Source organism: Acinetobacter towneri (assembly GCF_017498585.1).
Classification (GTDB): Bacteria; Pseudomonadota; Gammaproteobacteria; order Pseudomonadales; family Moraxellaceae; genus Acinetobacter; species Acinetobacter towneri.
In genome coordinates this window covers 1,152,361-1,210,031 of sequence record NZ_CP071766.1, presented here as the reverse complement: position 1 = coordinate 1,210,031, position 57,671 = coordinate 1,152,361, and the positions used below count along the sequence as shown (strand labels likewise).

Here is a 57,671-nt window from a genome sequence, read left to right as displayed (position 1 = left end):
GTGGAACCGCGCATCCACAATTCGCTCAAAAAGTCGTAAGCCACTTGCACATTCCTTTAGGTGCTGCATCAGTTTCTACCTTCTCTGATGGTGAGATTGCTGTAGAGATTACCGAGAATGTCCGTGGTAAAGACGTATTTATCGTACAACCTACTTGTGCGCCAACCAATGACAACCTCATGGAAATCTTGGTGATGGCTGACGCGTTGCGTCGTGCAAGTGCAGGTCGTATTACTGCCGTTATTCCTTACTTCGGTTATGCCCGCCAAGACCGTCGTCCTCGTTCTACACGTGTTCCAATTACCGCTAAAGTGGTTGCAGATATGCTCACCACTGTAGGGATTGACCGTGTAGTGATGATTGACTTGCACGCAGACCAAATTCAAGGTTTCTTCGACATCCCTGTAGACAACATTTATGGTACGCCTGCGCTATTGGCTGACCTGCGTCAACAGTCACACGACAATCTCATGGTAGTTTCACCAGACGTTGGTGGTGTGGTTCGTGCGCGCGCTGTTGCAAAACAAATGGGTGATATCGATCTTGCAATTATCGATAAACGTCGTCAAAAAGCGAATGAATCACAAGTGATGCATTTGATTGGTGATGTAAAAGATCGTGACTGTGTCATTGTAGATGACATGGTGGATACTGCAGGTACATTATGCAAAGCTGCCGATGCACTTAAAACTTTTGGTGCTCGCCGCGTTGTTGCTTATGCTACCCACCCTGTACTTTCAGGCAAAGCGATTGAAAACCTGAAAAATTCTGTGATTGATGAACTGGTTGTTACAGACACCATTCCTCTTTCAGAAGAAGCTCAAGCACTTGGTAAAATTCGCCAAGTATCTGTAGCAAGTATGGTTGCAGAAACAATTCGCCGTATTAACAACGAAGAATCTATTAGCGCAATGTTCGATTCTTATCTATAATAGAGCGCTAAATTTTCAAAGCCCTGCCACTTGGCAGGGTTTTCTATCACTAGATTGGTCGCAGATCTAGTTTATTTAAACTCAAAATAAGGATGTCTATCATGGCAAACTTCGTATTAAACGCTCAAGCGCGTGAAGCAGCTAACCAAGGGAAAGGTGCGAGCCGCCGCCTTCGTCACGCTGCATTAGTTCCAGCTATCATTTATGGTGGCGACGCTGAGCCTGTAACAATCACTTTAGAACTTCGTGAGCTTGTAAAAGCTTTAGAAAGCAATGCTTTCTTTGAAGAAGTTGTAGAAATCAAAGTAGGCGACAAAGTTGAAAACGTGAAAATCCAAGCGTTACAACGTCACCCTGCTAAAAACACACCTATGCACGCTGACTTCAAACGCGCATAAGTGTTCATGGTATAATTAGTGGCTAATATTTCACTGATTGTTGGTTTGGGCAACCCTGGTAAAGAGTATGCCCAAACCCGCCATAATGCAGGCTTCTGGTTTGTAGAACGCCTTGCAGATCAATATGGCATTACATTAAAAGCCGATCCTAAATTTCACGGGATCAGCGGACGTGGTAATATCGAAGGTCAAGACGTTCGTCTGTTATTACCCACAACCTTTATGAATCGTTCTGGTCAAAGTGTTGTTCCCTTCGCCAAATTCTATCAAATTGCACCTGAAGCAATGCTGATTGCTCATGATGAACTGGATATGAACCCAGGGATCATTCGCCTAAAAACGGGTGGTGGTCATGGTGGACATAATGGTTTACGTGACATCGTGCCGCACACAGGTCCAAACTTCCATCGTTTACGCATTGGTATTGGGCATCCGGGTTCAAAAGAACGCGTGTCTGGTCATGTACTGAGCAAAGCACCAAGTAGCGAGCAAACTTTAATGGATGATGCACTTGCACATGCATTAGGTCGTATCAAGTTACTGGTCAATGGCGAAGTACAACAAGCCATGAATCAAATCAATGCCTATAAACCGAACTGATGAATCCACAATTGTTGAACAATCACACTTGCCATGTCGCAATTTTCAGAGCAAAATGCGCTTTCTGCTCGGAACTGACATCCAGCAAGCAGTGTTTGAATTCAACCATAAGATAAAATCTTAGGTCCACTAAGGAGACGCTCACCATGCTATCTCGTTTATTAAAATGCAAAATCCACCGTGCTTTTGTAACTCATGCAGAACTTCACTACGAAGGTTCATGTGCAATTGACGGAACACTCATGGATTTGGCTGGCATTCGTGAATATGAAGAAATCCACGTATGGAACGTGACCAATGGTAAGCGCTTCACAACTTATGCAATTCGTGGTGAAGACAACTCAGGCATCATTTCAGTCAATGGTGGTGCTGCACACCAAGCCGATGTAGGCGATATTATTATTATCGCAACCTTTGGTGACTTCACTGAAGCAGAAGCCAATGCACACGAACCACGTTTGGTCTATGCAAACCCAGACAATACCGTGAGCCACACTGCAAACTGTATTCCTGTACAAGTGGCTTAAGCCACTCCTGTACAAAATAAAAAACTCGCAGATTTTGTGAGTTTTTTTTATGGCTCAATAAAGTCATCTACTCTTTACAGACCCCATAGCAAGACTTACAAATTAGTCATCGTGCAAGCTATGCAATAAGCTATGGCTGATACCATCAGCTCTTAAAAATGCAAAATCATAACTTGCAGTTGCAAGTGCCAACACGCGACGCTCAAATTCCTGCCACAGAGGTCGCACTTCTTTGTAGTGAATGCCCAAGCCGCTTTCATCGGTAAAATGTCGATTTTTTTCACAAATTTTCAGTGCGTGATACAGCTTACGCCCTTTTGAAGCATCATCGCGTAAACGCACACGCTTAGAGCGGATAAACCCTTCGACATGACGCAAGTCAGCAAAAGGCAACATAGGCACTAAAATCTGATCGAGCTGTGCATCTAAACGACGCCAAACGGCAGTGTGTTGTTCAGGCGTATAGCTGTTCCATCGAATCACTTCATGGTTAAAGCGACGGCAACCTCGACAGACAGCATCACCAAACACCGTAGAACAACGACCTGCACACGGGGTTAAAGTGGCAATTTGACGATCCTTACTCAACACAACACTCCAATATTTAACAACACCTGTTGGCGCATCAACATGAACACAACATTCTTCTTTGAAACGAGTGGCATCATACCCCGTTCTGCTACATTTTTAAAATGTTGTGTCGTGCTTTAAAAACCATGTACCGCACTCGGTTTTCTCGCATATTCACACAAAGCAGGTTAGAATATGCGCCTTAAATTTTTGTCTTTCATCTATTGGAGTACTCCATGAACGCTACTGTAGAACAGCTTGCACCTGTAGAACAGCCAGCGACCACGACTTGGGTTGTTGCCGCACTTTATCAATTCAAAGAAGTTGCAGATCCTGCCGATCTTCAACAACGCTTATTAGATTTGGTAAATTCAATCAACCTTTGCGGTACTCTTATTGTGGCAGGTGAAGGCATTAATGGAACTGTAGCGGGTGATCGTGCCGCGATTGATCAAGTTCACCAATTTCTGTTGGATGAAGGCTTTACCGCAATGGAATACAAAGAGTCACATAGCTCTGAAAAGCCATTCCGTAAAATGAAAATCAAGCTGAAAAAAGAAATTGTGACTTTGGGTGTAGAAGTAAAACCACGTGATTTAGTCGGTCACTACCTAGACCCGAAAGAATGGAATGAACTGATTGCTCGTGACGATGTCATTCTGATTGATACCCGTAATGACTATGAATACAAAGCAGGAACGTTTAAGGGCGCAATTGACCCGAAAACCGAAACTTTCCGTGAATTTCCAGAATATGTGAAACAAAACCTAGAACAGCATAAAGATAAAAAAATTGCGATGTTCTGCACAGGCGGGATTCGTTGTGAAAAATCGACGTCATTATTGTTGCAAGAAGGTTTTACCGAGGTTTATCACTTAAAAGGTGGCGTACTTAAATACTTAGAAGAAACACCAGCCGATGAAAGCTTATGGGAAGGTGAATGTTTCGTATTTGATGGCCGTACTGCGGTGACACATGGTATGCAAGAAGGTCAAAACACCAAATGTCATGCTTGCGGTTGGCCATTACTGCCTGAAGAAGTTGAATTACCAAGCTATGAACACGGTGTATCTTGTGTGTACTGTATTGATAAAACCAGTGAGAAACAAAAAGAAGGTTTCCGTATGCGCCAATCACAAATTGCCGCAGCTAAACGTAAACGTCTGTAATCCGTACAGGCTCATACACATCAACAAGGTCTAACAAAAGCCATGTTGATGTTGTATCGACCACTCTAATCATATTGAAAAAGTCCTCATCCAGTATGGGGATTTTTTATGTCTACATATATGCTTCACGCAAGATTACATAGAACATAAAAATACAACGCTTGTTTACCAAGCATTGCGCAATATCCCCAGATTGGGTGATAGCATTCAATCAAAATAAGCCACAAAATCTGTGGCTATATTGGTGCAGATGTTTAGCACAAACTCAACATCTCCCATAACCCAAAATTCAAGGATCGTTATGTATTCCTAAATTTATATGCCGCAATCAGGAGTGACGCTATGCCTAAAACAACAATTTCAAATTCAATGCACACACTACGTTTTACGCCTGTAAAATCTGTGACTGCTGCGCATAGCACAACAATGCAAGATTGTTTGGAACATGAGTCACATACTTTTATTGTGGCTTTAGGTGCAATTTTAGGCGGTATTATTGCAGCATTTGTGGGCTACCATCTGCAAGCGCATTTCTTGAATTACGCCCTGCTCTGTGCCATTCCTATACTTGTGGCATATAGCTTAAGACGTGTATATATCTATACCCTGACCCATGCAGAGCTTGATTAAGTCTAGATTGCGCAAGACTTTACTGTTCGTCCAGTACTGCTTAGGATAGAAGCACTTTTCTAAAGCACAACTGGCATGAACTTAACTGAATGGATTATTTCCATTATGGAACAACTGGGCTACCTTGGTATTGCCCTGTTAATGTTTCTGGATAATATTTTTCCACCCGTTCCTTCTGAAATTATTATGCCCTCTGCAGGCTATTCTGCATCGCAAGGGCAATTACTGCTATTGGGTGTCATCATTGCAGGCTGTATCGGCTCGTTGTTCGCAGCGGCAGTGTTATATTGGGTAGGTTATCGCTGCAAACATGAAAGTATTTACCACTGGGTCAATCGCTACGGTAAATATCTATGGATTAAAGAACAAGACGTCCGAAACTCCCTGCATTGGTTTGAACAATATGGACATCGGATTGTATTTTTTGGGCGCATGATTCCCGCTATTCGTTCTCTCATCAGTATTCCTGCAGGCATGAGCCACATGCCATTTTGGAAATTTATGTTTTATAGTGGTTTAGGCACAATTATTTGGACCACTTTTTTAGCTTGCGTGGGTTATTATTTTGGTGAAAACCAACAATTGATGCAGCAAATTTTCAGTCAGGTCAGCCATGTCATTATAGGCTTGGTGCTCTTAGTCATCGCAATTATTTTATACCGTAGGCATCGCCGTAAAATGCGTGACTAATGCTTGTGTTGCTGCGCAATTGAATCAATTTTTTGGGGAAAATCAGACATGAAACCATATTTATTATTTTTTGCTGCGGTTTACAGTATTACGCTGGTCTTACTCATTACCGTATTGATTTTTGGTCTGAACTTAGGTGGCTTGACCTTGCTCCCTGCATTAATTGCCGCAGCATTCATTAGCGCAGGACATTTTGTCAAAAAAGAACAACGCTTACCGAGCAGTGATGAAAAAATTCAACTGGTTTGGGGCTCAAGTGCGGTGGCAATTATTATTGGTAGCTTCTTTGTGTTTTTCTTGGTGCTGATGAATCCGAATGCAGAAGCCATTTTAAAAGCTGCAGATAAAGCAGGACTAGCACTGGCTGCGGTGGTGATGCTGTGTTTGATTGCGATTCATGGTGCAGTTTTTCATGTTGCCTATGGTTGGTATGCGAACCGTTATTATCAAAAAAAGTACTTATAAGCTTACCTAAAGTACGTATTTCACACTGAACCGCAACATCAAACACTTAAAATCAACATCAGGCTGATATATCACACATAAATTTACGTCTGACATGCGCTGTAACTGAAATGCATTCTGAATAGGCTATAAGCCTACATTGTAGCAGCGTAGATTAAGCCTATTCATAGCGATTTATGAATATAGGAACGCTATAACGCATACAAAGATAAAAAGGTGATTCGAATGTCAGATTTTGAACGCAATGAAAAAATTGACCGTGATGTGGTTAAGAACTTACCAAAAGAAGAACGTGATCGCTTAAATGCCGATCCAATTACAGGAGAACCTGGTGCACACCCTGTCGGTACTGGTTTAGGTGCTGTTGGCGGTGCGGCTACTGGTGCAACAGTAGGTGCGCTGGGTGGTCCAGTAGGTGCTGTGGTCGGTGGTGCTGTAGGCGCTGTAGTGGGTGGTTTGGCAGGTAAAGGTGCAGCAGAAGTTGTGAACCCTACCGAAGAAGAAGCTTACTGGCGTACCAATAGCTTAAATACAACCTACTTTACAGAAACACGCAACCATTATCATGATTTAGATTATGATCGTGACTATCAAAATGCCTATCGCATTGGTTATGAAAACCGCCCACATTATGATACGCACACACGTTTCGAAGATGTTGAGCCCGATCTAAGAAGCAAATGGGAGCAAATTAAAGGCAGTTCACGCTTAACGTGGGAACAAGCTAAATTTGCTGTCAAAGATGCTTGGGATCGTGCGACACGCTAATTGGTAACATGATCATTGAAGCGCCATAATAAAAAACGCACTGCGATTTGCGCAGTGCGTTTTTTTTATGAGGATTACATATTACACAATATGTAAACCAAGCCATTAATCAGGCGTGTGGTACATCAAATATAATTCATTCAGGTTTTCAGGAATTTCTTCTGCAATTTCGTCCATTAACTGACCATTGCGACGGAAAGATTCCATTTGTGGATCTTCTTCATCAATGCCGCTAAACACCATCATTGGCAAAGTTAAATCAACCAATTGCTCTTCAAATTCAGGCGTAAACCATGCTTCTTCGTTTAAGAACATCGCATCGACAAAGCCAACGCTCCAATCACCCAAACTTGAATCAACTTCTGCTTCTTCAATTTCAAATGGAAACTCAATGCCTTCTTCATTGGCTAAACTTTGGCGAATGCTTTCTAACCAAGCCTGAATTTGCGCAATAATTTCAGCAGGCACTTTCTTTTGGTTGCCTTCAAACAATTCATTTAACCATGGGTCAAATTGAGGTCCAACTGCAATGGCACACAAGAAACCATGCGTTGCAGCGAAGTCTAGACCATACTCGTTTTGGTCACCATCTAGATATTCACTTAACAGGTCTAAATCTAAAGCAGTCATTTCAAATCCATCGGTGTCAATTTAGGGGTGTAGCATAGCATTTTCAATGCCAGATACAGTACCTGATTTTAGTCATCTTCATCGTCAAAATCGTCGTCATCGTCAAAATCATAATCAAAATCTTTGAGCTCACGTTCCAAACGACGTTGTGCGAGTAAATCATCAATCAAACGGCGCTTTTCTAAAGATTCTTTCGCGCTTATTTTGTTTGATGCCTCATCGAAATTAACATCATCATCACCGTAGTTATCATCTAGTTCAAAATCTGTAGAAGACACTAAAACTACCTCAGAATGAAAAAATGTGAAGGGTCTAGCCGCTATTTATCTGCCTTTATAAATATTGTCAAGTTTTATTTATTTTTTTCAAAAAACTGCAACATAGACAGCTTGCAACATTGCGGCAAATTTGTGTATTTATGAACAAGTTAGTATCATTATTTGAGATTCGCCCCAATCATAAAAATATTTTGCGGGCAAAAAGGAAATTGACTTGAAAAACAGTAATGAAGCCCCATATTCCTATCACATTCTTCATTCAAACATCATTTTAAAATCATGCTTGATTGATCAATTCACCCCCTATTTAAAGCGAATTGTGCTATCATGCACGGTTTTTCACTGCCACAGATTCAACGAAGAGTAAGCAAAGATGAGCGATATGAATTCCCCTACTTCGCAAGTAGCGGCTCTGATTAGCCGAGGCAAAGAGCAAGGTTACCTAACTTACGCTGAGGTTAACGATCATCTCCCGGACTCAATCACAGAAAGCGAGCAGATTGAAGACATTATTCAAATGCTTCAAGACGTCGGTATTCCTGTGCATGAACGTGCGCCTGAATCTGATGATGCAATGTTCGAGGATAATGCGGAAGCTGCCGACGAAGTTGCTGAAGAAGAAGCTGCAGCGGTACTTGCCTCTGTAGAAAATGAGCCTGGTCGCACCACAGACCCTGTGCGTATGTATATGCGTGAAATGGGTACGGTTGAGCTGTTAACGCGTGAAGGTGAAATTAGCATTGCGAAACGTATTGAAGAAGGGATTCGCGATGTACTTCACTCGATTGCCTACTGGCCAAACGCAGTGCAAGTGGTACTGCAAGAATATAAAGATTATGAAGCAGGCGAACGTCGCCTTGCCGATATTTTATCAGGTTATTTAGACCCTGAAACCGATGAAGAAATTCCAGAAGTTTTAGAAGACGAAGCCGATTTAGACAAAGAAGAAGACACCAGCAACAAACCAACCAAAGACGTCAAACTTGATGATGACGATGAGGAAGAAGAAGCTGAAGCCGAAGAAGAATCTGAAGCAGATTCAGGTCCAGACCCAGAAATTGCAAGAATGCGTTTTGGTGAATTGGAACAGGCTTATCTTGCAAAAATTGCTGCCATTGAAAAACATGGTCGTGAAAGTGCCGAAGCTCAAGAGGCTTTAGAAGCTTTAGCGACTGTATTCATGATGTTTAAATTTACGCCACGTTTATTCGATATTATTTCGGAAATGATTCGTGGTACACATGAACAAATTCGTACTGCTGAACGTGAAGTGATGCGTTATGCGGTGCGTCGTGGTCGTATGGATCGTACTCAATTCCGTACCTCATTCCCAGGTCAGGAATCTAACTTTGCTTGGTTAGACGAGCACATTGCCAAAGCACCTGCCGACCAAAAAGGCTATTTGGAAAAAGTACGTCCAGATATTTTGGCGTTCCAACAAAAAATTGCCGACATTGAAAAAGAGTTAGGCTTAGATGTTAAAGGCATCAAAGAAATTTCTAAGCGTATGGCAGTAGGCGAAGCCAAAGCCCGTCGTGCGAAAAAAGAAATGGTTGAAGCCAACTTGCGTCTGGTTATTTCGATTGCAAAAAAATACACCAACCGTGGTTTACAATTCCTAGACTTGATTCAGGAAGGTAACATCGGCTTGATGAAAGCGGTAGACAAGTTCGAATACCGTCGTGGTTATAAGTTCTCGACTTATGCAACATGGTGGATTCGTCAGGCGATTACCCGTTCTATTGCCGACCAAGCGCGTACCATTCGTATTCCAGTACACATGATCGAAACCATTAACAAGATCAACCGTGTATCGCGTCAATTGCTTCAGGAAATGGGTCGTGAACCGACTCCAGAAGAATTAGGCGAACGCTTGGAAATGGATGAAGTTAAAGTTCGTAAAGTTCTGAAAATTGCCAAAGAGCCGATTTCTATGGAAACGCCAATTGGTGATGATGAAGATTCACATTTGGGTGACTTCATTGAGGACAGCAACATCACCTCACCTGTTGATGCGGCAACCTCTGAAGGCTTAAAAGAAGCGACCCGTGAAGTGCTTGAAAACTTGACTGAACGTGAAGCCAAAGTTCTGAAAATGCGTTTTGGTATTGATATGCCAACCGATCATACTTTGGAAGAAGTTGGGAAGCAGTTTGATGTGACCCGTGAACGTATCCGTCAGATTGAAGCCAAAGCCTTACGTAAACTTCGTCACCCTTCTCGTTCTGAACACTTACGCTCGTTCTTGGAAAATGACTAAGATTGCTGCATAAATGAGCTATTGAAATTTTTAAATTCAGCCTCATTTATTCAACAAGACAAAAAACGCCTGCCCTATGCAGGCGTTTGATATAGAGATAGAGACACACGCTTATGACGTTATTCAACCGTACCCCATCTCGTGAACTACAAGAGCATCTTTGGGTGTTTCCAATGGATTACCCAATTAAACTCATTGGTGACGCGGGTGATGAACTGCGTATTGCTGTGGTTGAAATTTTAGTGAAGCACTTCCCTGAGTTTGATGCACAAAGCATCAGCATTACCCCATCACGCACAGGCAAGTATCATTCAATTACAGCACAATTGCGTTTTGAAGAATTGGAACAAGTGCATGCCATTTATGCAGATTTGGCAGCTTGCCCACTGATTAAAACTGCATTGTAATTTTGTAGATTGATTTTCAAATAACACGCTTTCGGGCGTGTTTTTTGTTTCTGCGCTGCCAAAATCTTATTCAATCCACAAATCCCCTACAGCCGCCACATTTTCGTATAATAAAATCAATTTCTTGCTTTTATGGATAGGACTGCATCACTGTGGATACTGCACAACGGCCAAACCTGATTATTCGTCAATATCATGACCTGACTGACTATCAAGCTCGCTTTCAGGAAATGAAAGACTGGACTGAACAACGTGATGCAGACAGCCCTGACCAACTCTGGATTTTGCAACATCCGAATGTACTGACCCAAGGGCAAGCAGGCAAAGCCGAACATATTTTAATGGCGACAGATATTCCTGTGGTACAGACTGATCGTGGTGGTCAAGTCACATGGCATGGCCCAGGCCAATTGGTCGCTTACTTCATGTTTGACCTGAACCGTTTAGGCTGGAATGTCCGTACTTTGGTATCTTATGCTGAAAACTTGATGATTGAGCTGCTTAAAAAATACGGCATTGAAGCCTATGCCAAAGCCGATGCACCGGGAGTATATGTCAATGAACGGAAAATTGGCTCACTTGGTTTTAAAATTCGTAAAGGCCGTAGTTATCATGGTTTAGCCCTTAATATTGATTGTGACTTGACTGGTTTTCAAAGTATCAACCCTTGCGGCTATGCAGGTTTGGAAATGGTACGTGTGATGGATTTAGTCAATGACTATCCACATTTTGAAAACTTCTGCGCAGATATCATTGAAACTTTACAAAACAGCGGTTACTTTAATGACGTTCAAGTCATTCATGTATAAATGGCTTTCTTTTCAATAAGAAATAAAATAGAGTATTTACTCTAAATAATGATTTATAACACAGGGATTCAGCGCGTGATTTCAACTAAATCTGTGAAACCCGCTTTGCAACTGGCCTATGTCAAACTCATGATGGATGTGATTGGCAGAGGTTTAGTCATGGCAAGTCAGGTCGATGAAGAAATTAAACAAGAAGTTGCCAAATTTCCCAGCAACTTTGTGTTGTCTATGAAAGTTTTTCCGAATGGTCCAGCCTTTGTTGCCAAAGTCACTGCAGATCATCAATTAGAACTGTTACAGAATACGGCACAAAAACCCGATTTAACCATTACCTTTAAACACTTAAATCATGCATTTTTAGTGTTTTCATTTCAGGAAAGTACCGCACAGGCCTTTGCGCATGACCGCATGATTGCCGATGGTGATGTGTCTTATGCAATTCGCTTGGTACGTTGCCTGAACAAAATGGAAGCACTGATCTTGCCTAAATTACTGGCAGAACTGGCGGTAAAACAATATCCGACTGAACTCAGCTTAAAAGAAAAACTATCAGGTGCAGCCAATATCTATCTAAAAGTTGCCCAATCTTATTTCAAACGGAGTGCATAACATGGCGAAGCCTTATTACGAATTTTTTTGCCCAGTCAAAGTCATTGCAGGTCATGCAGCGCTTGAACATATTCCGTTTGAATTGGCGACACTCGGTTCGCAGCGTCCAATGATCATTACCGACAAAGGTGTGCGTTCCAACAATTTGCTTGCACCGATTGAAGCGGCTTTTGAATCTACCGATGCCGTGATTGGCTATGTTTTTGATGATGTCCCGCAAGATTCAAGTGTGGCAACAGTGCGTCGTGCGGCACAGTTGTACCGTGAAAATAACTGTGATGCCATTATCGCGGTGGGTGGCGGTTCAGTCATTGACACTTCTAAAGCCACCAATATTTTAGTCAGCGAGGGCGGTGATGACTTATTGCAATATTCAGGTGCGCATAACTTACCACGCCCACTGAAACCTTTTTTTGTGATTCCAACCACATCTGGAACAGGTTCAGAAGTGACTATGGTTGCGGTGGTATCCGACACAGAAAAGAACGTCAAAATGCCATTTGCATCGTATTACTTAATGCCACATGCAGCCATTTTAGACCCGCGTATGACGCAAACTTTGCCACCACATTTAACAGCAATGACGGCTATGGATGCCATGACGCACGCCATTGAGGCTTATAGTTGCATGGCAGCCAACCCAATTTCTGATGCTTATGCCACTGCAGCAATTAAAAAAATCAGCAATAACCTGTTCAATGTATTAGACAACCCAAGCGATGAACAAGGCCGTTTGGAATTGGCACAAGCATCTACTATGGCGGGCATTGCATTTTCAAATTCCATGGTTGGTTTAGTGCATTCCCTAGGTCATGCGTTGGGTGCTGTGGCACATTTGCCACATGGACTGTGCATGAATTTATTCTTGCCATACGTGTTGGAATACAACAAAGACGTCAATGCCGATAAAATTGCCGAGCTGCTATTACCGTTGGCAGGCGCAGACGTCTATGCGCAAACCCCTGCACATTTACGTGCCGATAAAACCATTGCGACACTCTTAGCTATTCGTGACCGCTTATATGCACTGACCAAATTGCCACGCACTTTACAAGAAACTGGTAAAGTCAGCGAAGCACAATTAGATGAAGTCGCTGAAAAAGCCCTGAACGATGGTTCGATTATTTACAACCCGAAAGAAGCCAATTTAGAAGAACTCAAAGCTATCTTAAAAAAGGCTTGGTAATTCCTACAAAATAGGCGAACATAGCCGAAAATCTAGCCTGATGTTTTTCTAAACATCGGGCTTTTCATTGGTAGACTGCTGCGTCTGATGTTTTTTCATCAATATGGCGTTTTTTCTGCTAAAAAAGAAAGCAAAGATACTGACAAGGCGCGTCATTATGGAGTAGATTGGCGCGTTTTTACTTTTTATGTAGGGGGGATTGTTCGTCTCAAACAATCCTGAACAAACATGACTGATCCTTGATCAACGATTAAGAGGATAACGCCGTTGACAAATATCTCTGGGACTCAATCGGCAGCTAAACTGCAAAAAACGCTAGGACTCTGGCACATTATTATTATTGGTTTAGCCTACATTCAACCGATGACGTTATTCGACACTTTCGGCTTAGTATCGGAAGAAAGTCATTTTCACGTACCCACATCTTATATTTTTGCACTGGTTGCCATTCTTTTAACTTCTTTAAGTTATGGTCACATGATTCGTCGTTATCCTTCTTCTGGGTCGGCGTATACCTATGCACAAAAATCGATTCATCCCAACGTTGGTTTTATGGTGGGTTGGTCATCTTGGCTAGATTATTTACTCTCGCCAATGGTCAACATCATCTTGGCGGTGATTTATCTGGAAGCCTTATTCCCTGATGTGAATCACTGGATTTGGGTGGTGGTACTCACGGCATTTATGACGGGTGTCAACTTGCGTGGCGCGCGTTTTGTCGCCAACTTTAACAGTATGATCGTTTTGGTACAGTTGGTGGTCATTGGCGTATTTACATGGATGATGTACACCAAACTTCAGGCAGGTTTCAATGCCGATGGTCCAATCACTGCCGAGCAACGTTATCAGTTATGGAGCTTAGAACCTTTCTGGAATGAACTGACTTCGGTAGGCGCATTGATTACAGGTGCAACCCTACTCTGCTTCTCATTTACAGGTTTTGACTCACTCAGCTCACTTGCAGAAGAAACCAAAGACACTGAAAAAACCTTACCGAAGGCAATGTTCTTAACTGCGCTAATTGCGGGTGTAATTTTTATTGTCAGCACCTATTTCATGCAGATTTTCTTCCCAAATGAACCGGGCAGCTACTTTAAAAATATTGCAGAAACGCAGCCAGAAATTCTGCTCTTGGTCGGCGGCTCGCTGTTCCAGTCTTATGTGCTTGCCTTTGCTATTGTAACGGTAATGGCATCTGGTATTTCGGCTCATGCAGGCGTTTCGCGTTTAATGTACGTGATGGGTCGTGATGGCGTGATTAACAAAAAAATCTTTGGTCATATCAGCCCACGTAGCTATACACCTTCATACAATATTTTAATTGTAGGTGCTGTGGCGTTAACTGCTGGTTTTATGAACTTGGATTTTGTCATTTCATTAATCAGTTTTGGTGCCCTCACCGCATTTAGCTTTGTGAATTTATCGGTGATTTCACGTTATGCGCTACGTGATGGTCGCACCAAAGGCTTTAAAGACCTTCTCAATTTTGTGATCGTACCGTTGTGCGGCTTTATTGCAGTCTTTGCTTTATGGCTCGAAGTCGATGAAACTTCATTGAAGTATGGCTTATGGTGGGCGATGTTTGGGGTTTTATACCTCGGTTATAAAACCAAAGGCTTTAAACACCCTGCTCCGCAGCACAATGAGTTTGATGATCGCTAAGACAAATAGCATCACAACTTTAAGATCAGGCGCTTTATGCGCCTTTTCTTATGCCTCAAATGGATTGCAGCGTTAAATCAGCAAAATAGCGAAAACAAAAAAGCTGAGTACAGTTTTGTCTCAGCTTTTTATCTATCAATTGTACGCATTGATGCTAAAGATCGCATTAAATTTGAAATGAATTGATGCTCAAATTAGAGCAATGCTTTAAAACCTTGCTGACGCCATGCCTCATACACAATCACAGCCGTTGCATTAGACAAGTTTAAACTGCGTGAGTTTTCTGCCATGGGTAAACGAATCCAGTGCTGCTGCGGAAACAACATGCGTACTGCTTCTGGCAAACCACGTGTTTCAGGCCCCATCAACAAGGCAACAGGTCGGTTTAAATCCGAAGTATGTGGTGTTTCTGTGCCTTTGGTGGTTAATGGATAAATCGCATCCAACCCCACGCCTTTGCTGTCTAAATTAGCCAAGCATTGCTCAAGATTGTCCCAAATTTGCATACGTGCCCATTCGTGATAATCCAAACCTGCACGTTTCAGCTTTTTATCATCCAGCTCAAAACCCAATGGCTTAATCAAATGCAATTGCGCACCTGTATTGGCACACAAACGAATGATATTGCCTGTATTGGCTGGAATTTCAGGCTCATATAAAACAACGTGGATCACAAATTTTCTCTACTTTTCACAATCCCTCCTCAGCTCCCTTTAGAAAATGTGGGAACTCCCCTCTTTTTAAAAGAGGGGTTGGGGGAGATTCATTACCATTTCAACTGTTCACGTAAATTGACCACTTCACCAATAATGGTCAAGGTAGGTGCCTGAATGTGATGCTGTGCGACTTTACTGGCAATATCCGCCAACGTCCCCACCACCACTTTTTGTTCAGGTGTCGTGCCTTTAGAAATTAAGGCGACAGGCATATCCGCCCGTTGTCCATGTGCAATCAGTTTTTCACAAATGCTTTCTAAGCCAACCAAGCCCATATACAGCACCAAAGTTTGCTGTTCATACACCAATTCTGACCACGGCAATTCAGGCGAACCTTCTTTTAAATGTCCAGTAAGAAAACGCACACTTTGCGCATAATCTCGATGAGTCAGTGGAATACCTGCATAAGCCGAACAGCCCGAGGCTGCGGTGATGCCCGGTACGACCTGAAATGACACACCTGCTTCATACAATTCTTGAATTTCTTCACCGCCACGCCCAAAAATAAACGGATCGCCACCTTTTAAACGGCAAACTCGCTTACCTGCTTGTGCATATTTCACCAATAATGCATTGATGCCTTCTTGCGGTACAGCATGGTTAGAACGTGCTTTTCCGACATAGACTTTTTCGGCATCACGGCGACACAATTCTAAAATAGGTGCAGACACCAAACGATCATAAATCACCACATCGGCTTGCTGCATTAAACGCAAGGCTTTTAAGGTCAGTAACTCAGGATCACCTGGCCCTGCACCAACCAAATACACCTCGCCTTTCGGTGTTTGCCATTCCGCTAAAGCCTGTTGGATACTTTGGTTTGCAGCGTCAAGATTGTCGTTGAACACCTGTTCTTTAAGAGGACTGGCATATAGCTCCTCCCAAAAAATACGGCGCTCATCTGGATTTACAATTTTCTGTTTTACTGCGGCACGCCACTGACCTGAAAACTCTGCCAGTTTGCCCATACCATGCGGAATGGTACTTTCCAGTTGTGTACGAATTTGACGTGACAATACAGGCGATGTGCCATTACTCGCGACTGAAATCACCAAAGGCGAACGGTCAATGATGGCAGGCACCATAAAACGGCAATGTGGTGGATCATCAACACTATTGACCAGCACATTTTCGGCTTCGCAAGCTGCAAAAACTTGCTGATTGACCAAATTGTTATCCGTTGCAGCAATCACCAAACGATAGTGACGTAACGCAGTAGATGGACTAAAAACATCCTGTACATACTGCCCCTGACTTTGTTGCACCAGTTGCAATAAATTGACATCAATTTCAGGGGCAAGCACATCAACTTTTGCGCCCGCTTTAGCCAGTAACACCGCTTTGCGATAAGCAATATGCCCACCGCCCACAATCAGACAAGGTTGCTGCTGCAACTTTAACGAGATTGGAAAAATATCCACACTAAACCTCAATATTTAAATCTGATTGTAAGCAATTTCATCCTAAGTCGACCTGCACTCAACTTAGTCAATAAACTCTAAACCGCCCATGTACGGACGTAATACTGCAGGAATTTCAATCGAACCATCAGCACGTTGATAATTTTCCATCACAGCTAATAAAGTACGTCCAACCGCTAGACCTGAACCATTTAGGGTATGTACCAGCTCAGTTTTCTTCTGATCGACACGATAACGGGCTTTCATACGGCGTGCCTGAAAATCACCCATATTCGAGCATGATGAAATTTCACGGTAAGTGTTTTGACTTGGCACCCAAACTTCTAAGTCATAGGTTTTGGTTGCGCCAAAGCCCATATCGCCACCACATAGAATAATTTTACGGTACGGTAAACCAAGTGCCTGCAAAATACCTTCTGCATGTCCAGTCAATTCTTCTAAAGCCTGCATTGAGGTTTCTGGTTTTACAATCTGCACCATTTCGACTTTATCAAATTGGTGTTGGCGGATTAAACCACGAGTATCGCGACCATAAGAACCTGCTTCGCTGCGGAAACAAGGGGTATGAGCGGCATATTTTAATGGCAAGCGTTCAGGATCAATGATTTCATCACGCACAAAGTTGGTTACTGGAACTTCGGCAGTTGGAATTAGATAGTATTCTTTTTCACCTTGTAATTTGAACAAATCTTCTTCAAATTTAGGCAGCTGACCTGTACCACGCAATGAATCTGCATTGACCAAATACGGCACATACGCTTCGGTATAACCATTTTGAACAGTATGTGTATCTAACATGAACTGTGTAATTGCACGTTGTAAACGTGCCAATGGCCCTTTTAAAACACTAAAACGAGAACCTGTTAATTTGGTTGCAGTTTCAAATTCCAAACCACCCATTATTTCGCCAAGGTCGGTATGATCTTTAATTTCAAAATCAAACTGGCGTGGTGTGCCCCATTTCAATACTTCTACATTATCAGCTTCGTCTTTACCTTCAGGCACAGACTCATCTGGCAAGTTTGGAATAGACAATGATTTAGCTTCTAACTCATCTTGCAACTCTGCCAAAGCCACTTCAGCGGCTTTGATTTCATCGCCAATAGCAGCCATGCGAGCCATAATTTCAGAAGCATCACCACCTGCTTTTTTAATCTGACCGACTTGTTTTGCGCCCGAATTACGCTCTGCCTGTAATGCTTCGGTTTTAGATTGCAATTCTTTACGACGTGCTTCAAGTGCTGCCCACTCTGCCACATCTAATTGCACACCACGTTTTGCCAAGGCTAAATTTACAGCCTCAATATTATTTCTGAGTAATTTCGGGTCAATCATAGCCAATCTTGGAATAAGAAAAAAACTGGCTATAGTGTAAGCGCTTCGGGTTAAAAAATACAGTAACCCGATTCACGGCTGCACCTTATTACAGCAATCTCTGCGTATTTTTGTGCAATTTTATTGGCTAGGATACTGCGGCAAACTTGGCAAATATTCAGACTTTATTAATTTTTCTGTCGCGTAGTAAGGCAGAATCAACTCAGGCATACCTTCTGCATAAGATGCCAATTCATACAACGGGTAGACAAAGACCAAACCATTGGCGCCATAATAAAAATTATCGCTCAGTTTAAACTTTTCACGGGAAATATCATGTTCATCTAGCCAGTTATAATTATGGTTAAATAATTCTTCTGTCATTTTGGCTTCCGTATTGGGCAGCATAATATCTTGCAACGCCAAACGCTTTTTCTGTTTTAAATCAAAAGTCACAAATTCTTGGTGATGAATACCATGTGCTGCACCCGCAGGGTAACTATAGCTTTGCAAACTAAACGTCGCTAAATTGGCATGTTGCCCGATATAACGCACATAGCTCGAACTCTGACTCAGTCGCATAGGATCGGTTTCTTCTACCTTTGGCGTTGCAGTTGATGCCGCAGCTTCAGAAAATGCAATTGGGTCTGCCTTTTGCAAACGCTGCATAAAATATTCATCAATCCACGCCACATTGGTTTTTACTGTCTGAATATCGTAAGCAGTACAGCCTTCTTCATCACAAATTTGCTGTTGTGGCAATTTAAGCGCCACCACTTTAGCTTGAATCACAGGAATCTCGGCTGTGACAGATGCAGGCGCAGCTTGCTCAGTTTCGGTTTTAGAAGTTGCCTCACTCTTTGGCTGACATGCAGTCAACAACAGAACCGAACTTAAAGCGACAGCACCCAAAAACACCTGTGATTTTAAATATTGCATTAAATTCCCCTTCTACCACGATTCATAAAGTCCAATGATTAGAAATGCAAACCTGCACAAATCTTGCGATAAAATTGCTTCAATTGAATTAGTCAAGACTATAGATAACTCTCGCTGTTCAATCCTAGAGCAGTTGTGTAACGGAATAATCGGGGGATAAAGTTGCTTAAAATTAATGCTCATATTTTTGTATGATTATTTTTATTTTTTGATTATAAATCAAAATATTGATAACACATCATTAGTGCAAAATGATGATCTGTGATGACTCAGTCTATATCCTGCATACTGCAAAATGTGAATTATCCCAAGATTTATCCACAGAAATTGTGGATTTCTCGGGAAGAATATTCAAATAAATTTCCGCTATGCTGAAGCTGAAAACCTTCTCCCTGTGGGAGAAGGCTAGGATAAGGAATAACAAATTATGCTTTTAAAAGAATGTATGAAAACATTCAATTATTGATCAATAATGTCCGTGCCTTTTGGTGGAGTAAAATTAAAAGTTGAGGCTGGTATCGCCGCATTGACTTTTACATTATTAAAGCGCACATGCGTGGTTTGTCCCAATGAGTCCTGTAAAATCATTAAGGTTGGCGCGTTACGCGCACCAAAACTAATGGTTAAACTCTGAAATACGCCATCATCACTTTTTGGGTATAAGGTGTAATAAGTCTTTGACTTATTCGGCTGGGTCACACGATACGACTGCATGATTTGATTGGTATTGCCCGAAAGCAACAACGCAGGCGTATTTGCCACTTGATCATCTAGGCTTTGGCGTACAGCTTGTTGTAAGTCTGGGTCATAAATCCATACGGTTTTACCCGTAGTCACAATTGTTTGTTTGGCTGGACTGGTGGTTTCCCAAAAGAATTTACCCGGACGCTCAACTTTCATAACCCCTTTAAAATTCTGGTTCATGTGCTGTGCCGATAAACCACGGTTTGGCAAAGCCTTGCCATTGTTGCTAACTTTTGTGGTTTGCTCAAAATTGGCGGTAAAACTTTTAATACCATTCAATTGTTTAACAAGGTTTGCTGTCGCTTGTTGCTCCGATGCTGCCACTGGCGCAGCAAACACTGTAGTACTCATGATTGGCGCCAAAGTGGTTGCACCCAATGCCACAGCACACATCGTTTTACGAAGCATATTCATAGATTCACCTTTTTATATTTGCTCAATCGCAATGTTTTGGATGTCCCATCTTAAACCAATTTCTGGCGCTAATATGATAGAAAATAAGAAGTTTTGTATGCTTATTAATATAAAATGTAGAAATTTATCCATCATGATGAAGAACTAAAAGTTATCCTTTGACCCTAATTTTCCATCATACAAGCATAAAAAAACCCACAATCACTTGTGGGTTTTTTCACTATTTCAGCTTACGCTTCAACAGATACGTAGCGACGGCCAAATTGACCTTTCACTTCGAATTTTACTACGCCGTCAGCAGTAGCAAATAAAGTATGGTCACGGCCCATACCTACGTTTGCACCAGCGTGGAATTCTGTACCACGTTGACGAACGATGATGTTACCAGCAGTTACAGTTTGACCACCGTAAACTTTAACACCTAACATCTTAGGATTCGAATCACGACCGTTCTTAGTCGATCCACCGGCTTTTTTAGTTGCCATGTCTATTTACTCCTAGTGATTAGCCTGCAATACCAGTAATTTTCAACTCGGTAAACCATTGACGGTGACCTTGTTGCTTACGGTAGTGTTTACGACGACGCATTTTAACAATACGGATTTTGTCGTGACGACCATGACCAACCACTTCTGCAGTTACTTTAGCGCCAGCAACAACTGGAGCACCGATTTGAACGTTGTCACCGTTTACAACCATTAATACGTCATCAAACGTAATAGTTGCGCCAGTTTCAGCTTTCAATAATTCAACTTTAAGGGTTTCACCCTCAACAACACGGTGCTGTTTACCACCGCTTTGGATTACTGCGTACATAATGTACTCCAAACATGCCCGTGTCGTCGTGCCGATAAAGGGATATATCGATCTTAAAACGAACGCCACTGGGGGTTATTCAAGGGCAAAGATTTTAAGCGATATTCGCACAAACAACAAGCCATTTACGGCAATTATTGCACAACAAGGTTGATTATTTAATACCCAGCCGCGTAAATGACTTTCTGCAGCCTCATCCATATTCAATGGATCAATCAATATAGACAGATTGTGTTGGCGTAAACTGCTGTGCTTGTTAAAATCATGCCCAACTTGAGCAAATAACTGAATTTACCCACAAAGTTATTGACTTCGTTTTCTAGTAGAATTAACAATTACAGCATTTGGCAGGTGCCTAACTATTGCATTCATTGCGTTATTTTCGCAGACTTAAGCAGTTTTCTTGGCTGTAACATAAGTTACAACTGATTCAACTAAGTTGTCATTCAATATTATTGAGGTTTCTCTTCACATGACCATCGACTTTAAGCAAGACATTCTCGCCCCTGTTGCTTCTGATTTTGCCGCGATGGATACATTTATTAATGAAGGGATTACCTCTAAAGTCGCGTTAGTGATGGCGGTTAGTAAGCATGTGGTCGAAGCTGGCGGTAAGCGCATGCGTCCAATTATGTGCTTACTTGCTGCCAAAGCTTGTGGTGCAGAAGATTTAGAGCGTCAACGTAAACTGGCTGCAATTATTGAAATGCTGCATACCGCAACTTTAGTGCATGATGATGTGGTGGATGAGTCTGGCTTACGTCGTGGTCGACCTACTGCTAACGCCACTTGGAATAACCAAACAGCGGTTTTAGTCGGTGACTTTTTAATTTCACGCGCCTTTGACTTATTGGTCGATTTAAACGATTTGGTATTGCTAAAAGACTTTTCTACAGGGACTTGTGAAATTGCCGAAGGTGAAGTTTTACAATTACAGGCACAGCATCAACCTGACACTACAGAACAAATTTATTTAGACATTATTCACGGCAAAACTTCACGTTTATTTGAACTTGCCACTGAAGGTGCAGCAATTTTAACAGGCACGCCACAGTACCGTGAGCCGTTGCGTTTATTTGCAGGACACTTTGGCAATGCCTTCCAAATTATTGATGATATTTTAGATTACACATCAGACGCTGAAACATTAGGTAAAAATATTGGCGATGATTTAATGGAAGGCAAACCAACTTTGCCTTTAATCTCTGCATTAAGAAATACCACTGGCGAACAACATCAAATTATTCGTCGCAGTATTGCGACAGGTGGTACTTCTGACCTCGATCAGGTTATTGCCATTGTGCAGTCCTCTGGCGCTCTCGATTATTGCCGCCAACGTGCCACAGAAGAAACAGAAGCCGCTATTGCCGCTTTAGAAGCACTGCCAGACTCGGAGTATCGTCAGGCCTTAAAGAATTTAGCCTTATTGGCTTTACATCGCATTCAATAATTTAAGCAGCTTATGCATATAAAACTCAACGATTTACTTAGAAAAATGCAAGAGCAGCTAGATACACCCAAAGCTGTTCTGGATGAAAGTCTGCTGATTGAACTGGTCAATCGTATCCGTCCAAGTGACACTCAAGATTTAGAAGAAACCCATGAAAAGTTTCAGGCTTTTTTGCAAGCACTTCTGCTAACGCCTGATGCCAGCTCAACCCTGCAACATTTTGTTTTACGTCTAATCAATCAATACAAACAAACCAGTTTATATGCCGACACGGGAATTTTATCGCTCGATGGTTTTTGGAATCAGTTGTTTCAGCGTTTGGGCGCGCACTTTTTACCGCTGATTAATGATGAAAGCCAACTGCAAGATTTAGTCCGTCGAGTTTTTCCACTACGTAGTGATAAATACTGGCTCGACAATATTGAAGATACCGAATGGCAGCAATTATTTACTTTACTGAATCGCGGACATGGCGGACAAACACAAAAACGCCTGATTCGCAGTGAAATTATTAAAGCTCTAACAGTGCTGTCATATCGGGTCAGCGGCATTGGTTTATATCCTGAATTTATTAGTGCCTATCCTGAACTAAGTGAATATGATTCACCTTTTTTGGCACAAAACCGCGAAATCAACGAGTTTATTCAGCTTTATAAAGTTGCCGATCAACAACACGATCAAATCAGTGCCATTCAACCACCCGATGCCTCTCAAGCTTTGGTGATGATTGACCAATGTCATGATGTCAGCAGTAAAATTCGTCGTGCCACCAAACGAACTGGCGTCAGCATCAGTCTGACCTACTTATTGTCTTTACTTGAACAATGTTTAGAGCGGATTGAACTGTTGCTGAATTTAATCGTGGCGCAAGACAATGTCGCTTATGTTTCCGCAGGACAGTTACTTGTAGATGTCACTGCGGCACTATATAGCGAACGCAGTGTACGTTCCTTGCTTGCAGAAAATAGTGAGTTAATTGCCTTACAAGTTACTGAAAATGCCAGTAAAACGGGTGAGCATTATGTAAGTACCGATAAAGACGGTTTTTGGAGCATGTATAAAGCTGCAGCAGGTGCAGGTGTTTTAATTGCCATGATGGCGACTTTAAAAACCCTCGCCTCGCGTTTAGTCCTTGCCCCGATGATGCAGGCTATCATCAACAGCATGATTTATTCATTTGGTTTTATGCTAATTCATGTCTTGCACTTTACCGTTGCCACTAAACAACCCGCAATGACAGCAGCAGCACTCGCCTCGACGGTTCAACACCGCAAAGGCTCTAAGATGGCGCAAATCGCCGAACTTGCAGCCTTAATTATTAATATTATCCGTACGCAATTCGTCGCTATTTTGGGCAATATTTCGATTGCGATTCCAGTTGCAGCCTTAATTGCGTTTAGTTGGGATGCCATATTGCATGAACCGTTGATGTCACACACCAAAGCATCCCATTTGCTACACGACTTGAATCCGTTTACGTCACTTGCCATTCCGCATGCCGCTATTGCCGGGGTATTTTTATTTCTGTCTGGTTTGATTGCAGGTTATTTCGATAACATGGCGGTGTATCGTAAAGTCGGGCCGCGCTTAAAAGCTCATCTGCATTTAAAGAAGTTACTCGGACAAGAACGTCTCAATATATTTGCCAATTATATAGAACGAAACTTAGGGGCTTTGGCAGGTAATTTCCTGTTCGGGATTATGCTCGGCAGTACCGCTACGCTGGGTTATATTTTGGGTTTACCGATTGATATTCGCCACATTGCCTTCGCTTCTGCCAACTTTATTCAGGGTTTAATGAATATTAATGGCTCACCTGAAATTGGCCTGATTATTGTGTCCTTTTTAGGCGTGCTGCTAATTGGTTTAACCAACTTATTTGTCAGCTTTACTTTAACCATTATTGTGGCATTGCGTGCGCGTCGGGTACGTTTTGAACAGTGGAAACCTTTGGCAAAATTGGTGCTTACTCACTTCTTAACCCGTCCAAGTGATTTCTTTTGGCCACCGAAACAACCAATTACAGTGGATGACGATTCATCCTCAAATACTGAACGAAATGCTAAAATTTAGTGCACATTTACATTGCGCACAAAGTAACAAAAAAAGAAATTCTTCTCATTTACATTGGCTTGAAATAAAGTGTACTGACTAGTACACTTTATTCCATTCATCAACCGTGCTCAAATCGGTTAAACTTACAGGGATTTTTAGCATGCCTAAAATACTGCTTTATCTCGGTAGTTTACTATTTATAATCAGTGTGTTAGTGCTAAACATTCCAAGTTGGCAACAATTTGATGTTGCCAGTGTGGAGTTTTTAAGTACCCAGCGCACCGCACATTTGAATCAATTGGCAATCACACTTTCTGTATTAGGTGGCATGCCATTTGTATTATTTTTAACCTGCCTATGGTGTTTCTATTTGGCATGGTATAAAAAATACACAAAAATTGTTTTTATCAGTGTAGGACTGGTCGTAAGTATTGCGCTTTCATGGCTGCTCAAATACCTATTCGCGCGACCTCGCCCGCCTGAAGCATTGCATTTGGTGGAAACTTTTGGCGCATCATTTCCAAGCGCTCATAGTTTTTATGCTGCAACTTTAGGTTGTTTGGTGATTTACCTGAGTTTGCAACATCCAGCGCATAAAATTTTGTCTGTGTGCGCGTGGTTATGGATGTTGCTGATGGGCATTTCCCGTGTGTATCTGGGAGTGCACTATCCTTCAGATGTCCTCTCTGGTTGGAGCATAAGTTTTATTTGGATCACATTGTGGTATCTGTTTTGCGCTCAATATCTGCAAGACAAACCAATACATAAGTTTAGATAAAAATCTAATAGAGGTGAAAGAATGATGTCTGCAAAGCTTTGGGCTCCTGCCCTGACTGCTTGCGCATTAGCCACAAGTTTAGCACTTGTGGGTTGTAGCAAAGATCCAAAAGATGCACAGCAAGCAGGTGCAGCTCAGCAAATGCCACCGACTGAGGTTGGCGTACTGGTGGCACAGCCACAAAGCGTGGAACAGTCTGTAGAACTGTCTGGACGTACCACAGCCTTTGAAATTTCAGAAGTTCGCCCACAAACCAGTGGTGTGGTTCTGAAACGTTTATTTACCGAAGGCAGCTACGTGCGTGAGGGTCAGGCGCTTTATGAAATTGACTCACGTACCAACCGTGCCAGTCTAGACAGTAGCCGTGCAGCACTCACCCGCCAGCAAGCGCAATTGAATGTGTTACGCATTAAAGAAGGTCGTTACCGTCAGTTGGTAGGCAGCAATGCAATCTCTAAACAAGAATATGATGACATTGTGGCACAGGTAAAACTTGCCGAAGCCGATGTTGCTGCGACTCAAGCAGAAGTACGCAATGCCGAAATTAACCTAGGCTATTCGACTGTACGTGCCCCAATTTCAGGGCAAACTAACCGCTCTACTGTGACTGCAGGTGCATTGGTTACTGCGAGTCAGGCGGAACCGTTGGTGACTATTCAACGCTTAGACCCAATTTATGTAGACATCAATCAGTCCAGCGCAGAGTTACTACGTTTACGTCAGCAATTGAGTCAAGGTAGTTTAAATAGCAGCAACAACACCAAAGTAAAATTAAAACTTGAAGATGGCAGCTACTACCCTGTTGAAGGTCGTTTGGCTTTTTCTGATGCCAGCGTGAACCCAGAAACAGGCACCGTGACTTTACGCGCCGTGTTCCCAAATTCAAATCATTTATTATTGCCGGGTATGTTTGCCACTGCGCAAATTGTGCAAGGTGTGATTCCTAACGCGATCTTGATTCCACAAGCTGCGATTAGCCGTACCCCAACAGGTCAGGCAATGGCAATGATTGTGAATGCCAAAGGTATTGTTGAGCCGCGTCCTGTAACCACAGTTGGTACGCAAGGCAGCAACTGGATTGTGACTGAAGGTTTGCAAACTGGCGATAAAGTGATTGTAGAAGGTATTGCCAAAGTAAAACCTGAACAGCAAGTGGTCGCTAAGCCGTATCAACCGCAAGGCGCTGCTCCTCAAGCTGCACCTGCTGCACCAGCAAAATCGGGGGATGCCAAACCAGCCTCAGAAGCCCAAGCAACTGAATCAAAAGCTACTTCAAATACATAAGGAGTAGACGTTAATGGCTCACTTTTTTATTCATCGCCCCATTTTTGCATGGGTGATTTCATTGGTAATCATGTTGGCGGGGATTATTACCCTCACCAATATGCCAATTGCCCAATATCCGACCATTGCACCGCCAACGGTCACCATTGCTGCAACCTATCCGGGTGCATCTGCTGAAACTGTGGAAAACACAGTAACGCAAATTATTGAACAACAAATGAACGGCTTGGATGGTCTGCGCTATATTTCATCCAACAGTGCGGGGAACGGTTCTGCATCCATTACGTTAAACTTTGAACAAGGTATCGACCCAGATATTGCACAGGTTCAAGTACAGAACAAATTGCAATCTGCTACGGCGCTCTTGCCTGATGATGTGCAACGTCAAGGCGTGAAAGTGACCAAATCAGGAGCGAGCTTCTTACAGGTTCTCGCTTTTTATTCACCTGATGAAAGCCTGTCTGCCGATGATATTAAAGACTATGTTAACTCTAACATTTCTGAACCGCTGAGCCGTGTTGCAGGTGTGGGTGAAGTACAAGTCTTTGGTGGCTCATACGCCATGCGTATTTGGATGGATCCTGCCAAAATGGCAAGCTTGCAAGTCACACCAAGTGATATTGCTCAAGCGATTCGTACCCAAAACGCACAGGTTGCGGTAGGTCAATTGGGCGGTGCGCCTGCAATTCAAGGTCAGGCTTTGAATGCTACGGTAACTGCACAAAGCTTGCTACAAACACCTGAACAATTCAGCAATATTTTCCTAAAAAATACCGCTTCGGGCGCTCAAGTGCGCTTGGGTGATGTCGCACGAATTGAACTTGGTGCAGACAACTATCAGTTTATTTCTAAATACAACGGCAAGCCTGCGGGCGGTGTCGCAATTAAATTATCTACAGGTGCTAACGCCCTAGATACTGCTGCTGCTGTGGAAGAACGCCTCAAGCAATTACGTCCTAACTACCCTGCGGGTTTAAAGGATGAGTTGGCTTTTGATACCACGCCATTTATTGAACTTTCGATTAAGAGTGTTGTTAAAACCTTAATTGAAGCGATCATTTTGGTCTTTATTGTGATGTTCCTGTTCTTACAGAACTGGCGCGCCACCATTATTCCAACCATGGCTGTGCCTGTGGTGGTTCTCGGTACTTTTGCCGTGATCAATATGTTTGGTTTCTCCATCAACACTCTCACCATGTTTGCCATGGTGCTCGCCATCGGTCTACTGGTTGATGATGCGATTGTTGTAGTAGAAAACGTAGAACGTGTCATGGTGGAAGAACATCTTGACCCTGTGGCTGCAACTGAAAAATCCATGAAACAGATTTCAGGTGCACTGGTCGGGATTACCTCAGTACTGTCTGCGGTGTTCATTCCAATGGCATTCTTTGGTGGAACAACAGGGGTTATTTATCGTCAATTCTCAATCACCCTTGTGACTGCCATGGTGCTGTCACTGGTTGTTGCTTTGACCTTTACCCCTGCCCTGTGTGCCACCATTCTGAAACAGCATGATCCAAACAAACCTGAAAGCAACGGCGTATTTGCCCGTTTCTTCCGTTGGTTTAACCGTAGCTTTGATAAGATTTCGGTCAAGTATCAAGGCGGTGTAGACCGTATGACCCACAGCAAAATTTTCTCAGGAATTTTATATGCAGTGGTGTTGGGTATTATTGTGTTGTTGTTCCAGAAACTTCCATCATCGTTCTTACCTGATGAAGATCAGGGTGTGGTGATGACACTGGTGCAACTCCCACCAAATGCGACTTTGGAACGTACTGATGCCACGATGACCAGCATGACTAACTTCTTCAGAGAAAATGAAAAAGAGCATGTGCAGTCGGTGTTTAGTGTTTCTGGCTTCTCGTTCTCGGGTGTTGGTCAGAACGCTGGTATGGCATTCATTAAGTTAAAAGACTGGAGTGAACGTACAAGTCCAGAATCACAAGTGGGTGCAATTATCCAGCGTGGTATGGCGCTGAACATGATTGTGAAAGATGCGACCTACATCATGCCATTACAGCTGCCAGCAATGCCTGAATTGGGTGTGAGTGCAGGCTTTAACTTACAGCTGAAAGATGCTGCAGGTAATGGTCACGAAAAACTCACCATGGCACGTAACATTGTCTTGGGTGAAGCAGCCAAAGACCCTCGCTTAATGGGCGTACGTCCAAATGGTCAGGAAGATACACCACAGTACCGTATTCTGATTGATCAGGCGCAAGCAGGTGCAGCAGGTGTCAGCATTGCTGAAATCAACAGCACGATGGGCATGGCTTGGGGTGGTTCGTACATCAATGACTTTATTGACCGTGGTCGTGTGAAAAAAGTTTATGTTCAAGCTGAATCAGACTCACGCATGATGCCTGAAGACCTAAACAAGTGGTATGTGCGCAATAACCGTGGTGAAATGGTACCGTTCTCTGCCTTTGCAACAGGTGAGTGGACTTATGGTTCGCCGCGCTTAGAACGCTATAACGGCGTATCTGCCAAGAACATTCAGGGTGCACCTGCTCCGGGCGTCAGCTCAGGTGAAGCAATGCAAGCCATGGAAGAAATTGTCGCTAAATTACCGTCTATGGGCTTAAATGGCTTTGACTATGAATGGACAGGCTTATCGCTAGAGGAACGTGAATCGGGCGACCAAGCACCGTTCTTGTATGCGTTGTCTTTACTGATTGTATTCCTGTGTTTGGCAGCTTTATATGAAAGCTGGTCTATTCCATTCTCAGTCCTCTTGGTTGTACCGTTAGGGATTGTCGGGGCATTATTGCTCACCTTCGGGGGCATGATCTTGTTCAAGAACCCGAACCTATCCAATAACATTTACTTCCAAGTGGCAATTATTGCTGTGATTGGTTTGTCTGCGAAAAACGCCATTTTGATTGTAGAATTTGCCAAAGAGCTACAAGAAAAAGGTGAAGACCTGTTTGAAGCCACTTTGCATGCTGCAAAAATGCGTTTACGTCCAATTATTATGACCACCCTTGCCTTCGGTTTTGGTGTATTGCCACTTGCTCTTTCATCTGGTGCAGGTGCAGGTAGCCAACACTCAGTCGGTTATGGGGTCTTGGGCGGTGTAATTAGCTCAACCTTGTTAGGGATCTTCTTTATTCCAGTGTTCTACGTTTGGATCAGAAGTATCTTTAAATACAAACCAAAACAACAAAATAATCAGGAGCATGTATCGTGATGCAAAACTTATGGTCGCATACAGGCCGTGGTATTGCGGTTTCTGCCCTCGCGCTTGCTTTGACAGCTTGTCAAAGTATGCGTGGGCCAGAGCCCGTCGCTCAGGCAAGTATTCCAAGCAGCTATACTGCTGCTGCATCGGGTACTTCAGTGGCTGAACAAGGTTATAAAGATTTCTTTGCCGATCAACGCTTATTACAAGTTTTGGATATGGCATTGAACAATAACCGTGATTTACGCACAGCGACGCTGAATATCCAACGTGCCCAACAAGCCTATCAAATTACCGAAAACAACCAGTTACCTACCATTGGTGCTAGCGGTGGCGTACTGCGTCAAGACCAAGGTACTGCTTTAGGCACACACACACGCTATAACGTTGGTTTAGGTATAACTGCCTACGAACTAGATTTTTGGGGTCGTGTACGCAGCTTAAAAGACAATGCATTAGATAACTTCTTGGCAACTCAAAGCTCGCGTGATGCCACACAAATTGCCTTGATTGGTCAGGTGGCGCAAGCATGGCTCAACTATTCTTTTGCCAATGCCAATTTAAAACTGGCAGACCAAACCTTAAAAACACAGCTTGAGTCTTATAACCTCAACAAAAAGCGTTTTGATGTCGGCATTGATAGTGAATTACCTGTCCGTCAGGCACAAATTTCAGTTGAAACTGCACGTAATGATGTCGCCAACTACAAAACCCAAGTCGCGCAAGCACAAAACTTGCTGAACTTGTTGGTGGGCGAACAAGTTCCAAGTGCGTTATTGCCAACGCAGCGTGTGACGCACATTACCAAAACTACCGCAATTGGCGCTGGCTTACCAAGTGACTTGCTGAATAACCGTCCTGATATTCGTACTGCAGAGTATCGACTATCGGCTGCGGGTGCCAATATTGGTGCAGCAAAAGCACGTTTATTCCCAAGCATTAGCCTCACGGGCAATGCAGGCTATGCATCAACTGACTTGAGTGATTTGTTTAAATCAGGCAGTTTTGTTTGGGCAGTGGGCCCGAGCATCGACTTGCCAATTTTTGATTGGGGCACACGCCAAGCCAACATCAAAATTTCAGAAACGGATCAACAAATTGCTTTGGCTGACTATGAAAAATCAATTCAGTCTGCATTCCGTGAAGTGAATGATGCTTTGGCAGTTCGTCAAAATATTGGTGATCGTTTAGCGGCACAAAAACGCTTGGTTGATGCGACCAATACCACTTATAAATTATCTAATGCACGCTTCCGCGCAGGCATTGACAACTATTTAACCGTGTTGGATGCACAGCGTACGTCTTATGCAGCAGAACAAGGTTTATTGTTGTTGGAACAAGCCAATTTGAACAATCAGGTGGAGTTGTATAAATCTTTGGGTGGCGGTGTGAAAGCCAATACTTCAGATGCCACATCACAACCTGCATCATCGGCAGAACGTAAAGCGCAATAAGTCTTTGCGTCTACCTTAAATTTGCTGCTTAACAGCTCAGATATAAAGACTAAATCAGCTCACTTCGGTGGGCTTTTTTATTGCTTTTTGCAAGCACATTTCATATCTTCAATACGTCTTGTTTTTAAATATTAGAATCTTATGTTGCTTAGTAATCTTGAATCTGTACCAGGTCATCGTATTTCACGGCAAATTGATGTGGTCTATGGCAGCACCGTACGCAGTAAGCATGTGGGGCGTGACTTCTTGGCAGGACTCAAAAATATTGTCGGTGGTGAATTAACGGCTTATACCGAATTACTAGAAGAATCACGCCAAGAAGCGATGGATCGTATGATTGCTAAAGCACGTGGTTTAGGTGCCAATGCTATTGTTGGGATTCGCTTTTCTACTTCAAATATCGCTCAAGGTGCTTCGGAATTGTTTGTTTATGGTACAGCAGTGGTGGTCGAGAAAGCAAAGATTATTGAACAGGAATAACATCACATGGATAATTTAATTCTGCAAATTGTTGTCTTTGCGATTTTATTTGCCGTAGGCTTTGGTTTTGGGCGACACAACGAACGCAAACATTTCAAATATTTAGCCGAGCAAGAACTGCATTTAAGTTATATTCAGATTGATAATAACCGCTTCCAGACCAGTCCCAATTTTGGGCAATTGATACACAGCAATGTGGTCATTTCTCATGATTATTTTAAGTTTGTGATTGCCAATATTCAGAACTTCTTTGGCGGGCGCTTGACCAGTTATGAAAGTATTGTCGAGCGGGCGCGTCGTGAAGCCATCGTCCGTTTAAAATTAGAAGCTGAAAAAATGGGCGCAAATCATATTATGGGGCTGCGTTTAAGCACCACAGAATTGGGGATGCAAGGCGGCATGGTCGAAGTCTTTGCTTATGGAACGGCGGTTCAAAATAGCGTTAGTCAATTCTCTGCAAAACGCTGAGTACATCTTTCAGCGTTTGTAAAGAATTTAGTATAAATACTGATCTCGATAAGGCTGAGGAATTTGATATTGCCGACCATCAAATTTTAAAGTGAAACGCTGTTGAGTAGACACTCGTTTAGTTTCTTTGCAATTTTCTAAATCGCCCGACATTTCATAATGTTGAATACGATCACGTAATTGCATATCAAAATATTGTCGAGTTGTATTTCGCAAGATCATTAAAATAGCTTTGCTTTCTATTACTTTGGCATTACAACGTGTATCGGTTTCTGCCTGATAGCGCGCTACGATTAAGCCGTTTAAAATTTTCTTGTTATGTTGTAAATCATATAAATCGAGTACTTGCGCCGAAAAAGGATTGGCACTTGAACGTCCTGCATAATTCCTTCTTAAACCAATTGCCCTTAAGCTTTCAGAAACTTGATACGGCGCCAAATCTAAATGGATAGAACGCAGTTCAATTGCATCTGAAGGCAAAAGCTCTTTCACGTGATAGATTGAATGAAGCTTTTGCGTTTTACTATTTACGGTTAAAAAAGTCAGCTGATAATCATCTACAGGTTGATCATCTTTTGTCTGAGTTTCAGCATAAGCAATTAAAGTTTGTTCAGTAACATTGGGGAAATCTGCACAAGCCAAAAAGTCCTCATTCACTGTGGTTGTATTTGTGTTGTCGTAAAATCTTTTCAATATATTCAGGTTGTTTACACAACGAATCATCGTTTGTTTGTAATTTGGCAAATGTCGTTTGAGTCATCCCTAAGAAAGCGAAAAGCCACGCGCTGATAAATAAAAAAATACCTTTCATCATTAAACGCATGGCTCATCCTTCTTTTTGTTTTTATTATTTTATTTTGAAGTCACTTTGATTAAAAATTACTTCACTTTGGTTTTACGAATCATTTTATATAAAGTACTTGGCGATAAACGCGACACCAACACGCCCAGTTTTTCTTTAGCGCCCCCGACCACGATATATTCATCGCCTGCCATGAGTGCTTTAACTGTATTTTTAGCAAAAACATCAGCATCTAAACCATTTTCAATGGCTTCATCTTGATGTCCTTGTGGTTTGCCTTCACCATTTAATGCATTAAAAGACACATTGGTATTCACAAATCCTGGGAAAACAACTGAAACCTGTACGCCCTGCTCTGCTACTTCTGCACGCAAACTATTCGCCCACATGTGAATGGCACTTTTCGCTGCAGAATATGACGCGCGATATTGCGTACCCAATAATGCTGCAACACTAGATACAAAAATAATGCGACCATGTTTTTGCTGTAAAAAGGTCGGCAAGACGGTTTTAGTCAGAAAGACCTGAGAAAAATAATCCACTTCCATAATGGTGCGTTCAGTCAGCATGGTCGTATCAGCAATTAAAGCGCGCTGACTTAAACCTGCGTTATTAATTAGCCAGTCAATGCGTCCTTTACGTGCCAACACTTGCTCATACGCATGTAACACCTGACTTTCATTGGTGATGTCTGCACATACAGAAAGATGACGTTCAGGATTCAGCAAACTCACGCGTACTTTTTCAAGTTCTTCATAACGACGTGCGGTTAAAATCACTTGTGCACCTTGTAAAGCACACTCTTTTGCCAATGCCTTACCAATGCCAGAAGATGCACCTGTAATCCACACCACTTTATGTTCCAAGTTTTCCCGTTTTGCCATAACCGTTTGTCCGCGTTATTTAAAAATTTAAGTCATCAAAATTTAAGTCTTAGGTTTTGCAGGATGCTGCAAAAACCCAAGAAAATGGTTTAAATACATCTCTGCACTTTCCAAATCGAATTGCGCACCCATTTTTTCTAGGCGTTTATACCCCAGTTGCGTAGTCAAATGAATCACACCGTTTAAAGTTTTATCGACCACCAAATTAAATTTCAGCATTTTTTTCGGATCACGAATTAAATAACCCACGCCCTGATCAATAATTTGAGTAAACCCTTTAAATGCAGGCGCAATACATGCACTGTTGCCCTGCCGAATTTGCTCAATACAACCCAACGTTTCTTTCATAACAATACTATCGACAGGATAAGTCACAAAACCTTGCCCTTCCTGCTGATACATCATGCTTGCCAGATAATTCACCATAGGCGTTAAGCGTTCATTGCCAAAAAACGACACCGACCATGCCATATATTTTTGCATGGTTTGTATGACTTGCTGAATAATTTTTTCAGATTCACCATCCAGTGAATGACTAGAACGTGACAATTCACCAAAAAGTTGCTCAATAATTTCACAAGAAATATCGGTCAGTACCGCCCCCAAAGCTTTAGATAAACTTTCCGATTCACCTGCATTGAGTTGTTGATGAATGTGTTGAAATCTTTGATATGTTTCTGGTTTTAATTTTAAAGATACAGCATAAGTCATAACTGAACTTGCCTATTTTGACCGTATTGATGTGTTTTCATCTATTTTAAAATCCATTGCTTAAACCCAGTTTAAAACAGTGTTACAGGCAACGGAGAACTTGAAGTTTTTATCATACTTGTCGCCCATCATACGATGAGTTTGCCCAACTGCCAATTGCGATAAGTTTGGCTGAGTTGAATCTCGCTTAGCGGGCAATTTTTTTGCTACAATAGTTACAATTTTTTATTCACTTTTAACCTGTTCTTACTATGACTGATTCAGCGCAAAATATTGCTACAACCTACGATCCTACCGAGATCGAGAAAAAATGGTACAAGACTTGGGAAGAAAACGGCTACTTTAAGCCGTCTGAAAAAGGCGAATCATTCTGTATCATGATTCCGCCGCCAAACGTCACAGGTAGCTTGCACATGGGTCATGGTTTTAACAACGCCATTATGGATGCCCTCACGCGCTTTAACCGTATGTCGGGTAAAAATACTTTATGGCAACCGGGTACAGACCACGCGGGTATTGCCACACAAATGGTAGTAGAGCGTCAATTGGGCGCGCAAAATATCAGCCGCCATGACTTAGGTCGTGAAAAATTCATCGAAAAAGTCTGGGAATGGAAAGAACAATCTGGCGGTAACATTACCCGTCAAATCCGCCGTTTAGGTTCTTCGGTAGATTGGTCACGTGAACGCTTCACTATGGACGAAGGCTTATCGAATGCGGTGAAAGAAGTTTTCGTGAAATTACACGAAGAAGGTTTAATTTACCGCGGCAAACGCCTTGTAAACTGGGATCCAAAATTACAAACTGCCCTTTCTGACTTAGAAGTTGAGTCGGATAAAGAAGAACAAGGTTCATTGTGGCACTTCAAATATTTCTTTGAAGATAAATCACTACGCACTCACGATGGTAAAGATCACATTGTAGTGGCAACCACTCGTCCTGAAACATTGCTGGGTGATACTGCGGTTGCGGTTGCCCTTGATGATGAGCGTTACTCGCACCTTGTTGGTCAAAACATCATCCTCCCAATTACAGGTCGTGCCGTTCCAATCGTAAAAGATGAGTATGTCGATAAAGAATTCGGTACAGGTTGTGTAAAAATTACCCCTGCACACGACTTCAATGACTATGAAGTGGGTAAACGCTGCGAATTGCCAATCATCAATATCTTCAACAAAAATGCTGAAGTATTGGCTGAGTTTGAATATATTGCGAAAGCAGGCGAACAAATTTCTAAAACCATTCCTGCACCTGCAGACTACATTGGTTTAGAGCGTTTTGAAGCACGTAAAAAATTAGTTGAACAAGCGGAAAGCGAAGGTTGGTTAGATCAAATCCAACCGTACACCTTGAAACCACCTCGCGGTGACCGTTCGGGCGTAATTGTTGAGCCATTATTGACTGACCAATGGTATGTGAAAATTGCACCGTTAGCGCAACCTGCAATTGAAGCGGTGCAAGATGGTCGCATCAAGTTCGTGCCTGAGCAATACAGCAATATGTATATGGCGTGGATGAACAACATTCAAGACTGGTGTATCTCGCGTCAATTGTGGTGGGGTCACCGTATTCCTGCTTGGTACGATGCTGAAGGCAATGTTTATGTAGGTCGTAACGAAGAAGAAGTTCGTACGAAAAATAATATCCCTGCCGATGTTCAATTAAACCAAGACGAAGACGTACTGGATACATGGTTCTCCTCTGCACTTTGGACATTCTCGACCTTAGGTTGGACGGGTGATGCCAAGAAAGATGCAGAAAACTACTTCTTAAATACCTTCCACTCCACTGATGTATTGGTGACAGGTTTTGACATCATCTTCTTCTGGGTGGCGCGTATGATCATGATGACCATGCACTTCATGAAGAATGAAGATGGCACGCCACAAGTACCGTTCAAAACAGTTTACGTTCACGGTTTGGTACGTGACAGCGAAGGTCAAAAAATGTCGAAGTCTAAGGGCAACGTGCTTGACCCATTAGACTTGATTGATGGTGTTGATCTTGAAACTTTAGTACAGAAACGTACGACGGGTTTGATGAACCCGAAACAAGCAGCGAAAATTGAAAAATCGACCCGCAAAGAATTCCCTGAAGGGATTCAGGCTTATGGTACAGATGCTGTTCGTTTTACCTTCTGTGCATTGGCAAACACAGGTCGTGACATCAAGTTTGATATGAAACGTGTGGAAGGTTACCGTAACTTTGCCAACAAAATTTGGAATGCTACCCGTTTTGTATTGATGAATGTTGAAGGTCAAACGGTTGGTCAAGAGGCACGTCAAGACCTTTGGGAATTGCCTGAACAGTGGATTGTGAGCCGTTTACAAAAGGCAGAGCAAGCTGTTCATCAAGCGTTTGCAACTTACCGTTTAGACTTGGCTGCGCAAGCGATTTATGACTTTATTTGGAATGAATACTGCGACTGGTATGTAGAGCTGACCAAACCTGTTCTGAATGATGAGTCTGTTTCTGAAGAACGCAAAGCCGAAGTACGTCGTGTATTACTTGCAGTGATGGAAGCTTCTTTACGTCTTGCTCATCCAATCATGCCTTACTTGACTGAAGAAATTTGGCAAACACTTGCGCCAATGATTGGCTTGGGTGGCGAAACCATTATGTTGGCAAACTACCCTGTTGCAGATGAGGCCAAAATTAACGAACAAGCCGAAGCAGATATGCAATGGCTACAAGGTTTGATTGGTGCGGTGCGTAACATTCGTGGTGAGATGGGTCTAGGTAATGCACGCTTATTACCTGTGCTTTTACAGAACACGACTGAAGCAGAAAAAGCACAAATTTCTCGTATTGAGCCGTTGTTTAAAGCATTGGCGAAAGTTGAGAGTATTACCTTCTTGGCAGATGGTGAACAACCGCCATTGTCTTCATCTTCTGTCGTGGGTCACGTATCTGTTTACGTTCCAATGAAGGGCTTAATTGACCCGAAAGCAGAATTGGGTCGTTTGCAAAAAGACTTAGACAAGGTTCAAAAGCAGCATGACCAAATTGCAACTAAACTTGCGAATGAAGGTTTTGTGGCTAAAGCCCCTGCTGCTGTGGTTGAAGGTGAGAAAGTAAAACTTGCTGAGTTTGCGGATCAGTTAGCGAAAATTAAAGCGAATATGGAGCAGATTGCAGCGCTTTAATGTGTTGTTAGTTTGATTCAAAAAATCCCCTCGAATGAGGGGATTTTTTTATCCAAACATATCATCTTGCTCAAAATTAGGTAATTTTTTTAGTTCTAATTCAAACCATTGCATAAATTCATTTGTAAATTTTAATCCACTCACTTTACCTTGATATTTTTCAACAATAAAAAACTTTTCATCCATCAAAGGAACATAAATAGATTCTTCTTTAGCAATAATTTTATTTTCAATTAAATACTTATTTAATTCCCGCGTATTTTTAAATTGATTAATATTAGATTCCAACAAATACTCAACAACTTCTTGAGCAGCATAACCATTATTTTTTCGATATATGTACTCTATTTCAGGAACTGTTATTTTATTTTTTTCAATAAAATTGTTAATTTCATCTAGATAAACTTTAACAGGTTTATTTTGTTCTAATGAACGTAAAATATTAGAATAACTTCCTTTACTTTTTCCATCCCAAATAACTAAGCTATATTCGCTATCATTGGTCATTGCTTTATCTTTTTCTTTTTGTTTCTCTCTTTCACGACTGCTTTCAACTTCGACATCAATAATTTTCACTTTAAAATCAGAAGAGTTCAAATTTCTAGGCTGATTATAGATACTATAAACAGTTACATATTGATATTTATGCTTAGAAAAATATTTTTGGATTTGTTCATCTATACCGCTAGCATCACCAACTAAGATTTCCAAATTATTCTGCATCATCTTATCTAGACTCTGCAAGACACAGTCAGGTAATGTCTTGATTGCAATAGACCCTGATATAAATACTTTTTTCATCGATTAACTCTAGTCTTAGTTAAAGTAACAACATACACATTAGAAACCTGCCCCTGTTCATACAAAACATGAGTAATTTCCTTAAGTGTACTACCAGAACGATAAAGATCATCTACTAATAAAACTTGGCAGAGTAAAACTTGAAGTGCGACATAAACCACCTAATTAATTTAAAGGGTTTATGGAGTATATAAAATTGTCATACCATCATCTTAACTTTGAAGATCGTACTGCATTAATGCTTGAGTCAAGAAAAGAAGGCTTTTCACCCAGAAAATTTGCTGAACTTATTAAAAGACATCCTAGTACGATCTATCGTGAACTTAAAAGAAATAGCATCAATGACGTTTATCAAGCTCAATATGCTTCTGATAACACCTTCGCTAGACGTAGACGTGGTCATAGAAAACTCAAAATCGATTCAATCCTCTGGAAATTTATTGTTGAAGCGATCCGTTGTTTATGGTCTCCTCAGCAAATAGCAAAGCGTTTAAAGAGATTTCCTGATTTGGATCAAACAATGAATGTAAGCCATACAACGATTTATTCAACTATACGAGCATTACCAAAGGGTGAGCTGAAAAAAGACTTACTATCCTGTCTGCGTCATGAAAATAAAAAGCGAAAAGCTAACGGTGAACCTAAAAAAGATTCTATATTACAGGATATTAAAACTATTCATGAGCGCCCAGCCGAAGTTCAAGAAAGAAAAATACCGGGTCATTGGGAAGCCGATTTAATTAAAGGTAAAGACAATAAAAGTTCGATAGCAACACTTATTGAACGAAATACACGGCTCTGTATCTTGGCAACATTACCTGATGCAAAGGCAGAATCAGTGCGCAAGGCTTTAACTGAAGCTCTGAAATATTTACCCGCAGAACTGCGTAAAACATTGACCTATGACCGTGGACGTGAGATGTCAGAACATAAAATTCTCGAAGAAGATTTAGGCATAGATGTATATTTCTGTGACCCACATTCGCCATGGCAGAAAGGCACATGCGAAAATATGAATGGTTTAATTAGGCAGTATTTACCTAAAGGGATTGATTTAAACCAGGCAGATCAGCATTATTTAAATCAAGTTGCCATGTCACTGAATACTCGCCCTAGAAAAGCGTTAGATTGGCTTACACCATTAGAGAAATTTGCTCAGCTTGTTGATTATCATAAGGCTTTTGAAACTGTCGCACCTCATGTTTGAATTCGCCCTTTTTTACCTTTATATAAGGCAGGATTTCTCAATGAAAATACCCCTGATAAGGCCCTTTGTCTTTCTTGTGGATCATGCATGGCTTTTAGTTGTGGTGTACTCCGATTCTTTAATAAAAAATTAAAATCTATTTTCTTATTAATGCCTTGAGCTAATAGAGATGCTATTTCATAAACAGGTTGAATATCTCTTTGATTAGATGGTGGCACAGGTATAATGACATCTAAATATGGTGTTACCATACGTGTTTTCATAAATGTCACTAATCTATTACCTAAGTAATTCAGTTGTTCTGTAGAATGATGGTACTTTAACTGGTTTAAGGCATAGCCAATATCTGTATAAGTATTATCAAAACCACCATTAGCATTTTTCACACTAGATATAGTATGTAAATCAAGTGCCCATCCTGCTTTCCAATTACCATCTAACTTATATTCCATTTTTATTCCCCCACAACAACTTTCAATTATTATACTTTTTATGGAAAATTACTATTTACTTCACAAGCAAACCTTTTATATAAAATCATACTTTAGTCTAGAATCTCAATTTGTATCACAAGATCATCAATCTGCTTAATATTCTATTAGTTTCAAGATCACAACCATGCTCAGACCCAAAGCCTCTAAAAACTTAGTCCGTTCAGTATCATATTCTAGAGCATCATCCATTCCATGCTGACTGCCATCTAACTCAATCACTAAGCCAATTTCATAACAGTAAAAATCCACAATATAAGGTTTAATCACATGCTGACGACGAAATTTAAGATTCATAAAACGCTTGGCACGAAGTAGTTGCCACAGCAAATTTTCTGCATCTCTAGTAGCATGACGCATAGGTTTGGCAAATTGTAATAGTTGTGAATTCATCTTCTGATTCATTATTTTTTTTAATTGTAGTTTTTAGACAAAAATTTATTTTTCTAAACCACTCAAGTAATTGCAGTTCTTTACTCAAAACCACTATTTCACCCACTCAATTTAATCATAGTATCAAGCATCAAAATAACAAAATAGACAATCTATGGATTGGTTCACCATCTTCATTCACGACACCACATGGACATTTGTTGCAGAATTAATGATTCGTGCTGCACTCATGTTTGGCATGATTATTCTATTTTTACGCCTCACAGGAAAACGCGGAGTACGCCAGCTTTCTATTTTTGAATTGGCCATTATTTTATCGCTCGGTTCTATTGCGGGCGACCCTATGTTCACTGAAGATTTACCCTTGGTACATGCCTTGGTGGTGATGACAGTGGTGATTGGGATGTATCGCCTGACCACATGGCTCATGATGAAATACCAACCCTTTGAAGATTTGATTGAAGGTAAATCGCTATATATTGTAGAAGATGGTGAATTGGTCTTAGAAAAAATTAAGTACGGTAAAATGTCGCATGATGAATTCTTTGCCGAAATGCGCCAACAAGGCGTGGAGCATTTAGGGCAAGTACGTGTTGGCTTACTAGAAAGTGATGGAAAATTCAGCATGTTGTTTTTTCATGGCGATGCCACACGCTATGGTTTACCCTTATTTCCTAAAGCTTGCCAACTCGCGTACCGCATAGTTCCACACACTTATTATGCCTGCATGTATTGCGGGCATGTCCGTTTACTTAAACATGCCAATGAAGTCTGCCCGCGTTGTAATCACCAACAATGGACACAGGCAATCAATACCCCATACCGCAGCTAGAATATGCTGATTTTACCTGCAACACATCTCTATGCGACTTAAACTGTCGCAGGATTGTCATAATTTAAAGTTATACTGCCTGCGCTGCCGAAGTGAAGCACTGAAAGCGCAAATAATAATTTTTGAAAATCACAAAAACGAGATCGGTATCTACTTCAATGTGGATACCTTTTATACTCCAGCGACTCTTTAAAGGTCGCTTTTATTTTTTCCACTCAATGAATTTTTTAAAGTGGTTTAAGCCTGTCATTCTGTCTTGATGATCTATCTTCTTATTCGAGCGTGGATGAGTGAGCGCTTTTCGCAAGCTTTGCCCATTTCCAGATCGTGACAAGGCATAAAATCGCAACAACACAAATCAACAGCAAGTAATTCGCATAGCCTAAAGCATCGCCCAACATTCCACTCAGGGTATAGAGTACCCCGCTCACAGTCGCCATAATCGCAACCTGAAATGTAAAGTCGGTCCCTGCGTATTGTTTACGGCTGTACTGCATAATCAAGGTCAGCATCACCACAAGTAACATGGCAGAGCACAAATCTTCTGCAGCATTAATGCTATAAATCAGCCAGTGTGCAACATCAACTTGCTGTTCATACAATTCAGCCAAATAAGCATAGGCCACTAAACTCAAAATTTTAAGCACAGAAAAAATGATGAGGGCATGCGCTCTAGACCACCATTTCAGCATCAACCCTGCGATGCCTGCACCCAACAAAGCGGCCATTGCTCCCAACATGGTCACATAAATGCCAATTTGAGAAAAGCTTAAGCCTAAATCTACCATTAAAGGTTTTAATAAAGGGCCAGCCAAACCATCGGCAATTTTAAAGCTGAGTAACACCCATAGCCATGCGTACAGTACAGGCGTTTCCACAAAATAGCGCAGATATTCACGAATCGCAGCAAGACGTGCGTGAAATGACATTTTACTTTGAGCTTGAACAAGCACTTGTTTAGCAGCATGTTGTGGCTCTTTAAACATTAAAATTGGCAAGGTATTTAAAAACACCAATCCCGCTAAAATTAAGAAAGTTTTTTGCCAATCTAGCCAATCCAATGCCCACAGAATTGCACCACCACCCACAATAAAGCCCAGTCGTGAACCAACCACCTGAAAGGTATTACCCCAATGTTGCTGTTTGGCTTGTAAAATATTGACCGCCAAACCATCGGTGGCAATATCTTGGGTTGCACCGACCAAGTTCATACCGAGCAAAGCCACAAAAAACACCCACAAATATATAGGATGATTTAAGGACTCAATCGGTAAAAAGGACAGCCCAATCAGCACCAAAACACTCAGCCACTGGCACGGCAAAATCCAGCTACGATAATGCCCAAAATATGAATGTCCAAAGCGATCCACCAAAGGTGCCCAAAACACTTTGATTGACCATGGCAGCATTAACAAACCGAAACCGCCAATATGTGCCAAAGACACACCTTGCGCACGTAAAATCACAGGCAAGGCATGGGTCATAAAACCAACAGGCAAGCCCTGCGCCCAATACAGAGAAAATAACAACAAATAAGTTTGGCGCAAATTGGGCATAGCATCTCAATTTAGATATGGGCAAAAGATCAAAAAAACACAGTACTACACTAAAATTTTGAATAATGGATTGTTATTTTTCATCACTTTCACATTCAGATTTCGACTATTTTGCCAATGAATCAGACAAAGCGAAAGTCTAATATCTTGAATAGATTTAGATTCATGCGTCATGATATTGGGTATTTATTGTTGTTAATCACGCACGTCAGGATGACATCGCATTCATGAAAATCACCAATCCTTTTGCACGCAGTGCACGGCAATTTCCACAGTTACCCGACCAAGTTCCACAACGTGGAACAGCCAGCAGTCGTGCTTTATTTAAAAATATTTTTTTGGCGCAAGGCTGGCAAATGGTGGGCGAATTTCCCAACTTGCCCAAAGCAGTTGCTATTATCTCACCGCATACGTCAAATATTGATGCGTGGCATGGTTTTACCGCCCTACTCGGTTTAGGTATTCAAATTACTATTTTTGGTAAGCATACTTTATTTGAAACCCCACTCAAGCCACTTTTAAACTGGATTGGGGTAATTCCTGTGGTGCGCCATTCTCCTCAAGGACATACCCAAGATATTATTGAGATTGTACGAAAAAAAGAAAAAATCTGGATTGGTATGGCGCCCGAAGGCACACGTAAACAAGCCGAAAATATCCGCAGTGGCTTTTACCATATTGCCTACGGCGCCAATATCCCAATTGTGATGTTCTCTTTTGATTATGCACACAAAACCATTCATATTTTGGGCGTGTTTCATCCTACGGGCGATTATGCTCAAGATTTAGATGCAATTTATACGCAATATCACGGCAAGTTTTCGGCTAAAAATCCACATTGGTTGGCAAAACCGTTACAAAAGCTTTTGAAAAAGGGCTAGTCAAAGTTTCTATTTTTTGTTCAGATGGGCGCAATATTCTTTGATCTAAATTTAGATTTGATATGCAACTGATTCGTTATTCTTTAGTGGGCGTACTAGCTCTAACTTTGGCTGGCTGCGACAAAACAACAAAAACACCGCCAAGCACCACACCTATCCAAGCACGTGAACCTGTAATTGCACTGGCGCTGGGTGGCGGTGGTGCTAAAGGTTTTGCACATATTGGCGTCATTAAAGTTTTAGAGTCTCACGGGATTAAACCAAAAATTGTCACAGGCACCAGTGCAGGCAGCTTTGTCGGCAGTTTATACGCCAGTGGTAAAAGTCCTTATCAGCTCCAACATATTGCCCTAACCTTTAAAGAATCCGACATTCGTGATTTAACCTTAAACCGTCAGGGTTTTATTGCAGGTCAAAAGTTACAAGACTTTGTCAATCAACACGTAGCCAATAAACCGATTGAAAAATTTCCAATTCGTTTTGCTGCCGTTGCCACACGTTTAGATAATGGGCGTAAAGCCGACTTTATTAAAGGCAATGCTGGTCAAGCCGTACGTGCCTCTTGCAGTATTCCGAATGTTTTTGTACCTGCCACCATTGGCGGAACACAATATGTGGATGGCGGCTTGGTCAGCCCAATTCCCGTACAGACGGCTAAAGCGATGGGTGCCGACTTAGTCATTGCAGTGGATATTTCTGCACGTCCGACAGGCAATCAACCTGTCAGCATGTGGGGCTTACTCGATCAAACCCTCAATATTATGGGGCAGCAAAGCATCAATCAGGAATTGGCGCAGGCCAATATCGTGATTCAACCTAAAGTTGGACATATTGGTACTCTAGATTTAAAAGCCAGTAACCAAACCATTTTAGAAGGTGAAAAAGCCGCACAATTACAGGTCAAAGCAATTCTGCAAGCCATCAATAACTTTAAAAAATCACCTGCCGCGCTGAAACCTGCACCGCGTCCGAAATTTTAGGATTCAGTGATTTTTTTAATATTCATAAACTTATTGATCTGTTAAAGTGATGAGAGCGCATCTTTTTAAGTCGATGCGTTTCTCTAAGCAATTAGAATTAACCAATCGTAAAAAATACGCGAGTAGATGTATGGAATTCGTTCTTGAACCTTGGCACTGGTTTGTACTAGGCGTTCTGTTAATGCTTTCAGAGCTGGTCTTGCCTGCGTTTGCCGCTTTATGGTTTGGCATTGGGGCAGTCATGGTCGGTATTTTATACTGGATGTTCCCCATGATGGGTACCACTACCCAATTGGTGATGTGGATTATCTTGTCGGTACTGTGTACCTTGGCGTGGTTTAAATTTATCAAACCCTTATCTACCGATAAAACCAAAGCAGGCTTGTCACGCGAAGCCACTATTGGACAAATTGGCATGGTCATTCAAACCAACTTAGAACATGATCAAATTAAAGTCCGTTTCCCGATGCCCGTACTTGGTTCAGACGAATGGAACTGCCGCACCGCAAGCCCTGTGCAAGTGGGAGATCGTATTCGCGTGATTGATATTTTGGGTAATGATTTGGTGGTGCAGCCGCATCACAGCGCACATGACAACGAAAAAGTGAGAAATTAAAATGTCTGGTGGATCTATTATTGTTTTAGCGATTTTAGCCTTTGTTGGAATTACCATTTTTAAAGGCGTGCGAATTGTTCCGCAAGGTTATAAGTGGATTGTGCAACGTCTGGGTAAATACCACACCACACTTGCACCGGGACTTAACTTCGTCATTCCTTATGTCGATGAAGTGGCCTATAAAGTCACCACCAAAGATATTGTATTAGATATTCCATCTCAGGAAGTCATTACCCGTGACAACGCAGTTCTGCTCATGAATGCGGTAGCGTACATTAATCTCACGACTCCTGAAAAAGCAGTGTATGGCATTGAAAACTATACTTGGGCGATTCAAAACCTTGTTCAAACCTCATTGCGTTCTATTGTGGGTGAAATGGATTTGGATGATGCCTTGTCTTCGCGCGATCACATCAAAGCCAAACTCAAAGCAGCCATTTCTGATGATATTTCAGACTGGGGAATTACCCTTAAAACTGTAGAAATTCAGGATATTAAACCATCGCATACCATGCAGGCAGCTATGGAAGAACAAGCTGCAGCAGAACGTCAGCGTCGTGCTACCGTAACCAAAGCCGATGGTGAAAAACAAGCGGCTATTTTAGAAGCCGATGGTCGTTTGGAAGCTTCACGTCGTGATGCAGAAGCGCAAGTTGTATTGGCAGAATCTTCTCAACGTGCCATTGAAATGGTCAGCTCTGCGGTAGGTGATAAAGAAATTCCTGTGGCGTACTTATTGGGTGAGCAATATGTAAAAGCCATGCAAGATATGGCGAAATCCAACAATGCCAAAACTGTGGTCTTACCTGCAGATGTCCTGAATACCATTCGTGGTGTTATGGGTCGCAATAATCCATAAGCAAATCAGATAAACATCAAGATGATAGGCAGCTTTCAAGCTGCCTATTTTATGCCCATTCAGAAAAAAATCTGAAATATTTTTTAATGTATGGTTAAATTTCGCGTTTCTTGATGAAATCTGCACCGCAGATGAGATCTCTGCACTCACCAAATTGAGTGACTCACATCTAGCAGCGGTCTGTATTTTAATCGACTGTCCAAAACCCAAATGGATACTGTATGAGCGCACTCAACCCCACCATTATTACTTTCCTGTTTTATATTGTCGCCATGATTGTCATTGGTTTATTGGCTTATCGCGCGACTCGAAATTTCTCGGACTACATTTTAGGTGGTCGTCGTCTTGGCAGTTTTGTCACCGCACTTTCTGCAGGCGCATCCGATATGAGTGGTTGGTTGCTGATGGGCTTGCCCGGTGCCATTTATCTTTCAGGTTTGTCTGAAATGTGGATTGCCGTTGGTCTGATTATTGGCGCATGGCTAAACTGGCTTTTGGTGGCAGGTCGTTTACGAGTACACACCGAAGTACAGCACAATGCACTGACTTTGCCTGATTATTTTTCTAACCGTTTTAATGATCAAAGAAAAATTTTAAGGATTGTATCTGCCTGCGTAATTCTAATTTTCTTTGCGATTTATTGTGCTTCGGGCATGGTTGCAGGTGCGCGTTTATTTGAAAGTATGTTTGATCTGCCTTATAGCACTGCATTGTGGATTAGTGCTATTGCCACCATCAGCTATGTGTTTATTGGTGGTTTCTTGGCAGTCAGCTGGACGGACACCATTCAGGCTGGCTTGATGATTTTTGCGCTCTTGCTGACCCCTATCATTACCCTACTCAGCTTTTCTGACCTAAGCCAAGTCACACTTGCTTTAGAAGCGGCTCGTCCGCAGGCGCTGAATTTAGTCAGTGATTTAAGCTGGGTCGCGATCATTTCCCTCATGGCATGGGGCTTAGGCTATTTTGGACAGCCGCATATTTTAGTGCGTTTTATGGCGGTTGATTCAGTCAAGTCTATTCCGAATGCACGTCGTATTGGCATGACATGGATGACACTATGTTTAGGCGGTGCGGTGGCTGCGGGCTTTTTTGGTATTGCCTACTTCCAGCAACATCCTGAACTGGCAGGTGTGGTCAATGCCAACCCTGAAACAGTATTTATGGAACTGACCAAAATCCTGTTTAATCCGTGGGTGGCAGGTGTGGTATTGGCTGCAATTTTAGCTGCCGTGATGAGTACCCTAAGCTGTCAACTTTTGGTCTGCTCAAGTACTTTAACTGAAGATTTTTACAAATCATTCTTACGCAAAAATGCCTCACAAAATGAATTGGTGTGGGTCGGACGCGGCATGGTACTCATGATTGCGCTGCTTGCTATTTGGATGGCGGGTAATCCTGAATCCAAAGTCTTGGGATTGGTTTCTTATGCTTGGGCAGGCTTCGGTGCAGCATTTGGTCCACTAATCATTTTGTCTTTGTTCTGGAAACGCATGACTTTAAATGGTGCATTGGCGGGGATGGTTGTCGGCGCACTTATGGTCATTCTTTGGAAAAACCTTTGGGCAGATACAGGTATTTATGAAATTATTCCGGGCTTTGTGTGTTCTTGGATTGCGATTGTCGTAGTGAGTTTATTGGGTAAAGCGCCAAGTCATGAAGTGACAGACCGTTTTGAACAGGCCGATCAGCAATATAAAGAATCGCACTAAGCTGTAGATTGATCTGCATAGAGATAAAAAAGCAATTAAAAAAAACCAGTGCCTTGAATTGCACTGGTTTTTTATGTCTAAAATTAGTTTTGGTGCACTCAATTCAAGTCAATGAATCGGTGGTTTTTTCTTTCTCTGCTGCGGCTTTTTTTCTTGCCTTACTAAACCGTTTGGCAGGCCAAACCATCATAAAACGTGCACCACCCAAGTTCGGACTCTGATCGACTTCAATTTTTCCACCAAACCAATAAGCAATGCGGCTTACAATAGACAAACCTAAACCATAACCACCTGAAGCACGGGTGCGGCTGTCATCTAAACGAGCAAAGGCTTCAAATACACGTTCTCGGTCTTGTTCGGGAATCCCCGGCCCATCATCTTCCACACAAACATAGGCCATGCCTTGTTCGTTAATACCGCCACTGATCAAGACTTTATGGTCACAGTAACGGACTGCATTGCCCACCAAGTTCTGTACCACACGGTGCAAGTAACGGCGTTCAGCTTCCACTTCCAAAGTCACAGGTGGTGCAAGCAACTGAATATCTTTTTGGGTTTTCAATGCTTCTGTTTCCGTAGCCACCTGCTCTAGCACTTCAACCAAAACGATCTTTTCAATTTCTAAAGATGGCATGCCCTGTTCAAGTTTGGCATAGGTCATGATCTCATCAATCAAGGTGTTTAAAGCCTCAATATCTTTATCAATCATTTCGACTTGCTGTAAGCGATATTCGTAATCATCTTCTTCTGCCAGCATTTCCATACCAAAACGAATACGTGCCACAGGCGTGCGCAGCTCATGCGATACAGCGCGCATCAGTTCACGCTGCGCTTCAATCAAACGCTGAATATGGTCAGACATGCTGTTATAGCTAGATGCCAAACTTGCCATTTCATCTGTGCCATCTACAGGCAAACGCATGTTTAAATCACCCGATTTGGTGCGGTTTAAGGCATAGTTCACTTGGCGGATCTTACGTTGCATAGGCAAGATCAAACCATAAACCCCCAAGCTCAACATAAACATACTGAGCAAGGTAATGCCTGCTGCCAACTGGAATGGCATCCAGTTAAATAACGGCACAGGCCCTAAAACCAAGACTTCTGAGGGTGAATTTGGCATCGGTGACACAATCGAGATGGTTGTACCACGCACGGTGGCATTGTCACGATATAAAATAATGCTGTGATCGAGTCTTAAACGCCCAATCTGTTCAGAATCGAGTGGCAGTTCCTGAATATTTTTAATATTGACCGGATAAGAAAAGTGCTGCTGAATTTTGGCTAGATATTCTTTTTCCTGACCCGGGTAATACACCAAATAATCTAAAACAAAAATCGGCAAAGCTTTCATTTGCCGTTCTGTAATTTTATCTGCCTTGATATATAAATAATGATTTGGATCATCTTTCATACCCAAAATAATATAGGCAATCATATTTTCGGCATTATAGCGCACAGCCGCTTTACGTTCTTTAATCCGTCTAAGCTCTGCGCGCGACAAATCTACTTTGTCTGCCTGCACATAGTAGATGGGCAATTCCAGCAAATCGGATGCATCAGAAATCCAGTCTTTCTTTTGCTGTTCGTTTTGCTGTCGTGCAATCCCTTCACTAATAATATAAGCCATACCATCAGTTAAAGACTCACGATATTCTTGCGCACGTTGATAGTTGATGATTTGCACCAATAAGTACGCCAAAATGGCAACTACTGCAACTAAGATCACCAATCCTGCATATATGCGCAAGAATATACTGTGTTTAAGCACAAAATCCGTCCTATGTGACTTATTTTATATGTGAGCCAGTATTTGACTCAGAAAAAAGCGTATTACATGCCGTTGGTTTCTTTAACGAACAAATAACCTTTACTGCGCACAGTTTTAATACGTTTTGGATTTTCAGGATCATCGCCAATTTTTGGACGAATACGTGAAATACGCACGTCAATTGAACGGTCTTGACCATCATATTCAATGCCGCGTAGACGCTCAAAAATATCTTCACGAGATAAAATACGCCCTGCATTTGAAGCCAATAACCATAACAAGTCATATTCTGCGCTGGTGAAATCAACCAATTCACCATTTAAAGTTACAGAACGACCACCGTTATCAATCACTAAATCATCAAATTCAATGCGCTGTGCCACTTCATCTTCAGTCACTTTGTCGGTACGGCGCAATAAAGCACGAATACGCGCCAACAACACACGCGGCTGCACAGGTTTTGCAACATAGTCATCTGCACCCATTTCCAGACCTAGCACCTGATCCATATCTTCAGTACGCGCAGTCAGCATTAAAATTGGTTGATGATAATGTGGACGAACTTCACGACAAATGGTTAAACCATCGGCACCTGGTAACATCACATCGAGCACCACAAGATCAGGTTGCTCGGCAATAATACGGCGAATCGCACGGTTGCCATCTGGTTCTACCCCAACTTCCAAACCATTGCGAATTAAGTATTCCTGCGTAAGTCGTGCAAGGCGTTCATCATCTTCAACAATTAAAATTTTTGGTAACTTTTCTTCTTGACTCATAACCTGTCCCTTTATTGGATTCGACCTATCCTTTTAAAATCTGAGAGATAGGTCTTGATATAATTTGCAATATACACACGTTTACATTGTAAACAAGATACTGTTCACCAAACTGATACATCTGCGTATTATTTTGTTATATTTTTATTAAGCATTGAATTTATAGCACTTTTCTAGTTTTGGTGATTTTTAAACATATTTAAGAAATATAAAGTTACAAAATGGGTATTTTTTGCACTAGATCAAGCCTTTGCCGCCTTTGGAAAAATTATCTCCTAACTTTTCAAGTTATCCACAAGGTTATCTATAAGCAGTTTTTCCGAGCTTTGCTATGCTATGCCCTTGTCTGATAAGGCTTATAGCCGAAAGGACAAAATTCGGTATTTTTGAGATAAATTTGAATCCTAAAATAGTCAAAATTTAAAAGAAAAAGTCAATATTGATCTACCCTCAATTTTCCCGTATCTTGTGTTCAATTCAATTTTAAACCACTAAGTCTTGTGTTTATCCCTCAATCACTGCGGCCTAAGTTTTGCCCAGTTTAATGGTCCATAAACATAACAATAGATGACAATGGAGCTATGCTGACATGAGCGTAATCACCTCAACCCCTGGTCAATTACAAGTGATTAAACGCACTGGTGATGTTGCCGCTTTTGATGCTGAAAAAATTGCAGTTGCAATTGGCAAAGCGTTTTTGGCTGTAGAAGGTCAACAAAGCGCCGATTCAAGCCGCATTCATGATCGGATCGAACAACTGACTGAAATGGTGTTGAACACATTCAACCGCCGTTTACCGTCTGGCGGAACCATTCACATTGAAGAAATTCAAGACCAAGTTGAACTTGCGCTCATGCGTACAGGCGAGCAAAAAGTTGCTCGTGCTTATGTCATCTACCGTGAACAACGCTCAGAAGCGCGTAAGCAAGCAGGTGAAAACCATCACCCGACGTTACAAGTGACCGACGCAAACGGTCAGCTTAAACCACTAGATTTAGGTGCTTTAAAAGCAACCGTGAATAAAGCGGCAGAAGGTTTAGAAGGCATTGATGTAGATGCCATCATTGATGAAACCGTGAAAAACCTCTACAACGGTGTAAAAGAGTCTGACATCTCAACCACCATGATGATGGCGACCCGTACCCGTATTGAGCAAGAGCCGAACTATACTTATGTGACTGCGCGTTTATTGCGTAATGACTTGGTGGCAACAGGTTTAGAGTTTTTAGGTTTAGCAACAGATACACCTGAAGGCGAAGCATTAGAAACTTTCCTGAAAAAAGGTGTTGAGCTTGATTTGCTTTCTGCAGACTTACTTGAGTTTGACCTTGCCAAACTTGCTGCAGCGATTCAACCTGAGCGCTCAAACCAGTTTACCTATTTAGGTCTGCAAACTTTATTTGACCGTTATTTCATTCACTCAGATGGCGTACGCTTTGAACTTCCACAATTGTTCTTTATGCGTGTGTCAATGGGTCTGGCGCTCAATGAAGATGACCGTGAAGCACGTGCAATCGAGTTCTATAACTTATTGTCTAGCTTCGACTACATGGCATCTACGCCTACCCTGTTTAACTCAGGTACGCTACGCCCACAGTTATCAAGCTGTTACTTAACTACAATTTCCGATGACCTTTACAACATTTATGGTGCAATGCGTGACAACGCAATGCTGTCTAAATGGGCAGGTGGTTTAGGCAATGACTGGACGCCAGTACGTGCTTTGAACTCATACATCAAAGGAACAAACGGTAAATCTCAAGGTGTTGTTCCGTTCCTTAAAGTTGCTAACGATACAGCTGTTGCGGTCAACCAAGGTGGTAAGCGTAAAGGTGCGGTATGTGCGTACTTAGAAACTTGGCACTTAGACATCGAAGAATTCCTAGAGCTGCGTAAAAACACAGGGGATGACCGTCGTCGTACCCATGATATGAACACAGCCAACTGGGTACCTGACTTGTTCATGCAACGTGTCTTTGAAGATGCAGAATGGACATTGTTTACGCCATCTGAAACACCAGACTTGCACGACTTGACGGGCGAAGCTTTTGCTGAGCGTTATGCGTACTACGAAAGCATTGCCAAAGAAACCAACATGCTACATAAGAAACTTCGTGCGAAGGACTTATGGCGCAAAATGTTGTCAATGTTGTTTGAAACAGGTCACCCGTGGATCACATTCAAAGACGTATGTAACTTACGTTCACCGCAACAACACGTTGGTGTCGTGCACTCATCTAACTTGTGTACTGAAATTACCCTAAATACGAACCAAGATGAAATCGCGGTATGTAACTTGGGTTCTATCAACCTTGTACAACACGTTCAAGGTGGTGTGTTAGACCGTGAGAAATTGGCACGTACTATTAAAACTGCAGTACGTATGCTCGACAACGTCATCGACATCAACTACTACGCTGTACCACAAGCACGCAATTCAAATTTGAAACATCGTCCTGTAGGTATGGGCATCATGGGCTTCCAAGATGCGCTTTATGAGATGAACTTGGCTTATGGTTCAGATGCTGCAGTTGAATTTGCCGATGAATCTATGGAAGTGATCAGCTACTACGCGATTCAAACGTCTAGCGATTTGGCGGTTGAGCGTGGTACTTACGAAACATTTAAAGGTTCATTGTGGGATCAAGGCATCTTACCAATTGACTCTTTAGACATTGTGGCGAAATCACGTCCAGAACGTATGTTTGAAGTAGATCGTACACAGCGTTTAGATTGGGACAGCTTACGTGCCAAAGTTCAAAAAGACGGTATGCGTAACTCAAATGTGATGGCGATTGCACCGACTGCAACCATTTCAAATATTTGTGGCGTTTCTCAGTCTATTGAGCCGACATTCCAGAACTTATATGTGAAGTCGAACTTGTCTGGTGAATTTACAGTAATCAACCCTTACCTCGTTCGTGCATTGAAAGCGCGTGATTTGTGGGATTCTGTAATGGTCAATGACCTGAAACACTTTGAAGGTTCAGTACAAAAAATTTCACGTATTCCTGAAGAATTGAAAGCGATTTTTGCGACTGCGTTTGAAGTTGAGCCACGCTGGATTGTAGATGCAGCATCACGTCGTCAAAAATGGATTGATCAGGCGCAATCGTTGAACTTGTATATTGCAGGTGCAAACGGTAAGAAACTTGACCTGACTTACAAAATGGCATGGTTACGTGGTCTGAAAACCACCTATTACCTACGTGCATTGGGTGCAACATCTGCAGAGAAATCGACCATTAACACGGGTGCATTGAATGCAGTAAAACCTGCAACTGTTACGGCAGCACCTGCTGCAGCGGTAGCGCAGGAAATTAAACCTGAAGTTCCTGCAGAGGAAGACGGCTTTGCAAATGCAGCGCCAGTGCCACAAGCATGCAGCATTGACAACCCTGATTGTGAGGCGTGTCAATAATGGAAAATAATACTTCTATGGTTTTGTTAATAGCTTTTATGATCACTTTTACAGTTCTTGTGTTAGCGGTTAAAGCTTAAACAAATTTATTTGAGCAATCTTTGAATTAAGATTGCTCAAAGCCATAGAAGATTCCATTTAAAATAATATCTAGGGAAACTACCATGCCACACATGACCCACAACTATATGTTAGGACTTGCGGTCTTGCTGATTTCCTTTGTTGTATTGTTTTACGCACCGATTGCTTACTTTTGGGTGCAAGCGGTGAAACAACAGCGAAAGCAAAATAAGTCGTGAACAGCTTGATCAGAACGTACATTTTTCAGACCAAGATGAGCAAAACTTAATTTTGCTTTCACAAATTAAGCGTATAGTAAGACATCTCAGCGTGGCTGGATGTCCATAAAAGATATAAAGCAACGAAGAGAGAATTGATATGTCTATCCTAAGTTGGGACGATTTCGAAGATGATTCGCAAAAACCGGCTGCTCCTGAACACAAGCCTGCGCCCGTCGAGCCGCAAAAAGCGCATGATCCGCAGATGGTATCTGATGCAGAGCAACCACAGACGCCTGTGGCAACTGCACAACCCGCTGCAGCCCCTAGAAGTGGAGCAACAGATTCAACCGATCCGTTGGCAAGAGCATCTAACGCTCTAGATCAATTGGACGTTGCACCTGGTCTTGAAGAACTAGAAATGGGTGCATCTCGCGTACAGGTTGATGATAAAGCCATGATCAACTGTCGTGCAGACTTAAACCAGCTTGTACCGTTCAAATACGAATGGGCATGGCAAAAATATCTAGATGGTTGTGCAAACCACTGGATGCCGCAAGAAGTCAACATGAACCACGACATCGCATTGTGGAAGTCTGAAAATGGTTTAACTGAAGATGAGCGCACCATTGTAATGCGTTCACTTGGTTTCTTCTCTACCGCAGACTCATTGGTTGCTAACAACTTGGTATTGGCAATTTATCGCCACATTACCAACCCAGAATGCCGCCAGTACATTTTGCGTCAAGCCTTTGAAGAAGCGATTCACACTCACGCTTACCAGTACTGCATCGAATCTTTAGGTATGGATGAAGGTGAAGTCTTCAATATGTACCGCGAAGTACCATCGGTTGCGCGTAAAGCAGCATGGGGCTTGAAGTACACGCAATCTTTAAGTGATCCTACTTTCAAAACAGGTACACCTGAAAACGACCAAATTTTGCTACGCAACTTAATCGCATTCTATTGTGTACTTGAAGGTATTTTCTTCTACTGCGGTTTCAGCCAAATCTTGTCGATGGGTCGTCGTAACAAAATGAACGGTGTTGCAGAGCAATTCCAATACATTTTACGCGATGAATCTATGCACTTGAACTTTGGTATCGACATGATTAACCAAATCAAGATTGAGAACCCGCACTTATGGACTGCAGAATTCCAGCAAGAAGTGATTCAAATGATTCTTGAAGGCACGATGCTTGAAATTGAATATGCGCGTGACACTATGCCACGTGGTGTATTGGGCATGAACGCAGGTATGATGGAAGAATACTTGAAATTCATCTGTAACCGCCGTTTAAGTCAGCTCGGTTTACCTGAACAGTTTGTTGGCGTAAACAACCCGTTCCAATGGATGTCTGAGATGATGGACTTGCGTAAAGAGAAGAACTTCTTTGAAACGCGTGTGACCGATTACCAGACTGGCGGTGCATTGAGCTGGTAATAATTACCGCGGTAAACGATACATCCAATGACATTTGCAACACATCCGTGTCACTCGAAAGCAAAACTTGAATGACAGATGATGCTAAATAAGAAAATAGAGCCTAATGGCTCTATTTTTTATTTACTTTAAAAAATCAAAAAGGATGATATCCAACAGCTTTTGGAGTTAAAGTTGTATTATGTTAAATTTAAAAACTCTATAAAATATAAAATTAGTTCTATTGATCAATGAACTAAAAATTAGATGTAAGTTAAAAATAAATAGAATAAGGGGTTATAAAAATGAATCTTGACTTAAGTGAATGGAGTCTAGTTAAAAATGTTTTTTCTAAAGCACAAAAAGCAAATATGCATGTAAATATTGCGAGTGTTTCTATAGAGGGCATACCTAACATCACCCCAATAGGAACAGTTTTCTTAAATGATGATGGAACAGGCTTTCTATTCGATTCATTCTCTAAACTACTCGCAGAAAATCTCCAAACAAATAACAATATTTGCATCAGTGCTGTAAATTCAAGCAAGCTATTTTGGTTATCTTCATTTATTCAAGGTCAATTTAGTTCTTATCCTGGTGTAAGGCTCTATGGAGAACTTGGGGACTTGAGACCTGCAACACAAGAAGAAAAATTAAAAGTTAATCGACGTATCCAATCGCTAAAATGGACTAAGGGCAGTAAATTAATTTGGTCTGATTTTACAAATGTCAGAGAGTTTAAAATTAAGAGCTACAGATGGATTAGCTACCCTAATATGATGGATCATTTAACATAATAGTGGTCACAATATAGCCACATATTGGCATAAAAACAGCAACTTAAAAAGCCACGCAACGCCCTAAAACCCAATTTTAATCTATAAAAAGCACCACTCAATATGACCACCCTCACCCAAAATTTACTGGCCTTATTACAGTTAGAACAAAAAAGTGAACATTACTTTATTAGACAAAGCCAAACGCACTTTGGCACGCGTGTATATGGCGGGCAATTACTGGCGCAAAGTATTATGGCTGCAGCAAACTTGACAGCTAAGTCTCTGTATAGCCTGCATGCTTATTTCTCTATACTGGCGATGCCACCGCACCTATTCTGTATCACACAGAACTTTTACGTGACAGCCCAAGTTTTAGCACCATACAACTCACCGCTTTACAGTTTGGACATCAAATTTATAAAGCCATGTTGTCATATATGCAGCCTGAAGATGGATTGGAGTACCAGACCACTGCGCCTGAATATCCCGCAGCAGAACAACTACAGACAGAACAGTGCTATAAACAAAATAAAGAAAGGCGCATCGCGCGCCTTTTTTTATTCAAACCACTGAAAATTAAGCAGGAATACGTAACACTTGCCCTGGGAAAATGTCATCGGCATTTTTCAATAATGGACGGTTAGCTTCAAAGATTTTGTTGTATTGGTTAGCATCCCCATAAAACTCTTTAGAAATTTTAGATAAGGTATCGCCTGATTTTACTGTATAGAACTTACTTTCTTGTTCTGGGGTTGCAACGGTGAGTTGATCATCTACTTGTGCAACGTGGTCAATATTACCTACCGCAAGAACAATTTTTTCACGGTCTGCCTGACTATTTACCTGTCCACGCACCGTAGCTAAGTCTGTCGTTGCGTTATAGCTGACCGATAAACCTGTAATTGGCAAACCTAAGCTTTTTACATGCCCCAAAAGTTTGTTGGCAATTTCTTGTGCAGAAGGTTCTGCCGGTGTGCTTGGTGCAGCTTGTGGCTCTGCAGGTGCTGTGTTTTTCTTACCAATCCCTTTTACAAAATCAAAAAGACCCATGAGGTGCTCCTATTTTCTTTTCTGCTGTTATAAAGCGTCACTCATTTGCATGAGCACGATGTTCTCATTTATTTATAACTAAAAAATAAGCCACTTCGGTTGTGATTAGACATTAGCTTGGTAACAAAATGTAAACTGCATCACATATTCAAAAAACAAGCCGTTTTTCATGTTTTATTTTAAAAACTCCAG

General features: G+C 41.8%; 56 protein-coding genes and 1 pseudogene (1 of these 57 running past the window's edge). 36 read left to right on the top strand and 21 right to left on the bottom strand.

Features of this window, described 5'->3' with window-relative positions; all coding sequences use genetic code 11:
• From J4G44_RS05770 to panD, 4 genes are all read left to right on the top strand, one after another.
• Positions 1–932, top strand: the 3' portion of a protein-coding gene (locus tag J4G44_RS05770; protein WP_004972226.1) for a ribose-phosphate pyrophosphokinase. 22 nt of this gene lie to the left of the window's left edge; only the last 932 of its 954 coding nucleotides appear in the window; its start codon lies off the left edge, out of view; its stop codon occupies positions 930–932.
• Positions 933–1,033: 101 nt separating this feature from the next.
• Entirely contained in the window at positions 1,034–1,330 is a 297-nt protein-coding gene (gene rplY, locus J4G44_RS05765; RefSeq protein ID WP_004972228.1) for a 50S ribosomal protein L25, read from the top strand.
• Positions 1,331–1,348: 18 nt separating this feature from the next.
• Positions 1,349–1,930: an aminoacyl-tRNA hydrolase gene (pth, locus tag J4G44_RS05760; RefSeq protein ID WP_004972230.1), complete on the top strand. Its 582-nt coding sequence runs from the start codon at positions 1,349–1,351 to the stop codon at positions 1,928–1,930.
• 146 nt (positions 1,931–2,076) lie between these two features.
• A complete protein-coding gene (gene panD / locus J4G44_RS05755; RefSeq protein ID WP_004972232.1) occupies positions 2,077–2,457 on the top strand; it encodes an aspartate 1-decarboxylase in 381 nt (126 codons plus the stop codon).
• A 102-nt stretch (positions 2,458–2,559) separates the two neighbouring features.
• On the opposite strand, the gene J4G44_RS05750 is transcribed toward panD, so the two are convergent.
• Positions 2,560–3,045, bottom strand: coding sequence for a DUF1289 domain-containing protein (locus tag J4G44_RS05750; RefSeq protein WP_154320979.1), 486 nt, complete (start codon positions 3,043–3,045; stop codon positions 2,560–2,562).
• Positions 3,046–3,263: 218 nt separating this feature from the next.
• Here J4G44_RS05750 and trhO point away from each other — a divergent pair, with 218 nt between their 5' ends.
• The 5 genes from trhO to J4G44_RS05725 all read left to right on the top strand — a co-directional run bounded on the left by trhO (position 3,264) and on the right by J4G44_RS05725 (position 6,749).
• On the top strand, positions 3,264–4,196 hold the full coding sequence (gene trhO, locus J4G44_RS05745; protein WP_004972236.1) for an oxygen-dependent tRNA uridine(34) hydroxylase TrhO: 933 nt from the start codon (positions 3,264–3,266) through the stop codon (positions 4,194–4,196).
• A 342-nt stretch (positions 4,197–4,538) separates the two neighbouring features.
• Complete coding sequence (locus J4G44_RS05740; protein ID WP_004972238.1) at positions 4,539–4,826, top strand: hypothetical protein; 288 nt, start codon at positions 4,539–4,541, stop codon at positions 4,824–4,826.
• 75 nt (positions 4,827–4,901) lie between these two features.
• A complete protein-coding gene (locus J4G44_RS05735; protein WP_180072208.1) occupies positions 4,902–5,516 on the top strand; it encodes a DedA family protein in 615 nt (204 codons plus the stop codon).
• 48 nt (positions 5,517–5,564) lie between these two features.
• Positions 5,565–5,981 carry an ABZJ_00895 family protein gene (locus tag J4G44_RS05730; RefSeq protein ID WP_004972241.1) on the top strand — a complete coding sequence of 139 codons (417 nt, stop codon included), beginning with the start codon at positions 5,565–5,567 and terminating at the stop codon, positions 5,979–5,981.
• A gap of 225 nt (positions 5,982–6,206) precedes the next feature.
• Positions 6,207–6,749 (top strand): hypothetical protein, encoded by a 543-nt coding sequence (locus J4G44_RS05725; RefSeq protein ID WP_096901027.1) that lies wholly within the window; start codon positions 6,207–6,209, stop codon positions 6,747–6,749.
• Between the two features lie 105 nt (positions 6,750–6,854).
• On the opposite strand, the gene J4G44_RS05720 is transcribed toward J4G44_RS05725, so the two are convergent.
• Together J4G44_RS05720 and J4G44_RS05715 are read right to left on the bottom strand one after the other, a co-directional pair.
• Positions 6,855–7,379 carry a YecA/YgfB family protein gene (locus tag J4G44_RS05720; RefSeq protein WP_004972244.1) on the bottom strand — a complete coding sequence of 175 codons (525 nt, stop codon included), beginning with the start codon at positions 7,377–7,379 and terminating at the stop codon, positions 6,855–6,857.
• 68 nt (positions 7,380–7,447) lie between these two features.
• Complete coding sequence (locus tag J4G44_RS05715) at positions 7,448–7,657, bottom strand: PA3496 family putative envelope integrity protein (RefSeq protein ID WP_004972246.1); 210 nt, start codon at positions 7,655–7,657, stop codon at positions 7,448–7,450.
• A 373-nt stretch (positions 7,658–8,030) separates the two neighbouring features.
• On the opposite strand from J4G44_RS05715, the gene rpoD reads away from it, so the two are divergent.
• From rpoD to J4G44_RS05685, 6 genes are all read left to right on the top strand, one after another.
• Positions 8,031–9,917: an RNA polymerase sigma factor RpoD gene (rpoD, locus tag J4G44_RS05710; protein WP_004972247.1), complete on the top strand. Its 1,887-nt coding sequence runs from the start codon at positions 8,031–8,033 to the stop codon at positions 9,915–9,917.
• A gap of 113 nt (positions 9,918–10,030) precedes the next feature.
• A complete protein-coding gene (locus J4G44_RS05705) occupies positions 10,031–10,324 on the top strand; it encodes a YbeD family protein (protein WP_019837061.1) in 294 nt (97 codons plus the stop codon).
• A gap of 152 nt (positions 10,325–10,476) precedes the next feature.
• On the top strand, positions 10,477–11,133 hold the full coding sequence (gene lipB, locus J4G44_RS05700) for a lipoyl(octanoyl) transferase LipB (protein ID WP_004972253.1): 657 nt from the start codon (positions 10,477–10,479) through the stop codon (positions 11,131–11,133).
• Between the two features lie 75 nt (positions 11,134–11,208).
• Positions 11,209–11,742, top strand: coding sequence for a hypothetical protein (locus tag J4G44_RS05695; protein WP_026438100.1), 534 nt, complete (start codon positions 11,209–11,211; stop codon positions 11,740–11,742).
• Between the two features lies 1 nt (position 11,743).
• On the top strand, positions 11,744–12,928 hold the full coding sequence (locus J4G44_RS05690) for an iron-containing alcohol dehydrogenase (RefSeq protein WP_104853139.1): 1,185 nt from the start codon (positions 11,744–11,746) through the stop codon (positions 12,926–12,928).
• Between the two features lie 267 nt (positions 12,929–13,195).
• Positions 13,196–14,590: an APC family permease gene (locus J4G44_RS05685; RefSeq protein ID WP_004972258.1), complete on the top strand. Its 1,395-nt coding sequence runs from the start codon at positions 13,196–13,198 to the stop codon at positions 14,588–14,590.
• Positions 14,591–14,784: 194 nt separating this feature from the next.
• On the opposite strand, the gene J4G44_RS05680 is transcribed toward J4G44_RS05685, so the two are convergent.
• The 7 genes from J4G44_RS05680 to rplU all read right to left on the bottom strand — a co-directional run bounded on the left by J4G44_RS05680 (position 14,785) and on the right by rplU (position 20,954).
• A complete protein-coding gene (locus J4G44_RS05680) occupies positions 14,785–15,264 on the bottom strand; it encodes a tRNA (cytidine(34)-2'-O)-methyltransferase (RefSeq protein WP_136144597.1) in 480 nt (159 codons plus the stop codon).
• A gap of 92 nt (positions 15,265–15,356) precedes the next feature.
• The gene (cysG, locus tag J4G44_RS05675; protein WP_004972262.1) at positions 15,357–16,727 is read right to left on the bottom strand and encodes a siroheme synthase CysG; all 1,371 of its coding nucleotides are present in this window, start codon (positions 16,725–16,727) and stop codon (positions 15,357–15,359) included.
• 63 nt (positions 16,728–16,790) lie between these two features.
• Complete coding sequence (serS, locus tag J4G44_RS05670) at positions 16,791–18,062, bottom strand: serine--tRNA ligase (protein ID WP_207973927.1); 1,272 nt, start codon at positions 18,060–18,062, stop codon at positions 16,791–16,793.
• 120 nt (positions 18,063–18,182) lie between these two features.
• The gene (locus J4G44_RS05665; RefSeq protein ID WP_131260689.1) at positions 18,183–18,980 is read right to left on the bottom strand and encodes an RsiV family protein; all 798 of its coding nucleotides are present in this window, start codon (positions 18,978–18,980) and stop codon (positions 18,183–18,185) included.
• A 459-nt stretch (positions 18,981–19,439) separates the two neighbouring features.
• Positions 19,440–20,138: an outer membrane lipoprotein periplasmic chaperone LolA gene (lolA, locus tag J4G44_RS05660; protein ID WP_096902723.1), complete on the bottom strand. Its 699-nt coding sequence runs from the start codon at positions 20,136–20,138 to the stop codon at positions 19,440–19,442.
• A 230-nt stretch (positions 20,139–20,368) separates the two neighbouring features.
• Entirely contained in the window at positions 20,369–20,623 is a 255-nt protein-coding gene (gene rpmA, locus J4G44_RS05655; RefSeq protein WP_004760935.1) for a 50S ribosomal protein L27, read from the bottom strand.
• 19 nt (positions 20,624–20,642) lie between these two features.
• A complete protein-coding gene (gene rplU, locus J4G44_RS05650) occupies positions 20,643–20,954 on the bottom strand; it encodes a 50S ribosomal protein L21 (RefSeq protein WP_004972275.1) in 312 nt (103 codons plus the stop codon).
• A gap of 472 nt (positions 20,955–21,426) precedes the next feature.
• On the opposite strand from rplU, the gene sdsA reads away from it, so the two are divergent.
• From sdsA to J4G44_RS05610, 8 genes are all read left to right on the top strand, one after another.
• A complete protein-coding gene (gene sdsA, locus J4G44_RS05645) occupies positions 21,427–22,404 on the top strand; it encodes an All-trans-nonaprenyl-diphosphate synthase (protein WP_104853134.1) in 978 nt (325 codons plus the stop codon).
• 12 nt (positions 22,405–22,416) lie between these two features.
• Complete coding sequence (locus J4G44_RS05640; protein ID WP_207973926.1) at positions 22,417–24,477, top strand: site-specific recombinase; 2,061 nt, start codon at positions 22,417–22,419, stop codon at positions 24,475–24,477.
• Positions 24,478–24,619: 142 nt separating this feature from the next.
• Positions 24,620–25,237, top strand: coding sequence for a phosphatase PAP2 family protein (locus tag J4G44_RS05635; RefSeq protein WP_004972280.1), 618 nt, complete (start codon positions 24,620–24,622; stop codon positions 25,235–25,237).
• A 21-nt stretch (positions 25,238–25,258) separates the two neighbouring features.
• A complete protein-coding gene (locus J4G44_RS05630) occupies positions 25,259–26,521 on the top strand; it encodes an efflux RND transporter periplasmic adaptor subunit (RefSeq protein ID WP_004972282.1) in 1,263 nt (420 codons plus the stop codon).
• 13 nt (positions 26,522–26,534) lie between these two features.
• Complete coding sequence (locus tag J4G44_RS05625) at positions 26,535–29,714, top strand: efflux RND transporter permease subunit (protein ID WP_207973925.1); 3,180 nt, start codon at positions 26,535–26,537, stop codon at positions 29,712–29,714.
• On the top strand, positions 29,714–31,159 hold the full coding sequence (gene adeK, locus J4G44_RS05620) for a multidrug efflux RND transporter AdeIJK outer membrane channel subunit AdeK (RefSeq protein WP_207973951.1): 1,446 nt from the start codon (positions 29,714–29,716) through the stop codon (positions 31,157–31,159). The genes J4G44_RS05625 and adeK overlap by 1 nt, the downstream gene beginning before the upstream one ends.
• 141 nt (positions 31,160–31,300) lie before the next feature.
• The gene (locus J4G44_RS05615; RefSeq protein ID WP_179989228.1) at positions 31,301–31,639 is read left to right on the top strand and encodes a YbjQ family protein; all 339 of its coding nucleotides are present in this window, start codon (positions 31,301–31,303) and stop codon (positions 31,637–31,639) included.
• Positions 31,640–31,645: 6 nt separating this feature from the next.
• The gene (locus J4G44_RS05610) at positions 31,646–32,107 is read left to right on the top strand and encodes a YbjQ family protein (protein WP_179989227.1); all 462 of its coding nucleotides are present in this window, start codon (positions 31,646–31,648) and stop codon (positions 32,105–32,107) included.
• A gap of 27 nt (positions 32,108–32,134) precedes the next feature.
• Here the strand turns inward: J4G44_RS05610 and J4G44_RS05605 are convergent, their stop codons facing one another.
• Genes J4G44_RS05605 through J4G44_RS05590 form a run of 4 tightly spaced genes read right to left on the bottom strand, consistent with a single transcriptional unit; the run spans position 32,135 to position 34,504 of the window.
• A complete protein-coding gene (locus J4G44_RS05605; protein ID WP_154320985.1) occupies positions 32,135–32,749 on the bottom strand; it encodes a PA3715 family protein in 615 nt (204 codons plus the stop codon).
• Between the two features lie 7 nt (positions 32,750–32,756).
• Positions 32,757–32,930, bottom strand: coding sequence for a hypothetical protein (locus tag J4G44_RS05600; RefSeq protein ID WP_207973924.1), 174 nt, complete (start codon positions 32,928–32,930; stop codon positions 32,757–32,759).
• 56 nt (positions 32,931–32,986) lie between these two features.
• On the bottom strand, positions 32,987–33,793 hold the full coding sequence (locus J4G44_RS05595; protein ID WP_179988541.1) for an SDR family NAD(P)-dependent oxidoreductase: 807 nt from the start codon (positions 33,791–33,793) through the stop codon (positions 32,987–32,989).
• Between the two features lie 42 nt (positions 33,794–33,835).
• Positions 33,836–34,504: a hypothetical protein gene (locus J4G44_RS05590; protein ID WP_207973923.1), complete on the bottom strand. Its 669-nt coding sequence runs from the start codon at positions 34,502–34,504 to the stop codon at positions 33,836–33,838.
• Between the two features lie 251 nt (positions 34,505–34,755).
• Here J4G44_RS05590 and J4G44_RS05585 point away from each other — a divergent pair, with 251 nt between their 5' ends.
• A complete protein-coding gene (locus J4G44_RS05585; protein WP_154320986.1) occupies positions 34,756–37,650 on the top strand; it encodes a valine--tRNA ligase in 2,895 nt (964 codons plus the stop codon).
• A 48-nt stretch (positions 37,651–37,698) separates the two neighbouring features.
• Here J4G44_RS05585 and J4G44_RS05580 read toward each other — a convergent pair whose 3' ends face one another.
• Positions 37,699–38,451 carry a hypothetical protein gene (locus J4G44_RS05580; RefSeq protein WP_179990198.1) on the bottom strand — a complete coding sequence of 251 codons (753 nt, stop codon included), beginning with the start codon at positions 38,449–38,451 and terminating at the stop codon, positions 37,699–37,701.
• 181 nt (positions 38,452–38,632) lie between these two features.
• Between J4G44_RS05580 and J4G44_RS05575 the strand changes: the two genes are divergently transcribed.
• A complete protein-coding gene (locus J4G44_RS05575) occupies positions 38,633–39,658 on the top strand; it encodes an IS30-like element ISAba125 family transposase (RefSeq protein WP_005103961.1) in 1,026 nt (341 codons plus the stop codon).
• Here J4G44_RS05575 and J4G44_RS05570 read toward each other — a convergent pair.
• Together J4G44_RS05570 and J4G44_RS05565 are read right to left on the bottom strand one after the other, a co-directional pair.
• Positions 39,649–40,110 carry a hypothetical protein gene (locus J4G44_RS05570; protein WP_207973922.1) on the bottom strand — a complete coding sequence of 154 codons (462 nt, stop codon included), beginning with the start codon at positions 40,108–40,110 and terminating at the stop codon, positions 39,649–39,651. The genes J4G44_RS05575 and J4G44_RS05570 overlap by 10 nt on opposite strands.
• Positions 40,111–40,272: 162 nt before the next feature.
• Positions 40,273–40,554: pseudogene (locus J4G44_RS05565) on the bottom strand (endonuclease domain-containing protein); the annotation flags it as partial.
• 142 nt (positions 40,555–40,696) lie between these two features.
• On the opposite strand from J4G44_RS05565, the gene J4G44_RS05560 reads away from it, so the two are divergent.
• The gene (locus J4G44_RS05560) at positions 40,697–41,374 is read left to right on the top strand and encodes a YetF domain-containing protein (RefSeq protein ID WP_178866190.1); all 678 of its coding nucleotides are present in this window, start codon (positions 40,697–40,699) and stop codon (positions 41,372–41,374) included.
• Between the two features lie 272 nt (positions 41,375–41,646).
• Here J4G44_RS05560 and J4G44_RS05555 read toward each other — a convergent pair whose 3' ends face one another.
• Entirely contained in the window at positions 41,647–42,930 is a 1,284-nt protein-coding gene (locus J4G44_RS05555; protein WP_179991154.1) for an MFS transporter, read from the bottom strand.
• 227 nt (positions 42,931–43,157) lie between these two features.
• Here J4G44_RS05555 and J4G44_RS05550 point away from each other — a divergent pair, with 227 nt between their 5' ends.
• From J4G44_RS05550 to putP, 5 genes are all read left to right on the top strand, one after another.
• A complete protein-coding gene (locus J4G44_RS05550; protein ID WP_004972299.1) occupies positions 43,158–43,811 on the top strand; it encodes a 1-acyl-sn-glycerol-3-phosphate acyltransferase in 654 nt (217 codons plus the stop codon).
• A 62-nt stretch (positions 43,812–43,873) separates the two neighbouring features.
• A complete protein-coding gene (locus J4G44_RS05545; protein WP_096902052.1) occupies positions 43,874–44,791 on the top strand; it encodes a patatin-like phospholipase family protein in 918 nt (305 codons plus the stop codon).
• Positions 44,792–44,921: 130 nt separating this feature from the next.
• On the top strand, positions 44,922–45,407 hold the full coding sequence (locus J4G44_RS05540) for an NfeD family protein (protein ID WP_131260698.1): 486 nt from the start codon (positions 44,922–44,924) through the stop codon (positions 45,405–45,407).
• Between the two features lies 1 nt (position 45,408).
• Positions 45,409–46,266 carry an SPFH domain-containing protein gene (locus J4G44_RS05535; protein WP_004972306.1) on the top strand — a complete coding sequence of 286 codons (858 nt, stop codon included), beginning with the start codon at positions 45,409–45,411 and terminating at the stop codon, positions 46,264–46,266.
• Positions 46,267–46,487: 221 nt separating this feature from the next.
• On the top strand, positions 46,488–47,978 hold the full coding sequence (gene putP / locus J4G44_RS05530; RefSeq protein WP_178319242.1) for a sodium/proline symporter PutP: 1,491 nt from the start codon (positions 46,488–46,490) through the stop codon (positions 47,976–47,978).
• A gap of 103 nt (positions 47,979–48,081) precedes the next feature.
• Here the strand turns inward: putP and bfmS are convergent, their stop codons facing one another.
• A complete protein-coding gene (gene bfmS, locus J4G44_RS05525) occupies positions 48,082–49,749 on the bottom strand; it encodes a sensor histidine kinase BfmS (protein ID WP_131260700.1) in 1,668 nt (555 codons plus the stop codon).
• Positions 49,750–49,811: 62 nt separating this feature from the next.
• A complete protein-coding gene (gene bfmR / locus J4G44_RS05520; RefSeq protein WP_096902057.1) occupies positions 49,812–50,528 on the bottom strand; it encodes a response regulator transcription factor BfmR in 717 nt (238 codons plus the stop codon).
• 589 nt (positions 50,529–51,117) lie between these two features.
• On the opposite strand from bfmR, the gene J4G44_RS05515 reads away from it, so the two are divergent.
• The 5 genes from J4G44_RS05515 (at position 51,118) to J4G44_RS13565 (ending at position 57,002) form a co-directional block, all read left to right on the top strand.
• Positions 51,118–53,949: a ribonucleoside-diphosphate reductase subunit alpha gene (locus tag J4G44_RS05515; protein ID WP_207973921.1), complete on the top strand. Its 2,832-nt coding sequence runs from the start codon at positions 51,118–51,120 to the stop codon at positions 53,947–53,949.
• 164 nt (positions 53,950–54,113) lie between these two features.
• Positions 54,114–54,248: a hypothetical protein gene (locus tag J4G44_RS13605; RefSeq protein ID WP_265087825.1), complete on the top strand. Its 135-nt coding sequence runs from the start codon at positions 54,114–54,116 to the stop codon at positions 54,246–54,248.
• A gap of 139 nt (positions 54,249–54,387) precedes the next feature.
• A complete protein-coding gene (locus tag J4G44_RS05510; RefSeq protein WP_207973920.1) occupies positions 54,388–55,671 on the top strand; it encodes a ribonucleotide-diphosphate reductase subunit beta in 1,284 nt (427 codons plus the stop codon).
• A 284-nt stretch (positions 55,672–55,955) separates the two neighbouring features.
• A complete protein-coding gene (locus tag J4G44_RS05505) occupies positions 55,956–56,447 on the top strand; it encodes a pyridoxamine 5'-phosphate oxidase family protein (RefSeq protein WP_180051975.1) in 492 nt (163 codons plus the stop codon).
• 102 nt (positions 56,448–56,549) lie between these two features.
• Entirely contained in the window at positions 56,550–57,002 is a 453-nt protein-coding gene (locus J4G44_RS13565; protein WP_228291707.1) for a hypothetical protein, read from the top strand.
• A gap of 3 nt (positions 57,003–57,005) precedes the next feature.
• Here J4G44_RS13565 and lysM read toward each other — a convergent pair whose 3' ends face one another.
• Positions 57,006–57,479: a peptidoglycan-binding protein LysM gene (gene lysM, locus J4G44_RS05495; RefSeq protein ID WP_207973919.1), complete on the bottom strand. Its 474-nt coding sequence runs from the start codon at positions 57,477–57,479 to the stop codon at positions 57,006–57,008.
• Positions 57,480–57,671 lie beyond the last annotated feature (192 nt).

Excerpts from the sequence above, each read along its gene's own strand:
- rplY (WP_004972228.1), top strand. The coding sequence starts at position 1,034 with ATGGCAAACTTCGTATTAAACGCTCAAGCGCGTGAAGCAGCTAACCAA.
- panD (WP_004972232.1), top strand. The coding sequence starts at position 2,077 with ATGCTATCTCGTTTATTAAAATGCAAAATCCACCGTGCTTTTGTAACT.
- trhO (WP_004972236.1), top strand. The coding sequence starts at position 3,264 with ATGAACGCTACTGTAGAACAGCTTGCACCTGTAGAACAGCCAGCGACC.
- J4G44_RS05740 (WP_004972238.1), top strand. The coding sequence starts at position 4,539 with ATGCCTAAAACAACAATTTCAAATTCAATGCACACACTACGTTTTACG.
- J4G44_RS05735 (WP_180072208.1), top strand. The coding sequence starts at position 4,902 with ATGAACTTAACTGAATGGATTATTTCCATTATGGAACAACTGGGCTAC.
- J4G44_RS05730 (WP_004972241.1), top strand. The coding sequence starts at position 5,565 with ATGAAACCATATTTATTATTTTTTGCTGCGGTTTACAGTATTACGCTG.
- J4G44_RS05725 (WP_096901027.1), top strand. The coding sequence starts at position 6,207 with ATGTCAGATTTTGAACGCAATGAAAAAATTGACCGTGATGTGGTTAAG.
- J4G44_RS05720 (WP_004972244.1), bottom strand. The coding sequence starts at position 7,379 with ATGACTGCTTTAGATTTAGACCTGTTAAGTGAATATCTAGATGGTGAC.
- rpoD (WP_004972247.1), top strand. The coding sequence starts at position 8,031 with ATGAGCGATATGAATTCCCCTACTTCGCAAGTAGCGGCTCTGATTAGC.
- J4G44_RS05705 (WP_019837061.1), top strand. The coding sequence starts at position 10,031 with ATGACGTTATTCAACCGTACCCCATCTCGTGAACTACAAGAGCATCTT.
- J4G44_RS05690 (WP_104853139.1), top strand. The coding sequence starts at position 11,744 with ATGGCGAAGCCTTATTACGAATTTTTTTGCCCAGTCAAAGTCATTGCA.
- serS (WP_207973927.1), bottom strand. The coding sequence starts at position 18,062 with ATGATTGACCCGAAATTACTCAGAAATAATATTGAGGCTGTAAATTTA.
- J4G44_RS05665 (WP_131260689.1), bottom strand. The coding sequence starts at position 18,980 with ATGCAATATTTAAAATCACAGGTGTTTTTGGGTGCTGTCGCTTTAAGT.
- lolA (WP_096902723.1), bottom strand. The coding sequence starts at position 20,138 with ATGAATATGCTTCGTAAAACGATGTGTGCTGTGGCATTGGGTGCAACC.
- rpmA (WP_004760935.1), bottom strand. The coding sequence starts at position 20,623 with ATGGCAACTAAAAAAGCCGGTGGATCGACTAAGAACGGTCGTGATTCG.
- rplU (WP_004972275.1), bottom strand. The coding sequence starts at position 20,954 with ATGTACGCAGTAATCCAAAGCGGTGGTAAACAGCACCGTGTTGTTGAG.
- sdsA (WP_104853134.1), top strand. The coding sequence starts at position 21,427 with ATGACCATCGACTTTAAGCAAGACATTCTCGCCCCTGTTGCTTCTGAT.
- J4G44_RS05640 (WP_207973926.1), top strand. The coding sequence starts at position 22,417 with ATGCATATAAAACTCAACGATTTACTTAGAAAAATGCAAGAGCAGCTA.
- J4G44_RS05635 (WP_004972280.1), top strand. The coding sequence starts at position 24,620 with ATGCCTAAAATACTGCTTTATCTCGGTAGTTTACTATTTATAATCAGT.
- J4G44_RS05630 (WP_004972282.1), top strand. The coding sequence starts at position 25,259 with ATGATGTCTGCAAAGCTTTGGGCTCCTGCCCTGACTGCTTGCGCATTA.
- J4G44_RS05625 (WP_207973925.1), top strand. The coding sequence starts at position 26,535 with ATGGCTCACTTTTTTATTCATCGCCCCATTTTTGCATGGGTGATTTCA.
- adeK (WP_207973951.1), top strand. The coding sequence starts at position 29,714 with ATGCAAAACTTATGGTCGCATACAGGCCGTGGTATTGCGGTTTCTGCC.
- J4G44_RS05615 (WP_179989228.1), top strand. The coding sequence starts at position 31,301 with ATGTTGCTTAGTAATCTTGAATCTGTACCAGGTCATCGTATTTCACGG.
- J4G44_RS05610 (WP_179989227.1), top strand. The coding sequence starts at position 31,646 with ATGGATAATTTAATTCTGCAAATTGTTGTCTTTGCGATTTTATTTGCC.
- J4G44_RS05600 (WP_207973924.1), bottom strand. The coding sequence starts at position 32,930 with ATGCGTTTAATGATGAAAGGTATTTTTTTATTTATCAGCGCGTGGCTT.
- J4G44_RS05595 (WP_179988541.1), bottom strand. The coding sequence starts at position 33,793 with ATGGCAAAACGGGAAAACTTGGAACATAAAGTGGTGTGGATTACAGGT.
- J4G44_RS05590 (WP_207973923.1), bottom strand. The coding sequence starts at position 34,504 with ATGACTTATGCTGTATCTTTAAAATTAAAACCAGAAACATATCAAAGA.
- J4G44_RS05585 (WP_154320986.1), top strand. The coding sequence starts at position 34,756 with ATGACTGATTCAGCGCAAAATATTGCTACAACCTACGATCCTACCGAG.
- J4G44_RS05580 (WP_179990198.1), bottom strand. The coding sequence starts at position 38,451 with ATGAAAAAAGTATTTATATCAGGGTCTATTGCAATCAAGACATTACCT.
- J4G44_RS05575 (WP_005103961.1), top strand. The coding sequence starts at position 38,633 with ATGGAGTATATAAAATTGTCATACCATCATCTTAACTTTGAAGATCGT.
- J4G44_RS05570 (WP_207973922.1), bottom strand. The coding sequence starts at position 40,110 with ATGGAATATAAGTTAGATGGTAATTGGAAAGCAGGATGGGCACTTGAT.
- J4G44_RS05560 (WP_178866190.1), top strand. The coding sequence starts at position 40,697 with ATGGATTGGTTCACCATCTTCATTCACGACACCACATGGACATTTGTT.
- J4G44_RS05555 (WP_179991154.1), bottom strand. The coding sequence starts at position 42,930 with ATGCCCAATTTGCGCCAAACTTATTTGTTGTTATTTTCTCTGTATTGG.
- J4G44_RS05550 (WP_004972299.1), top strand. The coding sequence starts at position 43,158 with ATGAAAATCACCAATCCTTTTGCACGCAGTGCACGGCAATTTCCACAG.
- J4G44_RS05545 (WP_096902052.1), top strand. The coding sequence starts at position 43,874 with ATGCAACTGATTCGTTATTCTTTAGTGGGCGTACTAGCTCTAACTTTG.
- J4G44_RS05540 (WP_131260698.1), top strand. The coding sequence starts at position 44,922 with ATGGAATTCGTTCTTGAACCTTGGCACTGGTTTGTACTAGGCGTTCTG.
- J4G44_RS05535 (WP_004972306.1), top strand. The coding sequence starts at position 45,409 with ATGTCTGGTGGATCTATTATTGTTTTAGCGATTTTAGCCTTTGTTGGA.
- putP (WP_178319242.1), top strand. The coding sequence starts at position 46,488 with ATGAGCGCACTCAACCCCACCATTATTACTTTCCTGTTTTATATTGTC.
- bfmR (WP_096902057.1), bottom strand. The coding sequence starts at position 50,528 with ATGAGTCAAGAAGAAAAGTTACCAAAAATTTTAATTGTTGAAGATGAT.
- J4G44_RS05515 (WP_207973921.1), top strand. The coding sequence starts at position 51,118 with ATGAGCGTAATCACCTCAACCCCTGGTCAATTACAAGTGATTAAACGC.
- J4G44_RS13605 (WP_265087825.1), top strand. The coding sequence starts at position 54,114 with ATGCCACACATGACCCACAACTATATGTTAGGACTTGCGGTCTTGCTG.
- J4G44_RS05510 (WP_207973920.1), top strand. The coding sequence starts at position 54,388 with ATGTCTATCCTAAGTTGGGACGATTTCGAAGATGATTCGCAAAAACCG.
- J4G44_RS05505 (WP_180051975.1), top strand. The coding sequence starts at position 55,956 with ATGAATCTTGACTTAAGTGAATGGAGTCTAGTTAAAAATGTTTTTTCT.
- J4G44_RS13565 (WP_228291707.1), top strand. The coding sequence starts at position 56,550 with ATGACCACCCTCACCCAAAATTTACTGGCCTTATTACAGTTAGAACAA.
- lysM (WP_207973919.1), bottom strand. The coding sequence starts at position 57,479 with ATGGGTCTTTTTGATTTTGTAAAAGGGATTGGTAAGAAAAACACAGCA.